The organism is Bradyrhizobium sp. BRP56, assembly GCF_020194035.1.
Classification (GTDB): Bacteria; Pseudomonadota; Alphaproteobacteria; order Rhizobiales; family Xanthobacteraceae; genus Bradyrhizobium; species Bradyrhizobium australafricanum.
On record NZ_JADYVV010000046.1, the window covers coordinates 1 to 56,728 of the forward strand.

At 63.3% G+C, this 56,728-nt stretch carries 54 protein-coding genes (1 of these 54 cut by a window edge); 34 read left to right on the forward strand and 20 right to left on the reverse strand.

Annotated elements, in window-relative coordinates; all coding sequences use genetic code 11:
• Nucleotides 1-448 precede the first annotated feature (448 nt).
• Complete coding sequence (locus I6F38_RS27950; RefSeq protein ID WP_225162613.1) at nt 449-1,720, reverse strand: allantoate amidohydrolase; 1,272 nt, start codon at nt 1,718-1,720, stop codon at nt 449-451.
• Between the two features lie 354 nt (nt 1,721-2,074).
• Between I6F38_RS27950 and I6F38_RS27955 the strand changes: the two genes are divergently transcribed.
• Genes I6F38_RS27955 through I6F38_RS27975 form a run of 5 tightly spaced genes read left to right on the forward strand, consistent with a single transcriptional unit; the run spans nt 2,075 to nt 7,450 of the window.
• Entirely contained in the window at nt 2,075-3,184 is a 1,110-nt protein-coding gene (locus I6F38_RS27955; RefSeq protein WP_225162614.1) for a BMP family ABC transporter substrate-binding protein, read from the forward strand.
• On the forward strand, nt 3,181-4,290 hold the full coding sequence (locus I6F38_RS27960) for an ABC transporter permease (RefSeq protein ID WP_092082494.1): 1,110 nt from the start codon (nt 3,181-3,183) through the stop codon (nt 4,288-4,290). Before I6F38_RS27955 ends, I6F38_RS27960 begins: the two co-directional genes overlap by 4 nt.
• 1 nt (nt 4,291) lies before the next feature.
• A complete protein-coding gene (locus tag I6F38_RS27965; protein ID WP_225162615.1) occupies nt 4,292-5,218 on the forward strand; it encodes an ABC transporter permease in 927 nt (308 codons plus the stop codon).
• A 19-nt stretch (nt 5,219-5,237) separates the two neighbouring features.
• Nucleotides 5,238-5,921, forward strand: a complete 684-nt coding sequence (locus I6F38_RS27970; protein WP_225162616.1) for an isochorismatase family cysteine hydrolase — start codon at nt 5,238-5,240, stop codon at nt 5,919-5,921.
• Nucleotides 5,918-7,450, forward strand: coding sequence for an ABC transporter ATP-binding protein (locus I6F38_RS27975; protein WP_225162617.1), 1,533 nt, complete (start codon nt 5,918-5,920; stop codon nt 7,448-7,450). Before I6F38_RS27970 ends, I6F38_RS27975 begins: the two co-directional genes overlap by 4 nt.
• Before the next feature lie 13 nt (nt 7,451-7,463).
• Here I6F38_RS27975 and I6F38_RS27980 read toward each other — a convergent pair whose 3' ends face one another.
• The 3 genes from I6F38_RS27980 to I6F38_RS27990 all read right to left on the reverse strand — a co-directional run bounded on the left by I6F38_RS27980 (nt 7,464) and on the right by I6F38_RS27990 (nt 10,110).
• Entirely contained in the window at nt 7,464-8,615 is a 1,152-nt protein-coding gene (locus I6F38_RS27980) for a mechanosensitive ion channel family protein (RefSeq protein ID WP_225162618.1), read from the reverse strand.
• Between the two features lie 141 nt (nt 8,616-8,756).
• Nucleotides 8,757-9,695 carry an allantoinase PuuE gene (puuE, locus tag I6F38_RS27985; RefSeq protein WP_225162619.1) on the reverse strand — a complete coding sequence of 313 codons (939 nt, stop codon included), beginning with the start codon at nt 9,693-9,695 and terminating at the stop codon, nt 8,757-8,759.
• 1 nt (nt 9,696) lies between these two features.
• Nucleotides 9,697-10,110: a DUF3830 family protein gene (locus I6F38_RS27990; RefSeq protein WP_016843084.1), complete on the reverse strand. Its 414-nt coding sequence runs from the start codon at nt 10,108-10,110 to the stop codon at nt 9,697-9,699.
• A gap of 196 nt (nt 10,111-10,306) precedes the next feature.
• Here I6F38_RS27990 and I6F38_RS27995 point away from each other — a divergent pair, with 196 nt between their 5' ends.
• The 4 genes from I6F38_RS27995 (at nt 10,307) to I6F38_RS28010 (ending at nt 14,532) form a co-directional block, all read left to right on the forward strand.
• Nucleotides 10,307-11,041 carry an SDR family NAD(P)-dependent oxidoreductase gene (locus I6F38_RS27995; RefSeq protein ID WP_225162620.1) on the forward strand — a complete coding sequence of 245 codons (735 nt, stop codon included), beginning with the start codon at nt 10,307-10,309 and terminating at the stop codon, nt 11,039-11,041.
• A gap of 1,129 nt (nt 11,042-12,170) precedes the next feature.
• A complete protein-coding gene (locus I6F38_RS28000) occupies nt 12,171-13,019 on the forward strand; it encodes an Npun_R2479 family HD domain-containing metalloprotein (protein WP_225162621.1) in 849 nt (282 codons plus the stop codon).
• A gap of 191 nt (nt 13,020-13,210) precedes the next feature.
• The gene (trpS, locus tag I6F38_RS28005; RefSeq protein ID WP_249794329.1) at nt 13,211-14,248 is read left to right on the forward strand and encodes a tryptophan--tRNA ligase; all 1,038 of its coding nucleotides are present in this window, start codon (nt 13,211-13,213) and stop codon (nt 14,246-14,248) included.
• Between the two features lie 83 nt (nt 14,249-14,331).
• A complete protein-coding gene (locus I6F38_RS28010; protein ID WP_168857972.1) occupies nt 14,332-14,532 on the forward strand; it encodes a hypothetical protein in 201 nt (66 codons plus the stop codon).
• An 11-nt stretch (nt 14,533-14,543) separates the two neighbouring features.
• Here I6F38_RS28010 and I6F38_RS28015 read toward each other — a convergent pair whose 3' ends face one another.
• From I6F38_RS28015 to I6F38_RS28025, 3 genes are all read right to left on the reverse strand, one after another.
• The gene (locus tag I6F38_RS28015) at nt 14,544-15,413 is read right to left on the reverse strand and encodes an aldose 1-epimerase family protein (RefSeq protein WP_225162623.1); all 870 of its coding nucleotides are present in this window, start codon (nt 15,411-15,413) and stop codon (nt 14,544-14,546) included.
• 111 nt (nt 15,414-15,524) lie between these two features.
• Nucleotides 15,525-16,292, reverse strand: coding sequence for an enoyl-CoA hydratase-related protein (locus I6F38_RS28020; protein WP_225162624.1), 768 nt, complete (start codon nt 16,290-16,292; stop codon nt 15,525-15,527).
• Between the two features lie 87 nt (nt 16,293-16,379).
• Nucleotides 16,380-16,805, reverse strand: a complete 426-nt coding sequence (locus tag I6F38_RS28025; protein WP_225162681.1) for a MarR family transcriptional regulator — start codon at nt 16,803-16,805, stop codon at nt 16,380-16,382.
• Nucleotides 16,806-17,115: 310 nt separating this feature from the next.
• Here I6F38_RS28025 and I6F38_RS28030 point away from each other — a divergent pair, with 310 nt between their 5' ends.
• The 8 genes from I6F38_RS28030 (at nt 17,116) to nuoB (ending at nt 25,595) form a co-directional block, all read left to right on the forward strand.
• Nucleotides 17,116-18,015, forward strand: coding sequence for a CHAD domain-containing protein (locus I6F38_RS28030; protein ID WP_225162625.1), 900 nt, complete (start codon nt 17,116-17,118; stop codon nt 18,013-18,015).
• A 165-nt stretch (nt 18,016-18,180) separates the two neighbouring features.
• Entirely contained in the window at nt 18,181-18,453 is a 273-nt protein-coding gene (locus I6F38_RS28035) for a helix-turn-helix transcriptional regulator (protein WP_225162626.1), read from the forward strand.
• Nucleotides 18,450-20,465, forward strand: a complete 2,016-nt coding sequence (gene hyfB / locus I6F38_RS28040; RefSeq protein ID WP_225162627.1) for a hydrogenase 4 subunit B — start codon at nt 18,450-18,452, stop codon at nt 20,463-20,465. Before I6F38_RS28035 ends, hyfB begins: the two co-directional genes overlap by 4 nt.
• Nucleotides 20,456-21,412 carry an NADH-quinone oxidoreductase subunit H gene (locus tag I6F38_RS28045; RefSeq protein ID WP_225162628.1) on the forward strand — a complete coding sequence of 319 codons (957 nt, stop codon included), beginning with the start codon at nt 20,456-20,458 and terminating at the stop codon, nt 21,410-21,412. Before hyfB ends, I6F38_RS28045 begins: the two co-directional genes overlap by 10 nt.
• On the forward strand, nt 21,412-22,074 hold the full coding sequence (locus I6F38_RS28050) for a hydrogenase-4 component E (RefSeq protein WP_016843065.1): 663 nt from the start codon (nt 21,412-21,414) through the stop codon (nt 22,072-22,074). The genes I6F38_RS28045 and I6F38_RS28050 overlap by 1 nt, the downstream gene beginning before the upstream one ends.
• Nucleotides 22,071-23,519 carry a hydrogenase 4 subunit F gene (locus I6F38_RS28055; protein ID WP_225162629.1) on the forward strand — a complete coding sequence of 483 codons (1,449 nt, stop codon included), beginning with the start codon at nt 22,071-22,073 and terminating at the stop codon, nt 23,517-23,519. The genes I6F38_RS28050 and I6F38_RS28055 overlap by 4 nt, the downstream gene beginning before the upstream one ends.
• Before the next feature lie 18 nt (nt 23,520-23,537).
• On the forward strand, nt 23,538-25,049 hold the full coding sequence (locus I6F38_RS28060) for an NADH-quinone oxidoreductase subunit C (protein ID WP_225162630.1): 1,512 nt from the start codon (nt 23,538-23,540) through the stop codon (nt 25,047-25,049).
• Between the two features lie 12 nt (nt 25,050-25,061).
• Nucleotides 25,062-25,595 (forward strand): NADH-quinone oxidoreductase subunit NuoB, encoded by a 534-nt coding sequence (gene nuoB, locus I6F38_RS28065; protein ID WP_225162631.1) that lies wholly within the window; start codon nt 25,062-25,064, stop codon nt 25,593-25,595.
• A 49-nt stretch (nt 25,596-25,644) separates the two neighbouring features.
• Here nuoB and I6F38_RS28070 read toward each other — a convergent pair whose 3' ends face one another.
• Nucleotides 25,645-26,655, reverse strand: coding sequence for a LacI family DNA-binding transcriptional regulator (locus I6F38_RS28070; RefSeq protein ID WP_225162632.1), 1,011 nt, complete (start codon nt 26,653-26,655; stop codon nt 25,645-25,647).
• 98 nt (nt 26,656-26,753) lie between these two features.
• On the opposite strand from I6F38_RS28070, the gene I6F38_RS28075 reads away from it, so the two are divergent.
• The 4 genes from I6F38_RS28075 (at nt 26,754) to I6F38_RS28090 (ending at nt 31,526) form a co-directional block, all read left to right on the forward strand.
• Nucleotides 26,754-27,626: a phytanoyl-CoA dioxygenase family protein gene (locus I6F38_RS28075; RefSeq protein WP_225162633.1), complete on the forward strand. Its 873-nt coding sequence runs from the start codon at nt 26,754-26,756 to the stop codon at nt 27,624-27,626.
• Nucleotides 27,627-27,752: 126 nt separating this feature from the next.
• Nucleotides 27,753-29,012 (forward strand): MFS transporter, encoded by a 1,260-nt coding sequence (locus I6F38_RS28080; RefSeq protein WP_225162634.1) that lies wholly within the window; start codon nt 27,753-27,755, stop codon nt 29,010-29,012.
• Between the two features lie 90 nt (nt 29,013-29,102).
• Nucleotides 29,103-29,945, forward strand: coding sequence for a sugar phosphate isomerase/epimerase (locus tag I6F38_RS28085; protein WP_225162635.1), 843 nt, complete (start codon nt 29,103-29,105; stop codon nt 29,943-29,945).
• Nucleotides 29,946-30,020: 75 nt separating this feature from the next.
• Nucleotides 30,021-31,526 (forward strand): hypothetical protein, encoded by a 1,506-nt coding sequence (locus I6F38_RS28090; protein ID WP_225162636.1) that lies wholly within the window; start codon nt 30,021-30,023, stop codon nt 31,524-31,526.
• Between the two features lie 15 nt (nt 31,527-31,541).
• On the opposite strand, the gene I6F38_RS28095 is transcribed toward I6F38_RS28090, so the two are convergent.
• Nucleotides 31,542-32,327: a division plane positioning ATPase MipZ gene (locus I6F38_RS28095; protein ID WP_249794330.1), complete on the reverse strand. Its 786-nt coding sequence runs from the start codon at nt 32,325-32,327 to the stop codon at nt 31,542-31,544.
• On the opposite strand from I6F38_RS28095, the gene I6F38_RS28100 reads away from it, so the two are divergent.
• On the forward strand, nt 32,326-32,562 hold the full coding sequence (locus tag I6F38_RS28100; RefSeq protein WP_225162683.1) for a hypothetical protein: 237 nt from the start codon (nt 32,326-32,328) through the stop codon (nt 32,560-32,562). The two genes, I6F38_RS28095 and I6F38_RS28100, sit on opposite strands and share 2 nt — an antisense overlap.
• A gap of 6 nt (nt 32,563-32,568) precedes the next feature.
• On the opposite strand, the gene I6F38_RS28105 is transcribed toward I6F38_RS28100, so the two are convergent.
• Nucleotides 32,569-33,357: a crotonase/enoyl-CoA hydratase family protein gene (locus I6F38_RS28105; RefSeq protein ID WP_225162638.1), complete on the reverse strand. Its 789-nt coding sequence runs from the start codon at nt 33,355-33,357 to the stop codon at nt 32,569-32,571.
• Between the two features lie 104 nt (nt 33,358-33,461).
• Here I6F38_RS28105 and I6F38_RS28110 point away from each other — a divergent pair, with 104 nt between their 5' ends.
• From I6F38_RS28110 to I6F38_RS28130, 5 genes are all read left to right on the forward strand, one after another.
• Entirely contained in the window at nt 33,462-34,031 is a 570-nt protein-coding gene (locus I6F38_RS28110) for a TetR/AcrR family transcriptional regulator (RefSeq protein ID WP_225162639.1), read from the forward strand.
• A 37-nt stretch (nt 34,032-34,068) separates the two neighbouring features.
• Nucleotides 34,069-34,827: an SDR family NAD(P)-dependent oxidoreductase gene (locus I6F38_RS28115; protein ID WP_225162640.1), complete on the forward strand. Its 759-nt coding sequence runs from the start codon at nt 34,069-34,071 to the stop codon at nt 34,825-34,827.
• Nucleotides 34,828-34,937: 110 nt separating this feature from the next.
• Nucleotides 34,938-35,528, forward strand: coding sequence for a glutathione S-transferase family protein (locus I6F38_RS28120; protein ID WP_225162641.1), 591 nt, complete (start codon nt 34,938-34,940; stop codon nt 35,526-35,528).
• Nucleotides 35,529-35,531: 3 nt separating this feature from the next.
• Nucleotides 35,532-35,861: a hypothetical protein gene (locus tag I6F38_RS28125; RefSeq protein ID WP_225162642.1), complete on the forward strand. Its 330-nt coding sequence runs from the start codon at nt 35,532-35,534 to the stop codon at nt 35,859-35,861.
• A 213-nt stretch (nt 35,862-36,074) separates the two neighbouring features.
• Nucleotides 36,075-37,109 carry an LLM class flavin-dependent oxidoreductase gene (locus tag I6F38_RS28130; protein WP_225162643.1) on the forward strand — a complete coding sequence of 345 codons (1,035 nt, stop codon included), beginning with the start codon at nt 36,075-36,077 and terminating at the stop codon, nt 37,107-37,109.
• A gap of 84 nt (nt 37,110-37,193) precedes the next feature.
• Here I6F38_RS28130 and I6F38_RS28135 read toward each other — a convergent pair whose 3' ends face one another.
• Together I6F38_RS28135 and I6F38_RS28140 are read right to left on the reverse strand one after the other, a co-directional pair.
• Entirely contained in the window at nt 37,194-38,765 is a 1,572-nt protein-coding gene (locus I6F38_RS28135) for a porin (protein WP_225162644.1), read from the reverse strand.
• A gap of 740 nt (nt 38,766-39,505) precedes the next feature.
• Nucleotides 39,506-42,610, reverse strand: a complete 3,105-nt coding sequence (locus I6F38_RS28140; protein ID WP_225162682.1) for a DEAD/DEAH box helicase — start codon at nt 42,608-42,610, stop codon at nt 39,506-39,508.
• A gap of 444 nt (nt 42,611-43,054) precedes the next feature.
• Here I6F38_RS28140 and I6F38_RS28145 point away from each other — a divergent pair, with 444 nt between their 5' ends.
• The 7 genes from I6F38_RS28145 to I6F38_RS28175 all read left to right on the forward strand — a co-directional run bounded on the left by I6F38_RS28145 (nt 43,055) and on the right by I6F38_RS28175 (nt 49,029).
• Entirely contained in the window at nt 43,055-43,516 is a 462-nt protein-coding gene (locus tag I6F38_RS28145) for a hypothetical protein (protein WP_225162645.1), read from the forward strand.
• A 547-nt stretch (nt 43,517-44,063) separates the two neighbouring features.
• Nucleotides 44,064-45,674, forward strand: coding sequence for a hypothetical protein (locus tag I6F38_RS28150; protein WP_225162646.1), 1,611 nt, complete (start codon nt 44,064-44,066; stop codon nt 45,672-45,674).
• A gap of 219 nt (nt 45,675-45,893) precedes the next feature.
• On the forward strand, nt 45,894-47,204 hold the full coding sequence (locus tag I6F38_RS28155; protein ID WP_225162647.1) for an ATP-binding protein: 1,311 nt from the start codon (nt 45,894-45,896) through the stop codon (nt 47,202-47,204).
• 184 nt (nt 47,205-47,388) lie between these two features.
• On the forward strand, nt 47,389-47,802 hold the full coding sequence (locus tag I6F38_RS28160; protein ID WP_225162648.1) for a hypothetical protein: 414 nt from the start codon (nt 47,389-47,391) through the stop codon (nt 47,800-47,802).
• 6 nt (nt 47,803-47,808) lie between these two features.
• Nucleotides 47,809-47,994, forward strand: coding sequence for a hypothetical protein (locus I6F38_RS28165; protein WP_225162649.1), 186 nt, complete (start codon nt 47,809-47,811; stop codon nt 47,992-47,994).
• Nucleotides 47,995-48,293: 299 nt separating this feature from the next.
• Nucleotides 48,294-48,497 (forward strand): hypothetical protein, encoded by a 204-nt coding sequence (locus I6F38_RS28170; RefSeq protein WP_225162650.1) that lies wholly within the window; start codon nt 48,294-48,296, stop codon nt 48,495-48,497.
• 352 nt (nt 48,498-48,849) lie between these two features.
• Entirely contained in the window at nt 48,850-49,029 is a 180-nt protein-coding gene (locus I6F38_RS28175; RefSeq protein WP_225162651.1) for a hypothetical protein, read from the forward strand.
• A gap of 1,379 nt (nt 49,030-50,408) precedes the next feature.
• Here I6F38_RS28175 and I6F38_RS28180 read toward each other — a convergent pair.
• The 8 genes from I6F38_RS28180 to I6F38_RS28215 all read right to left on the reverse strand — a co-directional run.
• A complete protein-coding gene (locus I6F38_RS28180) occupies nt 50,409-50,702 on the reverse strand; it encodes a hypothetical protein (protein ID WP_225162652.1) in 294 nt (97 codons plus the stop codon).
• 17 nt (nt 50,703-50,719) lie between these two features.
• Nucleotides 50,720-51,100: a 3TM-type holin gene (locus I6F38_RS28185; protein ID WP_225162653.1), complete on the reverse strand. Its 381-nt coding sequence runs from the start codon at nt 51,098-51,100 to the stop codon at nt 50,720-50,722.
• Nucleotides 51,100-51,306: a hypothetical protein gene (locus I6F38_RS28190; RefSeq protein ID WP_225162654.1), complete on the reverse strand. Its 207-nt coding sequence runs from the start codon at nt 51,304-51,306 to the stop codon at nt 51,100-51,102. The genes I6F38_RS28185 and I6F38_RS28190 overlap by 1 nt, the downstream gene beginning before the upstream one ends.
• Nucleotides 51,303-51,464 (reverse strand): hypothetical protein, encoded by a 162-nt coding sequence (locus I6F38_RS28195; RefSeq protein ID WP_225162655.1) that lies wholly within the window; start codon nt 51,462-51,464, stop codon nt 51,303-51,305. The genes I6F38_RS28190 and I6F38_RS28195 overlap by 4 nt, the downstream gene beginning before the upstream one ends.
• 3 nt (nt 51,465-51,467) lie before the next feature.
• Complete coding sequence (locus tag I6F38_RS28200) at nt 51,468-52,061, reverse strand: lysozyme (protein ID WP_225162656.1); 594 nt, start codon at nt 52,059-52,061, stop codon at nt 51,468-51,470.
• Between the two features lie 72 nt (nt 52,062-52,133).
• Complete coding sequence (locus I6F38_RS28205) at nt 52,134-54,020, reverse strand: LamG domain-containing protein (RefSeq protein WP_225162657.1); 1,887 nt, start codon at nt 54,018-54,020, stop codon at nt 52,134-52,136.
• Nucleotides 54,021-54,127: 107 nt separating this feature from the next.
• Nucleotides 54,128-55,063 (reverse strand): hypothetical protein, encoded by a 936-nt coding sequence (locus I6F38_RS28210; RefSeq protein WP_225162658.1) that lies wholly within the window; start codon nt 55,061-55,063, stop codon nt 54,128-54,130.
• A gap of 223 nt (nt 55,064-55,286) precedes the next feature.
• On the reverse strand, nt 55,287-56,728 hold the 3' portion of the coding sequence (locus I6F38_RS28215; RefSeq protein ID WP_225162659.1) for a hypothetical protein. 706 nt of this gene lie beyond the right edge of the window; the window shows 1,442 of its 2,148 coding nt (coding positions 707-2,148); the start codon falls outside the window, past its right edge; it ends in the stop codon at nt 55,287-55,289.

Genomic DNA, 56,728 nt, shown 5'->3' on the forward strand with positions numbered 1-56,728 from the left:
AGATCGTCCCGCCGATATTGCTCCCGAGTGATCTTGGTCCAGGGCATCGTGCTCTCCCTCGAATCTTTGCAAATCCGATGGAATCACACCCCACTGAGATCACTCACCCATTTTTCAGTCAGGCTCTGAGGTGCGAGCGCAGCGAGCCTCGAAGGGCGCACGGCCACAGTTGGGCCGTCGCCCTTCGAGACGCCGCTTCGCGGCTCCTCAGGGTGACGGGGATCGGTTTGCTCAGCTTGCTCAGTGTCATCACCCGCGCATGCGGGTGATCCAGTATTCCAGAGACGGTCGTGCTTGAGCCGATAGGCCGCGGCGTACTGGGTCGCCCGGTCGAGCCGGGCGACGACAACGGTGGATGAGGACAAAGCCTCACACCCTCTCAGGGTGACGGTGTTGGAGTTGCGAAGAACTCTCGATCTACTCGCTGCGCAACGCGGGCGCGGCAGCTTCAGCTATTCACGACACCGTGCGGACGAAAATTCTCGACGAAGCGCAGCAGCACCCGCGCGCCGGTGTCGGCATCGGCGAGCTCGACATGCTCGGCCGGATTGTGGCTGATCCCGCCGCGGCAGCGCACGAAGATCATGCCGATATCGGCGACATCGACCATCGCCATGCCGTCATGCCCCGCCCCGCTCGGCAGCTCGAACACTGCATGGCCCTCGGCCGCGACCGCCTCGGCGATCTGCGTCTTGAGCCACGGCGCGCAGGGCACGCTGCGGTTCTCGTGGGTGACATCGATCTGCAAGGCGAGGTCGCGGCGTTTTGCGATCGCCTCGATCTGCCGCACGATGTCGGCGACGGCGCGCTTGCGATGCATGTCGTTCTGCGAGCGGATATCCATGGTGAAGGACACCTTGCCCGGGATCACATTGGTGGCGCCCGGCATCGCGTTGACATAGCCGACGGTGCCGACGAGGCCTTGTTCGTCGGACCTGCAAAACTGCTCGATCGCAACGATGCATTCGGCAGCACCCGCCAGCGCATCGCGCCGCAGCTTCATCGGCACCGTGCCGGCATGGCCGGCGACGCCGGTGAGGCTCGCCGCCAGCCGGGTCGCGCCCGAAATCGCGCTGACGACGCCGACCGGCAGCGCCTTCTCTTCCAGCACGGGACCCTGCTCGATGTGCAGCTCGACATAGCCGAGCAGCTCGCGGCGGGCGCGTGCCGCCTTGCCGATGTGATCGGGATCGATCCCGAACTGGATCAGCGCGTCGCGCATCGACGTGCCGGCGCGGTCGCGCGTGTTGAGCACGCTCTCGTCGAAGGTGCCGGCGACCGCGCGGCTGCCGAGCAGGGTCGAGGCGAAGCGCACGCCCTCCTCGTCAGCAAAGCCCACGATCTCGATCGCAAACGGCAGCCGCCTGCCGCGCCGGTTCAGATCGGCAACGCAGGCGATTGCGGTGATGACGCCGAGCGGGCCGTCCCACCGGCCGGCGTCGCGCACGGTGTCGTAGTGCGAGCCGAGCATCAGCGCCGGCAAGCCCGGCTGCTCGCCTTCGTAGCGGCCGCAGACATTGCCGATCGCGTCGAGATGCGCGCTCATGCCGGCCTCGCGCATCCAGGACAGGATGAGATCGGCTGCCTTGCGATGCTCGTCGGTGAGGAAGATTCGCGCTAGATGCTCCGGCGTCTCGGAGATCGTCGCGAGCTGATTGATCCGCGCCACGATCTCGTCGCCAAGGGAAGACGGTTTCGAGGACGGTTTTGTCTCACTCATGCTGTTTCCCATCAGTCCAACGCGGCCGGCGGAGCCCGCTTCACTCGTAGCAGGCCCGATCCGATTCACCAGCCGGCAATTGGCGCCTCGTGCACAGGCCCCGACCGGGCTCGCACGACTGCTTAACGGCATTGCATACAACAGCGATCGATCGCTCATAAAATAGGCAAATCGATCTCAACCGGCTTCCGAGCGTTCTGAGATCGATCACCATTCTCACGTATATTCAATCATTTACAGAAGACTGATCGCCAAACATGCTCTGGCATGAAGCTTGCGACACTTCCCTCAAGCTCCGCCGTCAGGCGGCTGCGACAGGGACAGGCGGGCCGGACCCGCCGGAGGGAGCGAGCGATGGATTTTGGCAGGATTTCAAGAAGGCATTTATTGCAGGGGAGCGCCGCACTGGCGCTCGGCAGCACGCTTGGCATTCGTGGCGCGGCGGCAGCGGAAACCACGATCGGCTTCATCTATGTCGGGTCGCGCGACGACTACGGCTACAACCAGGCGCACGCGCAAGGAGCCGCGGCGGTGAAGAAGCTTCCCGGCATCAAGGTCGTCGAGGAAGAGAAGGTGCCGGAGACCGATGCGGTCGAGAAGACCATCGAGTCCATGATCAATCTCGACGGCGCCACGCTCATGTTCCCGACCTCGTTCGGCTACTACAACCCGCACGTCCTCAAGATGGCGGGCAAGTTTCCAAAACTGCGCTTCGAGCACTGCGGCGGCCTGTGGTCCGACAAGGACCCGAAGAACGCCGGCAGCTATTTCGGCTATATCGACGAGGCGCAATACATCTCCGGCATCGTGGCCGGCTATTCGACCAAGAGCGGCAAGCTCGGCTTCGTCGCCGCCAAGCCGATCCCGCAGGTGCTGCGCAACATCAACGCATTCACGCTCGGCGCCCGGCTCGCCAATCCGAAGGCGACCACGCAGGTGATCTTCACCGGCGACTGGTCGATGCCGGTCAAGGAGGCCGAGGCGACCAACAGCCTGATCGACCAGGGCGTCGACGTCCTGACCTGCCATGTCGACGGACCGAAGACGATGGTCGAGAACGCCGCGCGCCGCGGCGCTCTCGTCTGCGGCTATCACGTCAACCAGTCGCCGCTGGCGCCGAAGGCCTATCTCACCGGCGCCGAGTGGAATTGGGAGGCGCTCTACCCGAAATTCGTCAAGATGATCACCGCGGGCGAAGCGATCCCGAACTTCTATCGCGGCGGCCTCAAGGAAGAGATCGTCAAGGTGTCGCCCTATGGCGAGATGGTCTCGGCGGAAGCACGCAAGCATGCCGACGACGTCAAGGCCAAGTTCATGACCGGCGAGTTTACGATCTTCAAGGGCCCGCTCGTCGACAACAAGGGCAAGACGGTGATCGCTTCCGGCACCGATCGCGGCCAGCAGGATCCCGAACTCGAGAAGATGGACTATCTCGTCGAGGGCGTGATCGGAGCCACCGCGTGACGACGGAAACGGCGGAATCGGTGGAGGCGGCCGGCATCGCTCCGGCCGCCGATCCCGGATTCCTCCAGCGCCACGGCGCGCGCATCGAATACATCCTGATCCCGGGCGCGGCGCTGGTCGGCGCGCTCGCGGTGTTCGGCGGCTTCGTCGCGCTCTACGGCAAGAACCCGCTCGATCTGTATTTCTACATGTATTACGGCGCGTTCGGCACCGCCTTCTCCTGGCAGAACACGCTGACCCGCGCCGCGCCGCTGATCCTGACCGCGCTGTGCACGGCGCTGCCGGCACAGCTCGGCATGGTGATCATCGGTGGCGAAGGCGCCCTTCTGATCGGCGCACTGTCGGCGACCGCGGCGGCGCTGGCGCTGCAGGGCGCGGCGCCGATCGTGGTGCAGATCGCCATGGTGATCGCGGGCATGATCGGCGGCGGCCTCTGGATCACGCTGTCGGGCGGCCTGCGGCAATATCGCGGGGTCAACGAGACGATCTCGAGCCTGCTGCTGGTCTATATCGCGCTTGCGATTCTGAACCATCTGGTCGAGGGGCCGATGCGCGATCCGGCGAGCCTCAACAAGCCGTCGACGCGCGAGATCGGCGCCGCCAACATGATCGGCACCATTCCCGGCACCGACGTGCATTGGGGCCTGGTGTTCGGCCTCGTCGCCGCCATCGCCGCCTACATCCTGATCTATCACACCACCTTCGGCTTCGCCGCGCGCGTCGCCGGAGGCAACATCCGCGCCGCCAAGATCGTCGGCCTCAGTGTCGGCAAACTGATCCTGACCGTGTGCTTCCTCGCCGGCAGTTGCGCCGGGCTTGCCGGCATGATCGAGGTTGCGGCGGTGCAGGGCCGCACCAACGCCAACCTCGCGGCGGGTTACGGCTTCACCGGCATCCTCGTTGCGTTCCTGGCACGGCAGAATCCGCTCGCGATCATTCCGGTGGCGATCCTGCTCGGCGGTATCTCGGCCTCCGGCGGCCTGTTGCAGCGGCGGCTCGGCCTGCCCGATGCTTCGGTGCTGGTGCTGCAAGGCATCATCTTCGTGTTCGTGCTGGCCAGCGACGCACTCTACGGGCGGATCGGCTTCCTGAAGGGAAAGTCCTGACATGGCGGATGCATCGCTCGGGCTCTGGACCGTCCCGCTGGCCGTGTTCGGCGGCGCCATCCGCGTCTCGACGCCGTTTTTGTTCGTCAGCCTCGGCGAGTGCATCACCGAGCGAAGTGGCCGCATCAATCTCGGCCTCGAGGGCACGCTGGTGATGGGCGCGATGAGTGCCTACGGCATCTCCTATCTCTCCGGCTCGCCATGGTTAGGGGTGCTCGCGGCCGGCATCACCGGCGCGCTGTTCGGCGCGCTGCATGCCGGGATCTGCTCGCTGCCGCGGGTCAACGACATCGCGGTCGGCATCGCGCTGATGCTGCTCGGCACGGGGCTCGCGTTCTTCCTCGGCAAACCGCTGATCGAGCCGACGGCGGCCCGGCTGCCGGCGATCGATTTCGGCTGGTGGAGCGACATCACGCAGGTGCGCGCGGCGCTGCGCATCAACGTGCTGTTCCTGATCGGCGTCGCGATCGCGCCGCTGCTCTATTGGGCCTTCAGGACCACGCGCTGGGGCCTCTTGATCCGCACCGCCGGCGAGAGCGCCGATGCGGCGCGCGCGATGGGCCATTCGGTGCTCTTGATCCGGCTGCGCGCCACCATGGTCGGCGGTTTCCTCGCCGGCATCGGCGGCTCGTTCCTGTCGCTGTTCTATCCCGGCAGCTGGAACGAGGGCCTCTCCTCCGGACAGGGCATCACTGCCGTGGCGCTGGTGATCTTCGCGCGCTGGGACCCGATGCTCTGCCTGTGGGCCTCGCTCGCCTTCGGCGGCGCCGCCGCGCTCGGACCCGCGCTGCAATCGGTCGGCATCACCTCCGGCTATCATCTGTTCAACGCCGCGCCCTACATCCTGACGCTCGCGATCATGATCATCACATGCTCGCCGAAACGCACGCTGACCGGCGCGCCCGCCGAATTGTCCATCACCCGATAGCATCTCGAAAGATTATTTCATGCCCGAGCGCTTCATCAAGTCCGAGCCCTACGCCTGGCCCTATAATGGCGATCTGCGGCCAGAGAATACCGCGCTCATCATCATCGACATGCAGACCGACTTCTGCGGCGTCGGCGGCTATGTCGACAAGATGGGCTACGATCTCTCGCTGACGCGGGCGCCGATCGAGCCGATCAGGAAGCTGCTCGCGATGATGCGCGCACAGGGCTTTCACATCATTCATACGCGCGAGGGCCACCGCCCCGACCTTGCCGACCTGCCCGCCAACAAGCGCTGGCGCTCGCGCCAGATCGGCGCCGGCATCGGCGATCCCGGCCCGTGCGGCCGCATCCTGGTGCGCGGCGAGCCGGGCTGGGAGATCATTCCGGATCTCGCGCCGCTGCCGGGCGAGCCTGTTATCGACAAGCCCGGAAAAGGCTCGTTCTGCGCCACCGACCTCGAGCTGATGCTGCGGCTGCGCGGCATCGAGAACATCGTGCTGACCGGCATCACCACCGATGTCTGCGTCCACACCACCATGCGCGAGGCCAACGACCGCGGCTTCGAATGCGTGCTGGTCGAGGACTGCTGCGGCGCGACCGACCGGAGCAATCACGACCACGCGCTGAAGATGATCAAGATGCAGGGCGGCGTGTTCGGCGCGGTGACCAGATCCGCCGACCTGATCGGGGCGCTGTCGTGATCATCGGCGAGCCGCCCGCACCATCAGGCGCGTTCGGCGTCGATGCCATCGCCATGACGATGCGGTTCGGCGATTTCACAGCGCTCGACAATGTCGAGCTCAAGGTGCGTCCAGGCTCGTTCCACGCCTTGCTCGGCGAGAACGGCGCGGGCAAGAGCACGCTCGTGAAATGCATCATGGGCTATTACCACGCCACCGAAGGCGACATCCTCGTCGGCGGCCGCCAGCAGGCGATCGCCAATCCGAAGGACGCGCATGCGCTCGGGCTCGGCATGGTCTACCAGCACTTTACACTGGTGCCGGCGATGACCGTTGCCGAGAATTTGGTATTGGCGCGCGACGACGTGCCTGCCGTGGTCGACTGGCGCAAGGAGAAGACGGAGCTGGAGGCCTTCCTGGCGCGGATGCCGTTCAAGGTGCCGCTCGACGCAAAGGTCTCCGACATCTCCGCCGGCGAGCGGCAGAAATGCGAGATCCTCAAGCAGCTGTACCTGAAGCGCCGCTTCCTGATCCTGGACGAGCCGACTTCGGTGCTGACGCCGGGCGAAGCCGACGAAGTGCTCGGCATGCTGCGCGCGACGGTGGTCGCGGGCGACCTCACCATCCTGATGATCACGCACAAGTTCCGCGAGGTGATGGCCTTTGCCGACGAGGTGACCATCCTGCGCCGCGGCAAGCTTGCCGGCAGCGGCCGGGTCGCGGAGCTGACGCCGGACGAGATGGCCCGCACCATGATCGGCGCCGAGCAGCTGACGGTACAGCCGCCGCGCACCGGCGAGACCGGAGCGGCCCGGCTCGAGCTCGACAAGCTCACCGCGCTTGACGATGCCGGCGCGATTGCCGTGCACGGCGTATCGCTGACCGTGAAAAGCGGCGAGATCGTCGGCATCGCCGGCGTCTCCGGCAACGGCCAGCGCCAGCTCGTGGAGGTCCTGGCCGGCCAGCGCGAGGCCGAGAGCGGCGTGATCCGCGTCCAGGGCGAGAGCTATGCGGCGAGTCGCGCGGAGATGCGGCGGCACAGGATGTCGCTGCTACCGGAAGAGCCGCTGAAGAACGCCTGCGTCGGCGGCATGAGCGTCGCCGACAACATCGCATTCCGCGAGTTCGATCGTGCCCCGTTCGCGCGCGGCGGCTGGTGGCTGAACCGTGCCGCATTCCGCAACGACGCCGAGCGCAAGATCAACCGCTACAAGATCAAGACCCGCACGCCGGAGACGCCGATCGCGGCGCTGTCGGGCGGCAATGTGCAGCGCGCGGTGCTGGCGCGCGAGCTCTCGGGCGACGTCGAGGTGCTGATCGCCGCCAATCCCTGCTTCGGACTCGACTTCGCGGCGGTGGCGCAAATCCACGCCGAGATCATGGCCGCCCGCAATCGCGGCGCGGCGGTGCTGTTGGTCAGCGAGGACCTCGATGAGCTGCTGGAGCTGTCGGATCGGCTGGTCGTGATGTTCCACGGCGCGTTCGTGCATGAGGCCCGCGCCAGCGAGGCCGATCTCACCGAGATCGGCCGGCACATGGCAGGGCACTAGAGCGGATCACGGATCAGCTGCGCGCCGGCGCCGCCGCGCGCTGCCGTGCCGGCGCTCCGCGCAGGAACGCCCGGCCGAAATCATCGACAGCGGGCGCCAGGATCGCCCGATCGCGCGGCAGCGCGTCTGGCATCTCGTCACGGATGAACGCCAGCAGCTTCTCGCGGATCTCGCAACGCAGGTCCCAGGATTGCGGTGCATTCCGTGCACTGATCAGCGCGCGCAGCTCGATGGTGCGCGGGTGGGTGTCGATCACCTGCAGATTGACCACCGCGCCGTCCCAGAGCCGCGACTCCTTCGCCGCCTGCTCCAGCCTTTTGCGGATCGCCGGCACGTCGGCGCTATAATCAACATGCAGCGCAATCGCACCGATCAGGGATTGCGCGTCGCGCGTCCAGTTCTGGAACGGGCGCTCGATGAAATAGGACAGCGGTACCACCATGCGCCGCCAGTCCCACAGCCGGATCACGACATAGGTTGAGGCGATATCCTCGACCCAGCCCCATTCGTTTTCGATGATGACCGCGTCCTCGATCCGGATCGGCTGGGTGACGGCGATCTGCACGCCGGCGATCAGATTGCTCAGCAACGGCCTTGCGGCAAGACCGACGATCAGGCCGGCGGCGCCGGCGGAGGCGAACAGGCTGACGCCGTATTGCCTGACCGAGTCGAACGTCATCAGCGCGGTGGAGACCGCGATGATGACGATCAGCGTGTCGGTGACCCGCTTGAAGACGCGCACCTGGGTGACGTGCTTGCGTGCCAGGAAATTCTCGGCAACGTCGAGGCGAAATTTATCGAGATATCTGGCCGACGCCATGTCGACGGCGCGGATCGAGATCCAGCCGATCAGCGCGATGACGGCGACGCCGAAGAAATGGCTGAGTGTCAGCCGCAGCAGATCGTTGAGCGGCGCCAATGGCAACACCAGCGCGAGGGCGGCAAGACACAGCGCCAGCCGTGACGGACCGGCCGTCCGGTCAAGCAGCATCGGCGCGACGGAATTCTTTGGTCCCACCATGCGATGGACGATGCGTTGCGCGATGGAGTGAACGACGAGCGCAACGGCGATCGCAGCCGTGATCAGGACGAGGCCGACCGCCCAATCCGGAACCCAGCGAAATGTGTATTCCAATCCGGTTACGATCTCCTGGACGTCTTGCATGAAACCCGCCTGCTCCCGCATTGCAGGCTGCTAACGCGTGGAATCCGGGATCGCTTCTGACGTCTGTGCAACGCAGCAATTCACCCGATGCAATTCGGATGCGCAGGATGTTGCGTCAATTCGGCTGGAGTGGCACCGGCGCTAGCCGATCTCAAACGCTTCCGCGGCGAGATGCTTCAGATTGGCGTGCCAATGCTCGGCGATCGCAAGCCGCGTCGGCACCCAGACGTGCTCGTGCTTCTGGATGTAGTCGAGAAAGCGCATCAGCGCGGCGGCGCGGCCGGGACGCCCGACGACGCGGCAATGCAGACCGATCGACATCATCTTCGGTGAGGTCGCGCCCTCGGCATAGAGCACGTCGAAACTGTCCTTCAGGTAGGTGTAGAATTCCTCGCCGCCGCCGAAGCCCTGCGCGTTGATGAAGCGCATGTCGTTGGCATCGAGCGTATAGGGGATCACGAGATGCGGCTCGGTGCCGGCTGCTTTGATCCAGTACGGCAGATCGTCGGCATAGGAATCGCAGAGATAGCGCAGGCCGCCCGCCTCCATCAAAAGCCGCAGCGTGTTGATCGAGGAGCGGCCGGTGTACCAGCCGAGCGGCCGCGCGCCTGTCGCCTCGGCATGCACGGCAATGGCGCGGGCGATCTCCTCGCGCTCCTCGTCCTCCGACATGTCCTTGTGCTCGACCCAGCGCAGGCTGTGGCTTGCGATGTCCCAGCCCGCCTCCTGCATCGCGGCGACGACATCCGGGTTGCGCTTCAGCGCCATCGCGACGCCGAACACCGTGGTCGGCAGCTTCCGCTCGGTGAATATCCGCCACAGCCGCCAGAAGCCGGCGCGCGCGCCATATTCGAACATCGTCTCGATATTGGCGTGCCGCTGGCCGACCCAGGGCTGCGCGCCGAGCACGTCGGACAGAAACGCTTCCGAGGCGCGATCACCGTGCAGGATGTTGTTCTCCCCGCCCTCCTCGAAATTGACCACGAATTGCACGGCGATGCGCGCCGCGTCGGGCCATTTCGGATCGGGCGGATTGCGGCCGTAGCCGCGGAGATCGCGCGGATAGCGGGCCTCGGTCACATCAGATTTCCTCGAAGCGGATGTTCTGCGCGCCCTTCCACAACACGGTCTTGCCGAACGCGGTGAGGTTCTCCAGCCCCGAGGTCAGCGTGATGAAATGATTGCCGGCGAGCTGGCCCATCTTGCTGGCGAAATGCACGCCGCCATAGGCGAGCAGGATCTCGGTCTCGCTGATGCCGCCCGGATAGAGGATGATCTGGCCCGGCGCCGGATAGCTGGTGTGGTTCTCGTAGGACACGCCGAAGTCGAGATCGCCGAGCGGCATCCAGACGCCCTCGCCGCTCCAGCGCACGTGGATCGCCTGGCTCTCGAACGGCATCGCCTTGCGGAACGCGGCGACCGTCTTCGGCGCCAGCTGCTCCTCGAAACGGGCGTCAAAGGTGAACTCGCCGGCGCGGACAATCAGTTTGCTCATCGATCTCTCGTGGGTGGGCTAAGAAGTGATGTCCCAACCATTGCCGCCGGCCCGGGCCGGACGCAAGGCCGATTCCGGCCCCGGAAGCCGGTTTTTCGCCGCGCGGCGGCCTCCAACGCAGATTTGAGCAGAGTTGCATTGCGCCGCGCCTTCCCGTTTGCGAGCCTGCGAGGGTACGTCGAACAGGGTGACCTTGATGACAACAAGCAGTCTGCACGGACATGTGGCGCTGGTGACCGGCGGATCGCGCGGCATCGGCGCGGCGATCGTCAAGATGCTGGCGGATGCCGACGCCGCCGTCGCCATCAATTATCGCGAGCGCTCGGCCGAGGCGGAGACGCTGGCGAAGGGCATCACCGCCGCCGGCGGCCGCGCCGTCGCGATCGCCGCCGACGTCTCGGAAGCTGCCGCCGTCGCCGCGCTGGTCGAGCGCGCCAAGTCCGAGCTCGGCCCGGTCGACATCCTCGTCAACAATGCCGGGATCGCGATCGTCAGGGGTGTCGACGACCTCACCGAAGAGGATTTCGACCGCACCATCACGGTCAATCTCAAATCGGCGTTTCTCTGCACACAGGCAGTGCTGCCGATGATGCGCACCCGCAAATGGGGCCGTATCGTCAACATCTCCTCCGGCGCGGCGCGCGGCACCGGCTCGATCGGGCCGCACTACAACGCATCCAAGGCGGCGATGGAGGGGATGACCCGCGGCTATGCCGCGCGCCTCGTCAAGGAGGGCATCACCGTCAATGCCGTGGCGCCGTCGCTGATCGAGACCGACATGATGAGGGGACAAAGCGAGCTGGTCAGCCGCATCCCGGTCGGCCGTTTCGGCACAGCGGAAGAGGTGGCACAGGCCGTGATGCTGCTGGTCAACAATCCCTACATGACCGGACAGACCATCGCGATGAGCGGCGGCATGGCGTTCAACTAGGGCATAGACCTATAAACCCAGCGGCATCATGCGATGAAGCTTACGTCCGCTTTGTCCTTATAGCGGTCATTTTGTGCAGCATCGGAATATGTCGCGATGGGCCATTTCCGGACTCTTGCATGGCAAGAGTCCCGCAAGATGACGGGCCAATTCAAATGTCCGCCCGGAGTGGCACCTGCTACTTGCAGCCGCGGCAAATCGTAAGCTTGCCCTTTAGTTTGTCATCGTCCCCGGGATCGACCGATTGCTGCCGGGAGACACGATCTGCTTCTTGATCGAGCTTGGGCTGCTTTGCCCGGTGCGACCTGACGGGTCGCGTCGTCCGGCTTGACGTGTCGTCGTCGATGCCGACGCTAAAACCATCGTAATCGGGGACCGGTCCAGCCGACGGCGGCGACCTGTCGATCACCTGTGCTGGCGAAGCGCTGCCTGACTCTACCGGCGTGTGTTCGACAGTGGCAGATCGTGGGGCAGTGGAGCGTGGCAAAGACTCCTTGGCGGCTCGGGGCAGTACCGAACTCTTAGCGGTCGCCGTCGGCGGCCAGACGCTGTTGGTTGCAGCCGGAGATGCCGATCCCTCGTCCGACGGCGGCGGCGCAAGCGAAAGCGGAGGGGAAAGCGAGGTCTGACATCTCGCGCTGTCTTGTGACCAAACTCCCGCCGTCAATAAACCAAGGGCAAGCAGTGTTGCGTTCTTCATTACTCGTCCTGCAAATCACTTGGAACGAAAGCATTGATCGCGTGACTCCTATCGCCACGCTTCGACAAGAATTTCCACATCTGACATGGCGATCAAAAATTGACGGAAGTTGGGAGCCATGGGCGGATACATGCGCGCTTCGGTCCACCCTCGTTACTGGCCCCACTGCCCGCTTCGGGTCCAATCGCGACCGTTTGGCCCGGTCTCGGTAAGATCCGGTATGCACCTCACAGCGGACCGTTTGGCGGTCGGGTGCATTGATCGCGATGGGCCATCAGCGGTGGTTCAGCCTTGCCTCATCCCGGGTAGCCCCCAAAACCAGGGCTCGACAGGCCTCCGGGCCACTAGGCTCCGGCCCAATTTGCGGGACCAACAACCCGGTGACGAAATACCCAAACCGGCATAGCATCCCGCGCATTGGAGGCGATCATGTTCAACCCAACTCAAATTGTCATCCAAGCGTTTGTCGATCAACTCAAGGGTACATACGGCCAAATCTACGGAATCCTCGAGCCCGCCTATCCGGACATCATCGGTTTCGTTGGGCGCCTCGCGTTGGAGAATATTGCCAATAGCGATGCGGCCTACCACGACATGAACCACACCATCATGGTGACGTTGGTCGGACAGAACATTTTACTCGGCAAGCATACGAGCGAAGGCGGTGTCAGGCCGCGCGACTGGCTCCATTTCATGATTTCGCTCTTATGCCACGACATCGGCTATGTACGCGGGGTATGTCGAGGCGACCGGGACGGACTTTATGTTTGTAACGAAAACGGTGATCGCGTCCGGATATCTGCTGGAGCCACGGACGCATCCTTGACCCCCTATCATGTGACACGATCCAAGCTCTTCGTCCGCGAGCGTTTCGGCAAGGTGAGCCTGACCTCCATCGACACAAAGGAAATCGAGGCGAACATCGAGCACACGCGCTTTCCGGTACCGGGGGAAGAGGAGCATACCAGTACGGCGGACTATCCCGGCCTGCTTCGTGCCGCGGATTTGATCGGCCAATTGGCCGACATTGACTATTTGCGGAAGACGTCAGCCTTGTTTGCCGAATTTCAGGAGACTGGCGCAAGCGAGAAACTCGGATATCTGACCCCCGATGATTTACGCGCAGCGTACCCTGCTTTCTTCTGGAAGGCCGTCTGCCCCTATATCGGCGACGCACTTCGATATCTGCGGGTCACGCAGGAAGGTAAGCAATGGATCGCCAACCTTTACGCGCACGTGTTCTCGGAGGAGCACAGGGGAGCGATTACTCGAGCATAGCCGGGTGGAAGAATAACTGGCTATGCCGTCTTGACCGGCTCGTTCGATTGCCTTACGCCTCACGCCATGAACCGCTCGATCCTGATCGCCAATCTCTGGTGGCTCGCCGACTGACAGGCGGGCCGAACGCGTTCATGCATTTCGGGGCCGCCGCATTGGGCGGCCTTTTTCTTTCACCCCATCCAGCCCGCATGCGGTGTCCCCATTCAACCGAATGGAGACAAGCCGTGACCAAACCGATCATCCTCACCGGCGACCGCACCACCGGGCCGCTGCATCTCGGCCATTACGTCGGCTCGCTTCGAAGCCGCCTCACGTTTCAGGACAGCCATGAGCAATACCTGCTGCTCGCCGACATGCAGGCGCTGACCGACAACGCGCACGACATCGGCAAGGTCCGCGGCAACGTCATCGAGGTCGCGCTGGATTATCTCGCCGTTGGAATCGATCCCGAGCGAACCTCGATCTGCCTGCAGTCGCAGCTTCCGGCGCTCGCCGAATTGTCGATGCTCTATCTCAACCTTGTCACCGTCGCGCGGCTGGAGCGCAATCCCACCATCAAGGACGAGATCCGCGCCCGCGGATTCGGACGCGGCATCCCGGCGGGCTTCCTGTGCTACCCGGTGGCGCAGGCCGCCGATATCACCGCGTTTCGGGCGACCGTCGTGCCGGTCGGCGAGGACCAGGCTCCCCTGATCGAGCAGACCAACGAGATCATCAGGCGTGTCAACGCGCTCGCCGGCCGTGCGCTCCTGCAGGAGGCGGTGGCCGTCATACCGCGCGCGGGACGGCTGCCGGGCGTCGACGGGCGCGCGAAGATGAGCAAATCCGCCGGCAATGCGATTGCGCTCTCGGCCTCGCCCGGTGACATCACGGCCGCGGTGCGCGCGATGTTCACCGATCCTGATCATCTGCGTGTCGGCGACGCCGGCAAGGTCGAGGGCAATGTCGTCTTCAGCTATCTCGACGCGTTCGATGACGACCAGCACGCCGTCGAGGAATTGAAGGCGCGCTATCGGCGCGGCGGTCTCGGCGACGCAGCGGTCAAGCGGCGGCTGGAGGACATCCTGCAAGCCCTGATCGCGCCGATCCGGGCCCGACGCGCCGAGCTGGCAGGCGATCGCGACCATGTCGCTGACGTGATCAGGCGCGGAACCCTGAAAGCCCGGGAGATCACCGAGCGCACCAAGCGCGATGTGATGGCGGGACTCGGCTTGTTCCAGCTCTGAATGCGCCGTCATCAAACCATGGCAGGAACTGTGCTTGCCTGTAACAGTTGTCCGCTTGGCGAAAACCGGATTTGGAGCTTGTCGTGATCGATCCGAAAACGCTTCTCGAACGCGCCGCGCAATTGACCGATCAGGCCAAAAGCGAGGAAGAAGCCGGCATACGCGAGCGGCTGCTGCGCATGGCCGAGCATTACCGCGACCTGGCCGCGCATGAGGCCTGGGCGAACGAGAACCCGCCATCGGTCGGCGCGATCACCAGTGCGCTCAGCCCCCGCGCCCATTGACCTGTTCTTCGTCAGCTCACGCGAATGCGATAGCCCAATGACTGCCGCGCGCTCGGCGCGATGTGCATGAGGCCGGGCTTGCCTGTGAACTCGCCATCGAATTCGACCGGGCTGGCAAAGCCTTGCCACGGCTCGATGCAGAGGAACGCCGCGCCGCCGACCTTCGACCAGATGCCAAGTTCGCGAAAGCCGCGCCACGACACCTCGATCGCAGGCCCCTGCGCAGCAGCAAAGCGAACCGACGCGCTCGCAACCTGATCGAGGATCATGGCGTCGTCGTCGAACAATTGCTCGGACAACGCGAGCACCTTGCCCTTGATCGGACTTGGCTCGGATTGCTGCCGCATCAGTCCCTCCGTCAGCCGCCGGATCGGCGCCGGCTCATCCTTCGCGAAGGTCAACGCGTACGCTTGCTTCTGCACCCCCGGAAGCAGCGGCCAGTTGAAGGCGGGATGACCGCCGAGCGAGGCCGGCAGCGTCTCGGCGCCGGTGTTGACGATGTCGAAGGCGATATCGAGATCGGCGCCATCAACGGTATAGGTGACCTCGAGCCTGAATGCGAAGGGATAGCGCGCACGCGTCTCCGCATCGTCGGTGAGCGCAAGCTTGCAGGATCGGGCCCCCTGCTCCACCCAGGCAAAGCGGCGGTCGCGCGCGAAGCCGTGCTGCGTCATCGGATAGGTCTTGCCATTGTGGCGCAGCGTATCGTTCTTCAAGCGACCGACGATCGGGAACAGGATGGGCGCATGGCGCGGCCATTGCGGGCCGGCCTGCCACAACAGTTCGGTCCCGTCGGCATTTCTGAGCGACGACAATTCGGCGCCCTGCGCCGAAATGGTCGCGGCGATTCCTTCGCCGCGCAGCGTGTGACTGTCGCTCATGCCTCGCCTCGCCGGGTTGCGCTATGCCCCGACAGGAGATGTTCGAAGCCGGCGAGGCCGTCAACCCCAAAGCAATAGCGCCGCCCACGCGTGGCGGCCCACGCTCCGGCCCTAGCCGGTAATCTTGGAGAAATCGGGCTGGCGGCGCTCGGCAAAGGCGGCAAAGGCCTCGCGTGCTTCCGCACTCATCAGCCGCTCCTGGAAGATCCCGCCCTCACGCGCCATCTGCGCGCTGATCCTGACGGGGTCGCGCATCAGCGCCTTGGTGTGCTGGAGCGAGCCGAACGGCCGCTTCGCCAGCGCGTCCGCCGCCGCGCGTGCCTTGGCGCGCAGCTCCGCGAGCGGCACGACCGCGTTGGCGAGGCCGATCGAGACCGCGGTCTCCGCCTCGACCGGTTCGCCGAGCGCGAACATCGCATAGGCCCGCGCATAGCCGATGCGCTGCGGCAGCAGATAGGTCGAGGCCGCCTCCGGCACCAGCGCCAGATTGACGAACGGCGTGATCAGCCGTGCGGTCGGCGCGAGGTAGACGAGGTCGCAATGCAGCAGCATGGTGGTGCCGATGCCGACCGCATTGCCCTGCACGGCGGCAACCAGCGGCCGCGTCGCCTTGGCAAGTCCGGCGAGGAAGCGCGTCACGTGGCGCTCGCCCTGCACGCCGCGCGACACCGCCGCGAAATCGGCGAGATCGTTGCCCGCGGTAAAGCTGTCGCCGTCGCCCTGCAACAGCACGGCGCGGATCGCGGAATCGCCCTCCGCGCGCTCGAGCGCATCGGCCATCGCACCATACATCGCGTTGGTGATCGCGTTCTTCTTGTCCGGGCGCGCCATCGTCACGGTGAGGACACCGCCGTCCAGCACTACGACCACTTCACTCATGCTTCACTCCTGTTGCTCGGTTCTTGCTTGACGCGTCTTCTTCACGCGAACCGGTAGCCACTTCGCTTTGAAGACGCTCTAGCTGTCTTAGTCCTTCGGAAACTTGTCTTGCAGGCTGGTCAGCCAGCGCGACACCACGTCGATCTCCGCGTCCGAGAACCCGTCCATCAGACGGTTGTTGATCGCCCTGGTCCGCGTTGCGGCGCGCTTGCCGAGTTCCTGCCCCGCCGCGGTCAGGTGGAGCCGCTGGCTGCGGCCATCCTCGCCATCGCGCCGGCGCTTCACGAGGCCTGCACGTTCCATCCGGTCGGCGAGCCCGCTCATCGCCGACGGCACGATGTCGAGCGCCTGCGAGACGTCGCCGATCAGCGCGCCGTCATTGCGCCCGAGAAAGAACAGCACGCCCGCCTGGGCCGACGTCAGATCGTGCGTGGCCGTCTCCTGCTCGATGGCGCGTTGCAACCGGCGATGGGCCACGGTCAGAAGAAAGATCAGCCGGTGTTCCGCTTTCATGCCGCCCGTTATATATTTCGCACGCGAAATATCAAGATACTTCGTGCACGAAATATCTGGTGCTGCGGCGAAGTCCGGTGGCTGGTTTTGCGGCGTGCTCGAAACCATGGTGTTCCCTCAAAAGCCCGGCCTGCATATCGACTGGAATGAGCTCCCGCCTACGGGTTGATTGCGACATTTTGATCCTGTCGCTGGATCGTCGCACTGCGGCCCAGCAGAAAATCCTTGATCGACATCGATCAAACGGGAAATCTTCCCACCCGGGAGCCGCCCGGTTGCGTTGCGGCACCGGCGGGGTCACGAGAGTGTCATGACGTTAGCGGCAAGTCCGGCCAAGGAGCGTGTTGTCCGCCCAAAGCGGCCGCGCCATCTAAGCGAAGCCATGCGCTGTGAGACCGCGTTTCGCCTGATCCTGTCCGAATGCCTCGAGGAAGTCGCCACCAATCACGAGGCCATAAGTTCCGGCGATTCCGCCGCGCTGCACCAGACCCGTATCGCGCTGACGCGGCTGAAGGCGGCGATCGCCTTCTATGGGCCGATGGTGGCGGACACCGAATGGACGCGACTGAAATCCGAGTTGAGATGGCTGAGCGCCCATCTCGGCGCAACGCGCGACCTCGACGTCGCGATCGAGAACAGCAAGGGCCTGCCTGAAGAAGGCATGCTCCAGACGGCGCGAACCGACGCGTTCGAGGCGCTCAAGGAGGCGTTGCAAAGCGATCGATACTGGCGATGGTTCGACGGCATGTGGGACTGGGTCGGCAGCGGACCCTGGACCACGCGGCAGGACCCCCGCGCCGCGCAGCGGCGAGCCGTGCCGGTCGCGGTGTTTCACGCGCGGCGGCTGGCGCGATGGCATGGCAAGCTGTGCCAGAAGAGCCGCGGGCTGCAAGGCATGGGCAAGACCAAGCGCCACCGCGTCCGTCTCGCCAGCAAGCGGCTGCGTTACGCGATCGAGTTCTCGGAGGGCGGCTTGCCCCCCGACGAATACGCGTCATGGCGGATCATCCTGAAGCATCTGCGCAAGGGACAGCAATTGCTCGGCGAATTGAACGATGACGAGGTGCGTCGCGGGCTGCTCGAGAGCGTCGATGCACCCGCGCAGCGCGCCCACGAGCGCAAGGCCAAGCACCAGCGCGTCCACGAGCGGAAGCGCAAGAGCCGGCTGCTGCGCCACGCCGCGGCGGTCTATCGAAAAATCTCCGACTGAGCGCGCATCAGCGCAACTCCGTCGGCGCGCGGATACCGCTCGCGTTGAGGACTGCGCCTAGGAATGATGTATAAAACATCACTTATTGCCCTTGTGCCATCATTACTTGATGTGCATAAATGACATTCAAATAGACGCGACTCTCAGATCGACGGCCATCAATCGATGATCACCGCGGCGCAGCTACGAGCGGCCAGAGCCTTGCTCGGCATCGACCAACGGCAGCTCGCCGAACTGTCCGGACTTTCGGTGCCAACCATCCAGCGGATGGAGGCGAGCGAAGGTACCATTCGCGGCAACGTCGACTCGCTCGTGAAACTGATCGATGCGCTCGGCGCAGCCGGCGTCGAGGTCATCAATGAGGGCGCCGTCAGCAACGGCGGCGGCCGCGGGGTGCGATTGAAGGCCGGATCAGGCTCACCGAAGGTGCAGACATGATCCCGGCGGTCACTCAGCAGATCTGGTGTGTAGCCGCCCTGCTGGGAACGACCGCTCTCGCGATTGCAACGAGCAGATCGCGCCAATCGACAGCCATCGTCTACGGCGCGACTTTCGCGATTTCGCTGATCGCGCTGGCCGGGGCCATGATTTCGCTCATCTCCCGTACCAGCGCGACGGAACTGGCCCTGCCGATCGGGTTGCCCTGGCTGGGATCGCATTTCCGCCTCGATGCGCTCGCCGCATTCTTTCTCGTCGTGGTCAATCTCGGCGGTGCGGCCGCAAGTCTCTATGGCCTCGGTTACGGCAGCCACGAATCCGCGCCGCAGCGCATCCTTCCCTTTTTCCCGGCGTTCCTGGCCGGCATGAATCTCGTCGTGCTCGCCGACGATGCGTTCACCTACCTCTTGTGCTGGGAATTCATGTCGCTCGCGTCGTGGGCGCTCGTCATGGCGCATCACCGTGACGCGGATAACGCCCGCGCAGGCTACGTCTACCTCGTGATGGCAAGCTTCGGAACGCTGGCTCTGTTGCTTGCCTTCGGCCTGCTGGCGGGAGCCGGCGGCAGCTACAGCTTTGCGGCCATCCGCGCTGCCCAGCACACTCCGTCCGAAGCCGCATTGGTGCTCGCGCTGATGCTGCTCGGCGCCGGGTCGAAAGCCGGCCTGATCCCGTTGCACGTGTGGCTGCCGCTGGCTCATCCGGCCGCGCCGAGCCATGTCTCGGCGCTGATGAGCGGCGTGATGACGAAGGTCGCGATCTACGGATTCATCCGGGTCGTGTTCGATCTGCTCGGGCCGCCAAGCTGGTCGGCGGGTGTCGCGGTTCTCATCCTCGGCGGCGCCACGGCCGTCATGGGGATCCTCTACGCGCTGATGGAGAAGGATCTCAAGCGCCTGCTCGCCTACAGCACGATCGAGAACATCGGCGTCATCTTCGCAAGCCTCGGCCTTGCGCTGGCATTTCAGGCGAACGGCCTTGGCCTCGCGGCCGCCCTCGCCTTCACGGCCGCATTATTCCACGTGCTGAACCATTCGTTCTTCAAGAGCCTGTTGTTCTTCGGGGCCGGCGCGGTGCTGACGTCGACCGGCGAACGCGACATGGAGAAGCTGGGCGGCCTGATCCACCGCATGCCGCTCACGAGCTTCGTCTTTCTGGTCGGCTGTGTCGCGATCTCGGCGCTGCCGCCGTTCAACGGGTTCGTGTCGGAATGGCTGATGTTTCAGGCCGTCCTGCAGAGCCCCGACCTGCCGCAATGGCTGCTGAAGATCATGGTGCCCGCGGTCGGCGCCTTGCTGGCGCTGGCCGCGGCGCTCGCCGCCGCATGCTTCGTCAAGGCCTTCGGCATCACGTTCCTCGGCCGCGCGCGGAGCCCGGCCGCGGAAGCCGCCGGCGAAGTCGATCGCTATTCGCTCGCCGCGATGTTCAGCCTCGCCGTGCTCTGTTTCCTCGCCGGCATTCTGCCCGGCCTGGTGATCGACGCGCTTTCGCCGGTTGCGCAGGCCGTGATCGGCCACCGGATGCCGCTCCAGGCGGACGATCCCTGGCTCTCGATCGTGCCGATTGCGGAGAGCCGCAGTTCCTACAACGGATTGCTCGTCTTTGCTTTCATCACCGCCGCGGCGTCGCTCGCGGTGTACTTTATCCATCGCTTTGCGTCGCGCGCGATCCGGCGCGGACCGGCCTGGGGTTGCGGCTTCTCCGACCCGACACCGGCGGCGCAGTATTCCGGCGTGAGCTTTGTGCAGCCGATCCGCCGCGTGTTCGGCACGCTGGTTTTCCAGGCCCGCGAGCATGTCGACATGCCCGCGCCGGGCGAACTGCGGCCGGCCCGCCTCAGGGTCGATATGCACGACCTGGTCTGGGAGCGGCTCTACACACCCGTGACTGAACTCGTGTGGTTCTTCGCCGATCGGCTGAACCAGCTCCAGTTCCTGACCATCCGCCGCTACCTCAGCCTGGTGTTCGCAACCCTCGTCACATTGCTGCTGGCGCTCGCGATATGGTCGTGATCTCGGACATCCTCGTTCAGCTCGGCCAGATGGCGCTTGTGCTGATGCTCGCGCCGCTCCTGACCGGCGTCGTGCGCAAGATCAAGGCCCGGCTGTTGCGGCGGAAAGGGCCGTCGGTCTTCCAGCCCTACCGCGATCTGCTGCGGCTGCTGCGCAAGGAGGTCGTGCTCGCCGAAAACGCGTCCTGGCTGTTCCGTGTCACACCCTATGTGACGTTCGCGGCGATCTGGGTCGCGGCGGCGCTGGTCCCGACATTCGCGACCGGCCTCCAATTCAACTGGAGCGCCGACCTGATCGCGATCGTCGCCCTGCTCGGCAGCGCGCGCTTCTTCCTCGCGCTTGCCGGCATGGACGTCGGCACCAGCTTCGGCGGCATCGGCTCCAGCCGCGAGGTGATGATTGCCGCGCTCGCCGAGCCGGCCATGCTGTTGATGGTGTTCTGCGTCGCGCTGATTGCCGGCTCGACGCAGCTGTCGACGGTCGCGACCTTCATGGCGTCGTCGGAAGTCGGACTGCGCGTCTCGCTCGGCATGGCGATGATCGCCCTCATCATGGTGGCGCTCGCCGAAAATGCGCGCATCCCGGTCGACAACCCGGCGACTCATCTGGAGCTGACCATGGTGCACGAGGCGATGATCCTCGAATATTCCGGGCGTCACCTCGCCATGATCGAGTTCGGCGCCTTCCTCAAGCTGCTGCTCTACATCTCGCTGATCATCTGCGTGTTCTTCCCGTGGCAGATCACCACGGAAGGCGCGGGGCCGCTGTCCTATCTTGTCAGCGTCGCTGTCTACATCCTCAAGCTTGCGGTCGCGAGCTTCCTTCTTGCCGTGTTCGAGACCGCGACGGCCAAGATGCGAGTGTTCCGCGTCCCCGAGTTCCTCGGCGCGGCGCTGATGCTCGGCCTGCTCGGCACGCTGCTTCGGTTCGTGTCACGGGGCTTCTGATGCACAACCTCGCCTTCGACATCGCCCATCTGCTCGCCGGCGGGCTCGTGCTGATCAGCTTCATGATGCTGTACCAGGACCGCCTGTATGCGCTGCTGAACATCTTCGCACTTCATGCCGTGGTGCTCGCAGCTTCCGTCGCCTGGCAGGCCTTCATCCAGAATGCGCCGCATCTCTACGTGACCGCAGCGATCGCACTGGTCTTCAAGGCGATCGTCATCCCGGTGGCGTTGCATCGGATCATCAAGCAGCTCGGCATTCATCGCGATATCGAGACCGCGGTGAGCATCGGTCCGACCATGCTTGCCGGCATGGGGCTCGTCGCCCTGTCCATGGTGCTGATGCTGCGCGTCACCGGCGCCGCCGATCCGCTGGCAAGGGAAGACCTCGCCTTCGCGCTGTCGGTGGTGCTGCTGGGATTGCTCGTCATGGTGACGCGGCGCAACGCCGTCAGCCAGGTCGTCGGCTTCATGTCGCTGGAAAACGGCCTGGTGCTGGCCGCGACCGGTGCCAAGGGCATGCCGCTCGTCGTAGAGATCAGCGTCGCCTTCTCGATCCTGATCGCATTCATCGTGATCGGCGTGTTCCTGTTCCGCATTCGCGAGCGGTTCGACACCGTCGACGTCGGCGCGCTCGATGAATTCAGGGGGGAGCGCCGATGACTGCCGCGTCGGACGCCGTCACCTGGGTCCTGTTGATACCGATCACCGCCGCGGCGGTGCTGGCCGCGCTGCCCGGTTACCGGCTGACCGCGGGCCTCAATGTCCTGGCCAGTCTCGGCACCTTGCTGGCCGCGCTTTCGCTGCTCGTGGTCGAGCGCCCGCAACCCGGCCAGTACCTGCTGATCGACGATCTCAACATCGTCTTCATCGTGCTCAACACCTTCGTGGGATTCACCACGAGCGTATTCAGCGCCAGCTATATCGCCCATGAACTCGAAACCGGACGGCTGACGCCGGGCTATCTGCGATTCTACCATGCCATGTATCAGGTGATGATGTTCGGCATGAACCTCGCATTCGTGTCGAACAATATCGGCCTGATCTGGGTCGCGGTCGAGGTCGCGACGCTCACCACCGTGCTGATGGTCGGCATCTACCGGACCCATGCGGCGCTGGAAGCGGCCTGGAAGTACTTCATCCTCGGCAGCGTCGGCATCGCGCTGGCGCTGTTCGGCACGATCCTGGTGTACATGGCCGCGCTGCCGGTGGTCGGCGAGGGTCAGGACGCCATGGTGTGGACGGTGCTGATCAGCCGTGCGGCGACGTTCGACCCGGCATTGCTCAACGTCGCCTTCATCTTCCTGCTGCTCGGATACGGCACCAAGGTCGGCCTGGCGCCGCTGCACGCCTGGCTTCCGGATGCGCATGCCGAGGGCCCGACCCCGATCTCCGCCGTGCTCTCCGGCCTGCTGCTCAACGTCGCGCTCTACGCGGTGCTCCGCTTCAAGATCCTGCTCGCCGCCAATCCGGATGCGATATCGCCCGGGCCGCTGATGGTGACGATGGGGCTGACCTCGCTGCTGTTCGCGGCCTTCATGCTTTACCGCCGCCGCGACATCAAGCGGCTGTTCGCCTACTCCTCGATCGAGCACATGGGCATCATCGTGTTTGCGTTCGGCATGGGTGGCCCGCTCGCCAACTTTGCCGGCCTGCTGCACATGGTGATGCACAGCCTCACCAAGTCGGGAATCTTCTACGCGGTCGGCCACATTGCGCAGGTGAAGGGCACGCAGCGGATCGCCAACATTCGCGGCCTGACCGAGACGCATCCGGCACTCGGCTGGAGTCTCGTGATCGGCGTGGTCGCGATCGCCGGCCTACCGCCGCTCGGTATCTTCATGAGCGAATTTCTCATCGTCAGCTCCACCTTCGCGCGCCAGCCGCTGCTCGCCATCCCGCTGGTGTTCGGCCTGCTGCTCGCCCTCGGCGCGCTGATCCTGCGGCTGACCAGCCTTGCGTTCGGCGAGCCGCGCGGCAATGCCGCGCCGGCGGATGCGTCCTATTTGCCGATGTTCGCGCATTTCGCGCTGGTGCTGACTGCGGGCATCTACCTTCCGGGACCGCTGGTCGTCTGGTTCCAGCACGTCGCCAACCTGCTGGGTTAGCGCGAGGGAGAACGGGATATGCCGAGGTTGATCGATCTGATCCGGGCGGGCCACAGGATCGAACGGCATCATCCATGGCCGCGCACCGTGGTCGACGGCGATACCTGGCGCGCCGCCGCTCACGCGCTTGCGGATGGCGGCCTGAGCCTGCTCGGGCTGTGGGGTGAGCCGTCGCGCGTGCACATGGCCATCCTCGACGAGCGCACGTCCGATATCGGCGTGATCAGCCTGGATTGTCCCGATCGCCAATTTCCTTCGGTTGCGGCCCATCATCCGCCGGCGCTTCGATTGGAGCGCACCCTGCACGACCTCTTCGGATTGCAGGCGACAGGCACACCGGATTCCCGTCCCTGGCTCGATCACGGCCGTTGGCAAACGCGCTTCCCGCTCGGCGAACGTCTCGATGCGTCGGCGGACGCCGCGCCGTATCAATTCCTTCCGGCCGAGGGGGACAGCCTGCATCAGATCGCAGTCGGTCCGGTGCATGCCGGCATCATCGAGCCCGGGCATTTCCGCTTTACCGCGAGCGGAGAGACGGTCGTCCGCCTCGAGCAGCGGCTCGGCTACACCCACAAGGGTGTCGAAGGGCTGATGACGGGCAGCACGATTGAGCAGGCCGCACGGCTCGCCGGCCGGGTCTCCGGCGACAGCACGGTCGCCTATGGGCTGGCATTCGCGCAAGCCGTCGAGGCCGCGCAGCGGATTGCCGTGCCGCCGCGCGCGCTGTTGCTGCGCGCGCTGATGGCCGAGCTCGAGCGGCTGGCCAATCATCTCGGCGATATCGGCGCGATCTGCAACGATGCGTCGTTTGCGCTGATGCAGGCGCATTGCGCCGTGCTGCGCGAATCCGTGCTGCGCGCGGCCGACGCAGCATTCGGTCACCGCCTGATGCGCGACCTCATCGTTCCCGGCGGCGTCGCGCGCGATATCGCCGGCGATGGAGCCGACACGATCCGGGACGCGCTCGACCAGATCCGCCGGCATTTCCCTGCGCTGGTCGAGCTCTATGACAACACCGCCTCGTTGCAGGACCGCACCGTCAGCACCGGCATCGTTGCTCCAACGCTCGCCCGGCAATTCGCCGCCGGAGGCTATGTCGGGCGCGCGAGCGGCCGCGATCATGACGCCCGACGCAAGCCCGGCTATCTCCCCTATGATGGCCTCCGCTTCGAAGTCCCCGTCCTCAGCGACGGCGACGTCAACGCCCGGGTCTGGATCCGGATCCGCGAGGTTGAGCAGAGTCTTGCGCTGGCGTACCAGGTCCTCATCGGCCTCGAGGCCGGCCCGGTGCAAGTGCCGCTGCACGGTGCGGCAGAGCCTTGCGAGGGCATGGCCCTCGTCGAAGGTTTCCGCGGCGACATCCTGGCCTGGCTGCGCCTGAACGGCGATCGGATCGAGCGATGCCATCTGCGCGATCCGTCGTGGTTTCAGTGGCCGCTGCTCGAGGCGGCCATCGAAGGCAACATCGTGGCGGACTTCCCGCTCTGCAATAAGTCGTTCAACTGCTCCTATTCCGGGCAGGATCTCTGAGGGCTCGAGGCGATGCGCAAACTTCTGTTCCAGAGCCTGTTTCGCCAGCCATTGACGGAGCAGGCGCCGCGCCCGGACGACGCTGCGCTCGCGGAGCTCGCCGCCATGGTCGGCCGCACCGCACGACGACGCCTCGGCCGCAGCCTCTCGATCCGCGAGGTTGATGCAGGCTCCTGCAATGGATGTGAGCTGGAAATACACGCGTTAAGCAATGCGTATTACGACGTCGAACGATTTGGAATCCGGTTCGTCGCCTCGCCCCGTCACGCCGACGTGCTGCTGCTCACGGGTCCGGTCACCAAGAACATGCGTGAGGCGCTGGAGCGCACCTACCGTGCGACGCCAGATCCCAAATGGGTTGTCGCTGCGGGCGATTGCGCAAGGGATGGCGGATGCTTCGCCGGCAGCTACGCCGTGGTTGGCGGGGTCTCCGCGGTTGTTCCGGTCGATCTCCACATTCCGGGTTGCCCGCCTTCGCCGATCGCCATCCTGCGGGGCCTGGTGACCTTGCTCGAGGCGGTCGACGCCGGGGTCGCGACAAGGTGAAAGCACGTAAAGAGACGAGCACCTCCGCCCGCACCGTGGGCGAGGCGCGCTAGCCGCTGTCGCGCAGCACCAGTTCGAAGCCGAGATCGACGCGGCGCTCGCCGCCACGCTCCAGCGTCAGCGTCGCCGCGGTGCGGCCGATCGCGTCGCCGTGCACGCTGATCGTGCTCAGGGTCGGCGAGATCAACTGGCCCATTTCGAGATCGCCAAGCCCGATCACGGCGACCGGCTGCGCCGATGCAGGCCCGTCGCGCAGCAGCCCAGCCTTGCGCAGCCCAGACATGAAGCCGATCGCATGCGCATCGTTGGCGGCGAACACCGCGTCGACACCAGGCAGGCGAGCATGCGCCGCCACGCTGCCGGAATCCTTGCGGTCCAGGATCAACCGGCGCGGCTCGGCAAGGCCGCCGGCCAGCGCCTCGTCCCTGAAGCCGAACCAGCGGCGTGTCCCGCGCGGATCGTCGCCCCCGATGAAGGCGAGCTGCTTGCGGCCCTGCGCGACCAGATGCTTCGCGACGGCGACACCAGCCTTGTAGTTGTCGAAGCCCGCAACCGCGTCGATCGGGTTTGCCGGCAGATCCCAGGTCTCGACGATCGGGATGCGCGCATTGCGCAGCAGGCGGCTGCCCTCCTCGGTCGCCGGCGAGCCGACCATGATGATCGCCTCGGGCCGCCGCGACAGCAGCGCCGCCAGCATGCGGTCCTCGCGCGCCGCGTCATAGCGCGACTGCGCCAGGATCACGGAGAAGCCGAGCGGCTCGAGCTTATCGGACAGGCCCTGCACCGTGTCGGCGAAGATCGAGTTGGCGATGGTCGGTACCAGCACGCCGACCGAATTGGTCCGTGCGCTCGCCAGCGCGCCCGCCACCAGGTTCGGGATATAGCCGAGGTCGCGCATCGCCTGCTCGACCCGCGCCCGGGTCTCCGGGGCGACCAGGTCGGGCATCCGCACCACCCGGCTCACCGTGATCGAGGAAACGCCGGCGCGCTTGGCCACCTCTGAAAGGGTGGGCGCGGCACCGGCCGGGCCGGTCCCGGGGGCGGTCAGTTCGGAGCTCATGGGCGGGAGCCTGCACGATTCCGGGTTGCCAAGCCATGATGTTAGCGCTAGCATCACCTTATGTTAGCGCTAACATGGAACAAAATGGGAGAAACGGCATGATTTCGGACGAACAGGCCCAGGCTTACAAGCGCGACGGGGTGATCGTGGTCCCCGAGGTGCTGAACCAGGAGACCCTGGCGAAGGTGCGCACGGTACTCGCGGAGCTCGTGGCCGGCGCCGCAAGCGTGAGCGAGCACACCGACGTCTACGATCTCGAGCCTGGGCATACGTCTGACAATCCGCGCGTCCGCCGCATCAAGGCGCCGCACAAGGTGCATCCGATCTTCGACGAGATCGTGCGCAGCCCCGCCGTGATCTCGATCCTCACCAAGCTGATCGGCCCCGGCCTTCGCCTGCACGGCTCCAAGCTCAACATGAAGTCGGCGCAATACGGCTCGCCGGTTGAGTGGCATCAGGACTGGGCATTCTATCCGCACACCAATGACGACATCCTCGCGATCGGCGTGCTGCTCGACGATTGCGATATCGAGAACGGTCCGATGCTGGTGACGCCGAGGTCGCACACCGGCGCCACGATGTGGGATCATCACGGCGAGGACGGCCACTTCGCGGGCCTGATCGACCCGGACCAGATTCAGGACGACATCAAGCGCGCGGTGCCCTGCATGGGCAAGGCCGGCAGCATGTCGTTCCATCACGTGCGCGCGCTGCACGGCTCGGCGACCAACACATCGAACCGGCCGCGCAACCTGCTGCTCTATGAAGTGGCCGCCAGCGACGCCTGGCCGCTGATGGGCGTGAAGGACTTCGACGAATTCAACAGCCGCCTGCTGGCGGGTCCGCCGGTGGTCGCGCCGCGGCTCACCGATGTGCCGGTGCGGATGCCGCTGCCGCCGGCCAAGCGACAGGGATCGATCTACGAGACCCAGTCGGCGTCGAAGAAATCCTACTTCACGCGCGCCGCTTAAGACCGACCACAATGCCCGCGGCCAGGCCGCGGGCATTGCTGCTTTCACGAGCACGATCCGCCGCGACAAAAGCGGAGATCGTGCCCGATCAAAACGACCATAAAAACCAAAACAACGGGGAAACGAATGACCGAGATGGCAAGAGATGGCGCTCGCACATCGCGCCTGCGTGTGATCCTGGCCGCAAGCATCGGCTCCGCGCTCGAATGGTACGACTTCTTCCTCTACGGCACCGCAGCGGCGCTGGTGTTCGGCGAATTGTTCTTTCCGAAGAGCGATCCGGTGGTCGGTACGCTGTTGTCGTTCCTGACCTTCGGCGTCGGCTTCGTGGTGCGGCCGTTCGGCGGCCTCTTGTTCGGCATCCTCGGCGATCGCTATGGCCGCAAGCCGGTGCTGGTCTCCACGCTCCTGATGATCGGCATCGGCACCACCGCGATCGGCTTCCTGCCGACTTATGGCCAGATCGGCGTTTGGGCGCCGATCCTCCTGGTCGCGATGCGCGTCATCCAGGGCCTTGGCGCCGGCGCCGAATATGGCGGCGCGGTGATCTATCTGGTCGAGAACGCACCGCCGAAGCATCGCGGCTTCTGGGGCGGCTTCGCGCCGCTCGGCGTCTCCGTCGGCAACCTGCTTGCGGCCGGCGCCTTCGCGCTGGTGACCATGCTGCCGCGCGAGGATTTGATGAGCTGGGGCTGGCGCCTGCCCTTCCTGGCGAGCTTCCTCCTGATCGTGGTCGGCATCTTCGTCCGCATGCGCATCACCGAGACCCCGGTCTACACCGAGGCGGTGGTCGCGCGCGGCAAGGTCGAAAGCAATCCGGCGATGGAAGCGTTGCGCCGACACCCGCGCAACTTCTTCGTCGTGCTCGGCGCCCGCATGGCCGAGAACGGGCTCGGCTATTTCTTCCCGGTGTTTGGGCTGAGCTACGTGATCACCACGCTCGGCGTGCCGAAAGCCGAGGCGCTCAGCGCGCTGATGCTGGCATTCACGGTCGAACTGTTTGCGATCCTCGGCTTTGCGGCATTGTCGGACCGGATCGGGCGGCGGCCGGTCTACATGTTCGGCGCGCTGGCCGGCGTGGCGCTCGCCTTCCCGTTCTTCTGGATGGTCGGCACCAAGGAGTGGATCATGATCGCGCTCGCCTTCATCCTGGCGCGCGCCGTGGTAACGGCGGCGATGTTCGGGCCGCAGGCGGCGTATTTCGCCGAGCTGTTCCCGCCGCAACGCCGCTTCGCGGGCTTTGCCTTCGCCCGCGAGCTCGGCTCGCTGCTGTCGGGCGGCCCGGCACCGTTCGTCGCCACCGCACTGGTCGCGGCCTACGGCACCTGGTGGCCGGTCGCCTGCTACGCGATGTTCCTGTCGGCCTGCACCGTCGTTGCGATCTAGATCGGGCCCGAGACCTACCAGGAGAACATCGCCGCCGACGAAGGCGAACATGCCGAGCTGCCCACGGCGATCCCGGCGCAGGCCTGATCGGTGGCGCAGCAACTGCGCGTCCTGCAGTCGCTCTGGGCGATGGAGCGGCGGCTGGCCGATGAGGGCGAATGGCCGCTGCAAACCCAGCTCGCGATGATCCGCGATGCCGGGTTTGACGGCGCCGGCGTGCGCTTCATCGATCCTGTCTTTGCGCGCGAGGTGACGAGCTTCCTTCGCGCGCATGGCATGATCTGGCAGGCGCAATGCTACCCGAAGAGCCTCGACGACCTGAAACCGGTGCTCGAGCTGGTCGCCCGGCTCGGCGCCGATCATGTCAATTTGCAGCCCGACGTTCGGCCGCGCCGGCTCGCGGATTGCATTCCCCTGCTCGAAGGCTGGCGCCGGCTTGCCGCGGAGGCCGGCGTTGCCGTGCATGTCGAGACCCATCGCGACCGCATGACGACCGACCTGTTCTTCATGCTCGACCTGCTCGACTGCTTTCCCGATCTGCGGCTCACCGCCGATCTCTCGCATTATCTGGTCGGCCGCGAATTCGCCTGGCCGGTCGACGACGTCAACCACGCGATGATCCATCGCATCCTCGACAATGCCTGGGGCATCCATGGCCGCATCGCGAGCCGCGAGCAGGTGCAGGTCTCGCTCGGCTTTCCTCAGCACCAGGGCTGGGTGTCGCTGTTCATGGGCTGGTGGGACTACGGTATCCGCTCCTGGCGGAAACGCGCCGGTCCCGACGCGACCCTGACCTTCCTGTGCGAGCTCGGTCCCCCGCCCTATGCCATCACCGGGCCCGACGGCAGGGAACTGTCCGACCGCTGGCAGGAGGCACTGGTCATGAAGGACATGATACGCGCGCTGTGGGATCGTATCGCGAACGAGCCGTAAGGCGCGGTCCCGCATTGATTCAAACAGGCCGCGGCGGCATCCTGAACGCCACAATCCGGAACGCCGCGAGGACCCGTGCGCGACCGCTGGGCTTATCCGCTTCGATGCCTCGTCGCCGTCTCGGCCATGGCAACCTTCGCGCATACGAAGGCGGCCGCGGCAGAGCCTGCCCTGAATGTCGCGACCCTGCCGCGCGTCGCGACCATCGACCCGCGTTTTCAGTCCTACAACATCGAGATGGTCGAGGTGACCGGCGGACGCTTCTGGAAGCCCTATGCAACCGCCGCCACGCGTCGGCGTTCAGAAACGGAGCGGTTCGCAGCTCGCGCTCCGATCGACCTGCACGATGGCAGGCTGCGCAAGCTCGCCGCCGAGCTCTCCCCTGCCTATCTGCGCGTCAGCGGGACCTGGGCCAACAGCACGTTCCTTGCGGATTCCGAGACGCCACCGGCTGCGCCGCCGGCCGGCTTCAACGGCGTGCTGACGCGACGGCAGTGGCGGGACGTGATCGAGTTCTCGCGCGCCGTCGACGCTCCGATCGTCACGTCCTTTGCGATCAGCGCGGGCACCCGTGACGCTGCAGGGCAATGGAGCCCCGAACAGGCCCGGCACTTTCTTGACTTCTCACAATCGGCCGGCGGCCATATCGCCGCAGCCGAATTCATGAATGAGCCCGATCTGCCGACCATCGGCGGCGCCCCTGACGGCTACGATGCCGCGGCCTACGGCAGGGATTTTGCAGCGTTCCGCGCCTTCATGAAGGACACCGCGCCCGACGTGACGATCCTCGGCCCCGGCACGATCGGCGCCGGCGCTGAGGCCCAAGCGCTGTTCGCCGCCTCGGCAGCCGGCATCGACAGGGTCTCCTACCATCATTATGGCGCGCTGTCGGCCCGATGCGGCGGCGATCGCAAGGCAAGGCAGGCATTGTCGGACGAATGGCTGGCGCGAACCGGCAAGAGCCTCGCCCTCTACGAGACGCTGCGCGACCAGCTTGCACCGGGCAAGCCGATCTGGCTGACCGAGACGGCCGAGACCGCATGCGGCGGCAATCGCCTGGCCGCAACCTTCACCGATACGTTCCGTTATCTCGATCAACTCGGACGGCTGGCCAAGGCCGGCGTTCAGGTGGTGATGCACAACACGCTTGCGGCGAGCGACTATGGGCTGCTGGACGAACGAACCCATCTGCCGCGGCCGAACTATTGGGCTGCACTGCTGTGGCGGCGGTTGATGGGCACCATTGTGCTCGATGCCGGTATCGCGGAGCGTCACGGCTTCCATGTTTATGCGCATTGCGCGCGTGACTTGCCCGACGGAGTGGCCTTGCTCGTCATCAACAATGACCGGCGAACACGGCGCAAGCTCACGCTGTCGGCCGCCTCGCAACGTTACACGCTCGCGAGCGAAAAGCCTGCCGACGGCAACGTTCAGCTCAATGGCGCGACGCTCTTGCTCGGGACCTCTGACAGTATCCCCGCTCTCAACAGCGACGCGGCTGTCGCCGGAACGATCGTCTTCGCACCCAGAACGATCACGTTCCTGATCGTCGCCGACGCCGGCAACGCCAATTGCCGGTAGCGGCCCGATGCCGCCTTACGCCGCGTCGCGGCTGGCGTCGGAGGATTCCGGCGGGCGCGCCACCAGATGGCCGAGCATGATGGCAGTCATCAGCCGCTCCATCTCGAGCCGCGCGGTGACATGCGACATGGTCGGCCGGCTACCGAGTGCGAACTGGCTGACGTCGTCGATCGCCGTCAGTCCGCGCGGGTAGAATTCGCGGAAGATCACGCGTTCGGCCAGGCCATCGACCAGGCGGAAATTCAGCGTCTTGGACAATTCGCTCAAGGCTTCGCCGACCAGGCGCTTGTTGCGTGACCCGAGCGTGGAGAGACGATTGCGCAGCACCACCCACTCGAATGCCGGCTGATCGTGTGCGCTGCGCTGACGCCGCGCTTCCTCCACCATCTTCGAATAGTGGCTGATGCCGGTCACCTTGAACTCGTTCGGATCGACGGTGCCGAGCACGTCGAAATCGAGGAAGCTGTCGTTAAGCGGCGTGATCAACGTGTTCGCCAGCGAATGCGTGAACGTCGTCAGATAGGTGTCGTGGCCGGGACAGTCGATCACGACGAAATCGTGCGACCGGCCGAGCCGCTCGACGATCTCGGCAAGCGCGCTGCGCCCGAGCGTCTCGACCTCGCTGCTCCTGCCGCTCACCGTCTCGAAGCACATATGCGCGGGAACGCCGAGATCCAGAGAGGTTTCCCGCGCCCAGTCGAGCCGGTTCTCGACGTAGTGCGTCAGCGACTTCTGCTTGTTGTCGAGATCGATGGTGGCGACACGCTGACCCGCCTTGATCAGCGCGATGGCGACGTGCATGGCAATTGTCGACTTGCCGGAGCCGCCCTTGTTATTTCCGACAACTACTACTCGTGCGTTTGTCATGGGAATCCATACCGGACGCTTGAGTGAAAGCAGGACGAAACAGAATTTAATGAATGGCTCGAATCTCCCTGATTCGACGAATCTCGACAAGAGCCGCTGCTACATTGTCGTGATCGAAATCAAGAAGCTGCGACATCATTGTCACAGCTTCTTCGAGCACGTATCGTGAACGCAACTAGCGTCCCTGAAACACAGCGGCGCGGCGCTCCACGAAGGACTTGATGCCCTCGGCTGCATCTGATGTGTTGAGCACGCGTTCGCGGATCTGCGGGATGATTGCAATTGCCGCCTGCTCGCCGGCTTCGATGAACTTGCGGGCCGCCTCCTTGGTCACCTGGATTCCAAGCGGCGCATTGCGCGCGATGATCTCCGCGAGCGCCATTGCACGTTCGACCTGCTGGCCCGCCGGCACGACTTCCTGCACGAGACCGATCCGATGCGCCTCGGCGGCGGTGAACTCGTCGCACAGCAACAGGTGATACATCGCATCGCCCCACCCGGCGCGGCTGATATAGCGGAAATGCGCGCCCGCCAGCGGCGCGATGCCGCGCTTGGCTTCCATCTGGCAGAAGCGGCTGTCGTCCGCGGCGATCACGATATCGCCGGCCAGCATCATCTCGATGCCGACGGTGAACACGATACCCTGCACCGCCGTGACGATCGGCTTTCGGCAGCGCTTCGACAACCCGAACGGATCGACGTTGCCCTCCGGCAGCGGCTTGCGCGTCGCCGTCGGACCGAAGAATTTCGGCATGTCGAGACCCGCGGTGAAACTGCCGCCGGCGGCGCAGAGCACGCCGACCCAGAGGCCGTCGTCATTGTCGAGCAGCGTCAGCGCGTCGGAAAGCTCAGCCATCATCTCCGGACTGAAGGCATTCTTCTTCGCGGGATTGTCGATGATGATCTTGAGGATGTGGTCGTGCCGCTCGTGGCGGACCCGCCCTTCGCTCGCGCTGCCGGACATCTGTTCCTCCCTGCTTTGTGATTGGATGATTTCTGGATGATAGTTGTCATCCAGATGCATGATGGTCATAATCCAGAAAGAGAGTCAAACAGGGGCCAGGCGAGATGGGCCATTCCCGGGCCGACAAGGCCAGGAGCCGTGAGCGCATTCTGAACGAGGCTGCAACGCAGATCCGCGACAAGGGTCTCAACGCGCTCAGCATCGGCGGCCTCATGCAGCAGGTGAAGCTGACCCATGGCGGTTTTTATGGGCACTTCGCCTCGCGTTCCGACCTGATCGCCGCGGCTCTGGAACAAGCGCTGCATGCAGGCGAAGCGTCGGCTCACGCGGCGCGCGATCCCGACAAGCCGGGCAATATCAACACACTGGTGCGGAGCTATCTCAGCCGCGCCCATCGCGACTCGCCCAAGTCGGGCTGCGCGATCGGCGCGCTGATCTCGGATGTCGGCCGCGCCGACGCGCAGTGCCGCGCGGTGATGGAGCCGCACATCGAATCCTTCATCGCCAAGGTCGCCGAGACGTTCGGCGACGATGACGACAGCAACGCAATCCTCGCGGTGAGCGCGATGGTCGGGGCGCTGGCGATCTCGCGCGTCCTCACCGACCAGAGGCGGTCCGATGCCGTCCTGCGCACCGTGCGCGACAGCATCGTCGCGATGGCATCCGACGAATGATTTCGCCCGCGCCGCGGGCACCTTGATGGAGCAAGCCATGAACGACCGATCCGCCCTCGAGCCGACCGCCGTACAAGGAAGCGTGCTGATTGCCGGCGTCGGCGCGTCGAACGGCCTCGGCGCCGCGATTGCGCGTCGCTTTGCCGCCGGCGGCTATCCCGTCGCGATCGCCGGCCGCAACGCCGACAAGCTCGCCGCGACGGCGGCCGAGCTGGCCGCAAGCGGCGCGACGGTCGCGCATGTGGTCGGCGACGCCTCCACGGCGGCCGATGTCGCGCGCTTCGTCGCGGCGGCCGAGAAGCTCGCACCGCTCGCGATGGCCGTGCACAATGCAGGCTCCAACCGGCCGGCACCGTTTCTGAAGGTCAGTGAGCAGCGCTTCGAGGAACACTGGCGCGAACACGCGCTCGGCGGTTTCCAGCTCGCACAGGCCGCGATCCCCGCTCTGCTCGCGCGCGGCGGCGGCACGCTGGTGTTCACCGGCGCCAGCGGTTCGCTGCGCGGCAAGGCCAACTACTCACCGTTCGCCGCCGCAAAGGCCGCGCTGCGCGCGCTGGCGCAGAGCGTGGCGCGGGAATTCGGGCCGCAGGGCATCCATGTCGGCCATGTCGTGGTCGATGGCGGGATCGAGGGCGACCGCCTGCTGAGCATGCGTCCACAGTTGAAGGATGAGCGCGGGCCGGATGGCATGCTCAACATCGCGGCCATTGCCGACGCCTATTGGGTGCTGCATCATCAGCATCGCAGCGCCTGGACGCTGGAGCTCGACTTGCGGCCGTGGGCGGAGCAGTTCTGAACGCGCTGCGCCGCCCTCCTCACCCGCGAATATAGGTTGCGATCGGCCGGAATCTTGTCAGCTTATGCGGCAAGGTCCGTCGAGATCGCACCCTGTCCCGGGAGAAGGCCATGTCGCAGCCCACGCCGATCCTGCACCATTTCGATCAATCGCCGTTCTCCGAGAAGATCCGCATCATCTTCGGATTCAAGAAGCTCGCCTGGAGCTCGGTGCGGATCTCGCGGATCATGCCGCGGCCGGACCTGATGCCGATGACCGGCGGCTATCGCCGCACGCCGACGATGCAGATCGGCGCCGACATCTATTGTGACACCCAGATCATCATCCGCGAGCTGGAGCGGCGCTACCCGACGCCGACGCTGTTTCCGGCCGGCAATGCCGGCATGCCCTGGGCGCTCGGCATGTGGGCCGACCGGCCGTTCTTCCAGAACACGGTCAACCTCGTGTTCGGCTTCATCGGCGACAAGGTCCCGCGGGATTTCATCGAGGATCGCGAGAAGTTGCGTGGCGGCAAGTTCGACGTCGCCGCCATGACCGCGGCGCTGCCGCAGATGCGCGACCAGTTCCGCGCCAATATCGACTGGATCGAGGCGCAACTCGGCGACGGCCGGCCGTGGCTGCTCGGCGAGTTCAGCCTCGCGGACGTCAGCGCCTACATGAACGTGTGGTATGCGCGGCAGAGCCTCGCCACGATGGACTAGATCATGAAATCCTTTCCGCGCGTTGTGGCATGGGAGGAGCGCATCCGCGCCATCGGCCACGGCACGCGCACCGAGATGTCATCGGCCGACGCGCTCGAGATCGCGGCGAAGGCGCGGCCGGAGTCGCCTGTGTTCGGCGACCCCACGGATCCGAACGGTCGCAACCCCGGCGACGTCGTTGCCGTGATGCCGGATGACTACGGCAAGATCCCGGTGCGTGGCGAGATCGTCTCGCTGTCGTCGCAACACATCGCGATCCGCCGGTCGGATGAACGCGTCGGCGAGATGGTGGTGCATTTCCCGCGCGCCGGCTTCCTGGTGGTCCCGGGCTGATTGGCGCAGGCTGCTCCGAAGCGGGCCTGGAAACGCTGCGTTTCGCGGCGTGACCTTGCCGGCCCCCTGAACCGGCAATAGTTCCCATCTATCTCCAACCCAAGGCTCCACAGCGCAGGCTTGCGGATCGATCCGCAGCAACCCGACCTTTCGGCCTGCGTGCGATGGGTGGCCCGTGGCGGATGCTCCGCCACGCCGACAACCGGACTGACCATGACGACCTCCGTCGAATTCGGGCTTGATACGTTTGGCGACGTCACCAACGACGCCGCCGGCACGCCGCTGCCCCATGCCCAGGTGATCCGCAACGTCGTCGACGAAGCGGTGCTGGCCGATCAGCTCGGGATCGATTTCATCGGGCTCGGCGAGCACCACCGCGCCGATTTTGCGATCTCCACGCCCGAGACCGTGCTGGCGGCCATCGCCGCGCGCACCCAAAACATCCGCCTCGGCTCGGCGGTGACCGTGCTGAGCTCGGACGATCCGATCCGCGTCTTCCAGCGCTTCGCCACGGTCGACGCGGTCTCGAACGGCCGCGCCGAGGTGATCCTCGGCCGCGGCTCCTTCACCGAGTCGTTCCCGCTGTTTGGCTTCGACCTCAAGCAATACAACGAGCTTTTCGAGGAGAAGCTCGATCTGTTCACCGAACTGCTCAAGCAGGAGCCGGTGACCTGGCAGGGCAAGTTGCGGCCACCGCTCAAGAGCCAGTCGGTCTATCCGCCGGTCGAGCACGGCCGGCTGAAGACCTGGATCGGCGTCGGCGGCAGTCCCGAGTCGGTGGTGCGCGCGGCGCATTACGACCTGCCGCTGATGCTCGCCATCATCGGCGGCGATCCCAAGCGCTTTGCCCCCTATGTCGACCTACACCAGCGCGTCTACCAGCAGTTCGGCCGCGAACCGAAGCCGATCGGCGTGCATTCGCCGGGCTATGTCGCCGAGACGGACGCCCAGGCACGCGAGGAGCTGTGGCCGGACTACAAGGTCATGCGCGACCGTATCGGCAAGGAGCGCGGCTGGCCGCCGATGGGCCGCGACGAGTTCGTGGCCGAGGCCGAGCACGGCTCGCTCTATGTCGGCGCGCCGGAAACCGTTGCCCGCAAGATCGCGGCGACCGTCAAGGTGCTCGGCGCGGCGCGCTTCCAGCTGAAATACTCGGCGGGCCCGCTGCCGCACGACAAGCTGATGAAGAGCATCGAGCTCTATGGCAGCAAGGTGGTGCCGATGGTGCGCGAGCTGCTCGCCGCGTGACGCGCCAGAACCGATATCACAAAGCAAAACCCCCGGCGCTTTCGCGCCGGGGGCTCTGTTAGATCGCAATCAGATCAACCGGTATTACCAGTTGCGCTGAGCGCGGAGCAGCAACATGTAGGTGTTCTGGTCCTTCAGCTCGTACACGGCGGCCGGCTTGCCAATCGCGGCGCTGCCGGGGAACGCGACTGTACCAGCGAAACTCTGGTCCAGACGGGTGTAGGTGAAGTCGGCCGAGAAGGTCAGGTTCTTCACCGGGGTCCACTGGGTCTGCGTGCCGAGCTGCGCGATGCTGTAGTCGGGGTTGCAGGACGTCAGGGCCGAACCAGCACCGAAGAAGTTGCTCAGCGAGCCGCCTACGCCGTTGCCGGCCGGACCGCAGATGTAACCCTTGGACGTGCTGTTGTAGTTAACCTGGGCCCAGGCACCGTAGATGCTGGTGTTCCAGTTCGGGTTCCAGTTGTGCACGTAGGCACCGCGGAAGCCGTAGGTCGTGATCAGCTGCTGCTGACCGCCGGTCACGAAGATCGAGTCCGGCGCAATGCCGAAGCCGATGCTCTGATAGGCGCCCGGAACGCCGGTGCCGCCGAAGATGGTGTTGGCACCAGCCGAACCGGCGAGGTCCTGGATGTTATAGCGGGTTGCACCGTTGGTGTAGACACCCTGCAAGTTGATGGTGTCGCCAGGTCCGGTCGGGATGTTCTTGATCGACAAGGCCAACTGACCAGCCCAGCCCCACTTGTCGTCCGGATGACCGGTCAACTCGGTGCCGCCGTAGTAGGCCACGTGGTTGTTATGCGCGGCGAACGATGCCTGGAACAGACCCCAAGCCTGATCGACGCGCAACATCGCGACGAGATCGGGAGAGATGGTACCAGCGTAGTCGCTGATGCCGAACACGTTGGTGTTGCCGGGAACGCCGAAGTTGACGGGCGCACCGAGGTTGACCACGCCAGCCTGATAGTAGGCCGACTGATCCTGAGCCGACAGAGACAGCGACACGCCGTTGCCGAACTGCGCGGTGTAGGTGAACTGGTTCACGCCAGTGATCGTGCCGCCGCCGCCGACGAGGCCGTCGTAGCTGTTGCCCGGATAGTTGGCCCACGGAGCCGAGAACTGCGAGACCGCCTTACCGATGGTGAAGCCGGCGAACTGGATGAAGGCGTAGTAGACGCCGACCGTACCGCCTGCAACCGCACCGGAGTTGGCGTTGTTCGGAGCCGAAACCGCGCCGATCGGCGAGTAAACGGTCGCGCCGTTGCCCTGACCGGCATAGGTGTCAGAGGTCCAGGAGAAGGTCGCATCGAAGAACGTGCGAACCACGCCGTACTCGGTCGCGGTGCGCGTATCGATGTTCAGGTCTTCACGCGAACGCCAGGTGTAGCCGTTGGTGAAGCGGTTGTTTGCACCACCAGCACCCGAAGTGTTGCCGGTGTGGTCCGAGTTGGTGTTCGCCAGAACGTCGACGCGCAGGTAGCCGCCCAGCTTGATACAAGTGTCGGTGCCCGGGATGTAGTAGAAACCGGGACCATACAGGGAGCAAACCTTCACGTACTCGACCGCTTTGGCCTTGACGGGAAGATCGGCCGCCTGAGCTCCGCCGACCGCGACGAGAGCCGCCGCCGAGCCGAGGATAAGGCTCTTAACCATCTTCATGTTAAACCTCCAAGTTGCTCTATCTCAGGGAAGGTTCCGGATCCGCCGGGTAAAACACCCTCAGGTTGGTTCCCTTGTCCCTTAAATCCCCGCTTAGTCGCTTCGCGTCTTCGGACACACCCGCATGAACGCGAGGGACTTAAGCGAACCACCTAGAACGGGACGACCTCGGGATGCCCCCCTCCGTCGTAGTTCCATATGAGACAGAAGGCCCCCGATCACGCAACAAAAGACCGCTCGGTTTGCGGCGAGTTGCGGCTGTTTTCGGGCAAATGTTGCACAAATATCACGGGCTTTTGAATTGCGGCATTTCCGCAAGCCATTGAAATACAATACGAATATTTCAGTTACCGCTATCGGGCACAAGATTGGGCAACACCGCGCGGAACAGTGTGCAAAACGCGTAGTCCTACTGAGAAAGCGAAAGCCGGAATCGGCTTCGGCAGCGCTGATTCCGGTATCCCGGGCACGACGTTTCGGCCCAAAACGCCGAGATTTGAACAACATAACCCGCCTTGAATAACGTCGACTCGCGCCTGGAGGGGGGCTTTCCGATGGCTCGGAACAGGCCGAATGACGGCGGGCGGTTTGCCACGCATGTGCAGTAACGATGCTACATGTCACTGGGAGGTCAGCGCGCAGAATCGGTCGGTTTGTTCTCCGCAGCCCCGGCGCGCTGAAATATCTCTACTGCGCGCGGCGCACCCGCAAGGCTCGTCTCCGACGGAGCCGCGTCGCGCTCACTCGTCCAAAATATCCAGGAGATCCTCGATCCGCTCGAAAGGCGGCTCGTGTATGTTGTCCGAATAGAACACGCGATCGCCGTCGCGCTGGAGCGAACGTGCTCTGGATTTGGGCAGCCTCCCGGGAAGGAACGTCGCCGCGACGGCCTCCGGGCCGACATCGAGCCTCACGATCCCTCGACGCTTGCAATCGATCCTGAGCCTCGCCGCGGAGAAGAAGTCCCGCCCCGCCGACGGCAGCCTGCCGAAGCGGCGCGAGGTCTCTTCCTCGAGATCCTCCAGATCGTCTTCGCTCCGGCACCTCGCGGCACGGCCATAGATTTCAAGCCGCACGGATTCCGATTGCACATAGCTCCTGGGCAGCAAATCCGCGAGCGGAAGGTTGAGATCGGGCACCCACATATCGGCGGACCGGTCGTTGGTCTTCTCCGAGGCTTGCTTGAGAAGGTGGCTGTAGAGCACCGGACCGAAAACCTGCACGTGGCCGGATTGACGCTCCGAAAGCAGATCCCCGGCGCCTCTGAGGTCGAGATCCCGCTCGCTGATCGCAAAACCGGCTCCCGGTCTGCTGAACTCCTCCAGGACGGCCAAACGCCTCCCGGATTGTTCCGAACTGGATTCGGTCAGCATGTATGCGAAGGCGCGTGTCCCGCCGCGTCCCACCCGGCCTCTGAGCTGGTGGAGCTGCGCCAGACCGAACTTTTCCGGCCAGCAGACCACGATGGTGTTCGCCCTGGGGATGTCGAGACCGCTTTCCACGATGTTGGTCGCCAGGAGGACGTCCGCCTCGCCTTCGACGAAGCTCATCATTCGATCGTCGATTTCGTCGGCGGGTAGCTTGCCATGCAGGCAGACGATGCGGAGCTCCGGGGCCATCGACTGCACGCGCGCCAGCATCGGATCCAGATCCTGGATGCGCGGACAGATCAGAAAGCTTTGCCCGTGACGTCGCTGCTCGCGCAGCAATGCTGCGGCGATGGCGGCGTCCGAGAGCGGAGCGATCTTGGTCGCGACCGGAAGCCGATGAACGGGCGGGGATGCGATCACGCTCAGCTCCCTGAATCCCGCAAGGCCCGCCGCAAGCGTGCGCGGGATCGGCGTGGCACTCATCCACAGCGTATGGGCGCCCTTCGCCAGCCCTGAAAGCTTCGCCTTCTCGGCCGCGCCGAAGTGCTGCTCTTCGTCGACAATGACCAGGCTCAGCTTGGCGAACCTCACGTCCTTCGATGCGATCGCCTGCGTGCCGACCACGACCTTCATCTTGCCGCTTCGCAGGCTCTCCTTGGTCTCCTTCATCTCCGCAGCCGACGTCGCCCGCGACAGGCTTCCCACTTCGATGCCAAGCGGAGCAAACCGCTTGCGGAAGGTTGCGACGTGCTGCCTTGCCAGAACAGTCGTCGGCACGACGACGGCGACCTGCTTGCCCGACAGCGCAACGGCCGCCGCCGCGCGCAACGCCACCTCGGTCTTGCCAAACCCGACGTCGCCGCAGACGACCCGATCCATCGGATGACCGGACGCCAGATCATCCAGCACGTCGTGAATTGCCTTCGCCTGGTCGACGGTTGTGAAATAAGGAAAGCGCGCGACGAACCGCTCATATGCGGGACCGGGAGCGACCAGCTTGGGAGCGCGCCGGCGGCGCCGTTGCGCGATGTGTTTGGCAAGCGCCTTGGCTGCAGTTTGAATTTCCTGCTCCGCCTTGCCACGGCGCGTCCACCACGTACTGCCATCGGCCCTGTCCAATGCCAGCTTGCCGAGCTCCGCGGCATACGGCCAGATCAGCGCAAGATCGGCCGGCGGAACGAGGACGGCGTCATCCCCCGCGAATGCCAGCCTGATCATCTCGCGCGATGATCCCTTCCCCACATCGAAAGTCTGCAAGCCATCGAGCACGGCCAGCCCGCGCTGCAGATGCACGACGACCGCGCCGCGCTCGGGCACGTCGGGATGATCGAAAGCCGAACTCCAGGCTCTGGCCATGGGCTGCGGATGATGCGCCCTGCTGCCGAGCACGTCGGTTGCCGTCACGACGACGAGCGGCTTGCGCCCTGAGCCGATGAAGCCGGTGTCGAAGTCGGCCAGCAGCGCGCCTTCGCCGCCTCGCCCCTTCGCCGCCTCGTTCCAGTCGGCGAAGCGCTCCGCCTTGATCCCGCTCATTCGCTCCATCGCGCGCAGGTCGTCCTCGACCGCCGCGACAAACAGCAGCCGCGATCCGGCGCGCTCGGTGTCGGCGACAAATGCGCGAAGAGCCTTCCGGGACGAGGCGACCTTCGAGAAGTCGGGCGTGGCGGTGAAACCTGCCTTTCGGGGCAGCGAGCTCATCCGTCTGGTCAGCCGTTTCCAGTCAGCGGGCCCCAGATACTCGCGCTCCGCCTCCCTGCGGCCGGCCGCCTCCTTGATCGTGCTCAGCCAGCTATCGGCGTGGCCCGAAACGCCGGCGTCCGCGATCCAGCGCGCGCGCTGACAATAATCCGGCAGCGCCGCCCGCTGTGCCCGCTTGCCGCCCAACGCGATCCGTTCGGACATTGGGTCGATGTGCAGTTCCTCCGCGTCGAACACGACGTCGTGCTCGTCCGGATCGACACCTGCGATTCTGCGGATCACGCCACCGGAATGCTCAATTCTGAACGGCCCCAGCGCGCCCGCGGGAAATACCTCGAACGTCATTCCGTGGAACAGAGCGCTGCCGGGATAATCCGCCTCTTCGTCGAGATCGTATCCCAGAGCTTCCAGACGATCCTTGAGTTCCTGCTCGGAATAGCCCGCCCCCAACTTCAGGCTGATGCTGAGGCGCGCCGAGCTGGCGGGCAACGGCAACCGCTCCATGATCGCCTCGGCCGTCGACACCAGGAAGACCGGCTTCTTGCTCCGGGCGAGGCGCCTCAACACCGAACTGCGCCTCCCGGCGATCTCTCGTGACGGCTCCAGCCCGTCAAAGGGCAAGGTATTCAGCCGCGGGAACACCAGCACCTCGAGCGAGGGATCGAGCGAATGCAGCACGCTGCCCAGGCGCTCGGCCCTGTTCTCGCTTTCCGCAAGGAAAACGATGCCGTCCCGCCCGGCCTTCTTCCATTGCTCGAGAAGATGGAGCGCCAGCATGCCGAGCGGTGAGGAAGACGAGATCCCGGAACGCGCCGATCCCTTGCTTTTCTTCTTCGCGCCAGCAGCAGCGCGGGCCTTCTTGGTATTCGCCACGTCAGATCCGTCGTTATGTCGTGATTACGATCGCCCGTTGACCTGGATCTCCGGGCGACTCGGGGCTTGTCGCCCGCCGCCATGGAAACCAAAGCGGCACAGATTTCCAGCTAGCCGGCCCAATCCGCCCGAAATGGCGGCGGGGGCCGGTCGGCAAAAATCGATTCCTCTCTTGAAATCAACGGCTTGCTTGCTGGCTGGGGCGGGAGGGATCGAACCTCCGAATGGCGGAATCAAAATCCGCGAGGATTTCAAAAGATATCAACGCCCGTTCTGAATTCTACGCTGTTTTCGGCTCCAGTCAGATCAATAGGTTAGAGTGCGATTCAGAATACTATAGGAGGGAAGATGTCCGAGTTCGACGACAAACCGCGATGGTACTGGGCGGCCGGAGGCACCAAGCCTCGTGCGAACGGTGAAACCGAGATAACAGATGCCGGCGATCGATTCGTGGTCGCGTGCGGGCAGCGCGAACTTTGGAACCGAGTGCAAGCCGAGGTCTCCACGACGAGGCAATGCGCCTGGAACGGTTTTGGCCCTAAGGACGGGGAGGCAACGCTGGCAGATTGCCTGTTCGTCATGGTGGAAGGCCGGGAGATGTACGGCGCCAACTTCAACAAGGTTGTGATCGAGCTCGCCCAGGTACCAGCATTCGCTGAGGCGATCAGGGCGTCGGGCGTTGACCTCTGCAATTGGGTATCGAATCCGACTGTTCATTCACCGCTATCGCGGCCGCCCTATGATGCCAAGGCTGAAGAGCAACTTCGGCGCGTCATCGGACAGACCTTGGGCACCGCTATCGAGCAATGAGCCGGCGCCTCCACCGACGCGGCCAGTTTACCGCCATCTGCATGGGCCTTTGCCTGCTCATCGTGGTGACAATCGCGCTTTTCCGGTAAGATCGGAAGCGATAACGAGGAGAGAACGATGCGAAGACAATTGATGATCATACCCACGCGGGTCGCGCCCGCACATGGAGATGATCATGCGCACGAGAGACTTCCGGCGTCATCAGACCGAGCGCCACATGCAGCGACGCTTAAAAGAAGATCGCAGCCAGCACTACAACGATCTAGCTTGCCCCTGTTGGATCGATCCGAGGGCCAAGGCTCGCTTTAAGGAACAGCCCAAACGGCACTGCCGGTGCTGCCGCAATCCGCGCCACTACCCTGGCTTGGAGAGCCGGTTCACGATCCAGGAACGACGCGCCTTCTGTGAGCCCGTTGACGTGGGCTAACGCTAGCTTTCCCCGCGACCGCTTCAATTCCGCTGCTCTTCCGACTCGATCCTAACACCTCGCCGACGCGATTCAGGATTCGGCTCCGCATGCGCAATTCAGCGCAAACGGAGCGATCACATGACGATCCCACAAACTGCTGTCGAGACGAGGCACTGCCGTAGGTGTGAGCTCGATTTGCCCGCCGCCGATTTTCCTCGCGGCAATCGAGTGACGGAAACGAAAATCTGCAAGGCATGCATCTCGGCCATTTGCAATGGTGATGTCTTTACGATGAACGCAACCGAGGCTGCGACCTTTATGGCGCGTCTCGAAGGAGGCGAGGCACTGAGGACGATCATTGGCGGCTTCGGCGGTAAGTCGATCTGCTCTCGCAAGGCGTTCTTCAAGCATTGCGAACTGCATCCCAAATGGGGAGAAAAGGCGCTGGCGTTAGCTGCGACCAATGCCAAGTCGCGGGTAGTGGAAGGCGCAAAACAACATGCTGCGTCTCGGACACATTGCCATTTTGGTCATGCACTCACTCCCGATAACGTAACGATTGACGAGCTCAACCCCTGGAGACATCGAGAATGCAAGGCATGCCGCGCGAAATGGGAAAAGGGCGGCCGATTCTCTGCGCAGCAGATCGTCGAGTATGCAAAGGATCTCAAAACGCCGTTCACTAGCCCAGTCGACAAATCAATCGAGCCTGACAAGTGCTCCCAGGTGTGCCGCCGCTGCGAGAATGACCTTCCATTGTCGGATTTCTACCCCGCTGCGCACGGCAAGGTCAGTCGCTTCTGCAAGCCATGCGCTAATGCGGTCGCAGCGGGCCAGGTCTTCACGATGAATTCGACCGAGGCTGCGATCTTCCTCGAGCGTTTGGAAGCCGGCGAAACGTTGCGCATCCTCACAAGCCACAGGGGGAGCATCTGTTCGAGAAAGGCCTTCCTTAGGCACTGTGAACAGCACCCAGACTGGGGAAAGAAAGCTCAGGCGCTCGCGGATCGAAATGCTCTAATCGCCTTCAATAGGCGGGGAAATCAGAAATCATTCGCTTTCCGCACACACTGCACGAAGGGCCATCCGCTCACTCCGGATAACGTCGGCTTCAAGATGAGCAACGGGACGCGCTATTGTAAAGTCTGCAACAGCGAAAACGTGGCTCGCGGGAAGATAATGACCCCAGAACAAGATCGGGCCATTCGCAATGCGATCCTGACGAACATGCGGATCAGTGACATCATTAAGCCAGTCGCGGGCAGGAAGGCGATCTGCTCATACGGCACCTATCGGACTGCCCGGCGGCAAAATCCAGAGTTTAACCGGTTCATCCTTGAATATTGCATTGAGGTCCCGAGAGGCGGAGCGAATCGCCGATTCATCACGGATGATGAAGCGCTACAGATTGCCTCGACTGTGTCGCGTCGCGCTGTTGACGATATCCCGGTCTATGTCGCGGAGCCGGGCGATTACGAATGGCTCTATAGTATGACTCCACGCTATCTTCCGAAGCATGCCCGTGATGAGATCGTAAGCGATATCTGGATCGAGCTGACCGAACGTCGCTTGCGACGAGAGGACGCTCCCTCCCGAGCGAAGGACCTCATCAAGAAGCACAACAGGGAGAACCCCAGTCACGCTTATGGTGACATTCGTAGTCCGCTGTCGCTTGACGCGCCGGCCTATCTAGACGGCACAATGCTCCGCGGCGAGACCGTTTCGGAAAGCTTGTGGGAACGTATGTAGTCCCAACACCTCGCACCAGGCGGCGGATGTCGCTTGGTGCGGTTCTTGGAGGGACGGCCACCCAAAATCCAGAGAAGCCATCTGCCTGCTTGTCGGACTCAGGGAAGTAAGCCAATCGTAGCACACGCTTTCGCTTGCGCTCGCCTTTCGGGGGCGGGATTATAAGATTTGCTAGACAGCGATTGGGAAGCTTCCTCATCAAGGGGAAGGGCAAGGGGGATGGTGGGCGCCGTGCCAAAGTTAAATCCTTTTCGACCAGGCAGTGTCATCTCGCCCGGAACGTTCGTCGGCCGCATCGAGGAAATCGATGTTGTCGAGCAATCTCTATTGCAGACTCGGAATGGAAATCCTCAGCACTTTATCATCGAGGGAGAACGGGGGATCGGAAAATCGTCTCTGTGCTTGTGGGTTGACTACCTGGCGCGAGGAGACACTACGTATGATGGTAAGAACCGGCTGAGCTTCATCGTCGTGAACACCGAGCTGCACGCAGCAATGGGGTATGATGATATCGTTGACGCCATTCTGGCCGAGCTAAAGCGACAAATAGCAAACAGAGAACCTCTCCTTGAGGCATGCAAGACGGCTTGGGATTTTCTCAGTCGTTTCCAAGTATCTGGGGTCAAATATGACCGACCACAACCGTTAGCAACGAACAGCAAAAGGCTCGACGAACTCACCGACGTCCTCGTGAACTTGATCGAAGAATCGCTCGGAGCTGTCGAAGGGGTGCTAATTCTAATAGACGAGGCAGACCGACCACCGAGCGAGGCTCATCTAGGACAACTCTGCAAACTGCTGACCGAGCGGCTTTCGCGTCGTCGGTGCGAGCGAGTGTGTATCGGCCTTAGCGGCCTGCCAGATCTCATGCAGAAATTGAAGGATTCGCATGAATCCAGCCTACGGATCTTCAATATCCTAGAACTCAAGCCGCTCGAATTTGCCGAGCGAATGACCGTCATTGACCGCGGCATTGAGCAAGCAAACAAGAGCAGTGATACGAAGGTCGAGATTGAGGACAATGCCAAACGACTGATTGCCAACTTGTCCGAGGGCTATCCGCATTTTCTGCAGGAGTTTGCACACTGCGCTTTTGCCACAGATTCCGACAACAACATCAGCGTTACGGACGTTCTCAGCGGCACCTTCAGTGAACATGGTGCACTGAATCAACTTGGCAGAAAGTATTTTGCGGATCTCTATATCGATCAAATTGGGTCCGAAGACTATCGGCGCGTGTTGATTGCGATGGCTGACCATATGGATGATTGGGTAGGCCGACAGACAATCATCAACAGCTCCGGTGTAAAGGAATCCATCGTCAATAATGCGCTGAGCGCACTTCGGGAACGAAAGATCATTCTGTCCAATCCGCGCGCACGAGGCGAATACCGCTTGCCGACGCGATCCTTTGCCGTGTGGATTAAGGCGCGCGAAACTCAAAAAAAGGCCGAACCGGCCCTTTCTGTCGGGGATACCGCTAGCGTGATCAACGTCCTAGCGCCGAAACCCGGTGCTAATGAAGGCTAATAATCGCTAGTGAATGGAGAACAAACACAGATTTGTTAACCAATTTTCGCGGGACAGGGAACCCGGTGACAGTCCTGTGTGACGGGATCGGTCCTCGGTCTTGACCTATTGCTAGCCCGATGACGGGTCCCGCCGACAAGTCGTAGCGGCTTCTTTTCCATAGAATTCGGCGCAATTACTGGGCATGGGCTCGAAATCTCGGGAGTACATGTTTGGCGCCACCGTCCGGCATCTGGCCGAACGTGCCAAGGAATCTCGCCTCGAAGCCGACGGAGCCGCCTGCAGAGCCTGGAACGCCCGCATGCTCGCCTTCCAGGGACCAGCCCAGCCGTCACCCGCGCTCGGCGACGCGCTCAATGCCGGCTATCGCTATCTCGAGGTAAAGTGCCTCGGATGCGAGACCCATCAGACAGCCGCGCTCGATGTTGTGAGGCGGCCGAAGTGGACGCCGATCCACGAGCTTGAGCGCCATATGCGGTGCAAGGAATGTTCGCGCCGGGTCGGCCACCCATTCAAGCGGAGCCACTTGGTGGCATTGCGAACGACTAAGATATCCGTCATGAACCCGCCGTCAACTTGGTGGTTGGGAGAGCGATAGCGAGCGATGACAAAGATGAAGGAAGAGCGCGCGTGGGCCGACCCCGAGAAGGCCGCTCGCAGGATCATGGAGCACGCCCGGGCCTTCGAGCCCATCCAGGATGGCCGGATCTACATCGAGAAGATCAACTATCCGATGATCTACCAGGACAAGAAACGGCCCCAGCGAAGGGACACTGGGGCCACTAGGTAGCTGGGGGCATCTCGGCGCCGGTAGCGATGCGACACCAAACAGGGCGACCAATGCCAGCACATGTGCTTCGTTTCTATTCAAAGAAATGGCCCCAACGCGATGGGGCGCGTTGGGGCCGCGAGTTGACCACTCGTCATCGGATGTCGCTCTAGCCAAATAAGCGACACCCGGCCGGGAAACAGGCCTCCACCCCGGTCGGTTCCTATGGCCGCTTTTGGATTCTCAGGTTCCATTTAGGAACAGTGCTCCTGTCCATTAGTTAGATGCGGCATCGTCACCGGAATAGAACCGAGGCCGCGATGACCAAGCGCCGCCGTCGCGTAAAGCAAACTCACTCCCTAGAGGAACGCTTGACCGAAGAGGCGAAGAGCCTGCGCGAGCAGGCCAAGGCCCTTCCTCCGTCCGCGGAGCGAGAGGCCCTGCTGCGAAAGGCCCGGCATGATGAGACCACCGCCGATCTGACAGAATGGTTGCTGACCCCAGGTTCACGGGCGCCGATCTAGGAGGCGCTATGCACCCAGACCGCCACCATATCGATGGTATTGAAGCTGCCTTTGTCTGCACTGCGGCAGTGTCGTTTGTGGCCCTGATCGCAAGCGTGGGCTGGCTGTTTATGCGGTGAGGTTGAGGCCGCCTTAAAAGGCGAACGCGCTAACGGCCGTCAACACTGACAGCATAAGCAACAGCAAGATTACGCGCTCTGTCCGGTCCACTATGACGCCTCAGTTGGCGGCCTCTTCCAATCCTGCGATACGATAGCCAGAAATGCCCCCCATCAGAAAGATAGGAAACTGCTTCCTGCCCAGGAACAAACGTCCACGTTGTGAGTTTCGCGGTTCGCAGGGAACGACACTCATGAACGATCTACTCGGCGCCGGAGGTGACCGGCAAAAACGTCCGCCGGATTTTTGCGTCTGCACTCATTGCGGCGGTATCACTTGGGCAATGTCCATACTCGACAGCCGCCAAGGCAAAAACTATCGCCTGCGCCGTTGCGTGAACTGCGAGAAGCTGAGCTGGGCCGAGGAGGAATAAGGCTAGGCGCCCACGATGGCGACACGAACGGCAGGGCAGCGAAGCTGCATGCCGCAGCAGCCTGGGCCTAGCGCATAAGCCGATGCTTCGATTTCTCGATAATCCGCCGTCTGATAAGAGCCAGGCGGATGGTGACCGCGGCCTCGCTGCGCCCCAATTCTTGCGCGATCTGGCGTTTCGTGAGGCCTGTACCCCGAACCAATTGCAATAGCCGCTTTTCGTCCTCAGCGGACCAGGCTGGCATTGGAGCTCCCAAAAAATTGCTGCGTTCTGAATTGCTGGCGAGGATGGCAAAGATCGGCCGGCCTGTCTGTCCGGTTTCCTCCAGATGTCTCACTTTGTCGCACCGGTTAGCCGCTTGAGAAAACCGGCCTCCTGACAGAAAGGCCCCAGCTCCCGGGGAGAGTGCTGAGGCCGGCATTCGTCCAAGTGCTTGGGCAATCGTCAGCACTCGACCTTTCGATAACCAGAATCCAGCACGGCGGTTCCTACCCCGAGAAGAAACGGCCTCAGCACCTCTGGGGGCCGGAGGCCGGTGCTGAGGCCAGTCATCCTATGATGAATCGGGACGTGACCCGGGTTCAGGCTAACACCGGTGCCGGGAATTGCTACCTACTTCGGGGTCGGGTGCCCTAAAAAGCAAGCCAGCTTGGATTCGCCAAACCGGCTCCGGATACCTATCTTCCGGTTATGCCGATAACCCGAAAGCCACTTGAAGTCCCGCCCGAGGTGGCCCGTCAGTTCGCCGCCAAGATGCGCGCATTCCACGCCGAGTACAGCCCGCTCAAGCGGGACGAGATCGCCGCTAACACCAGGCACCTGCTCCTCCAGCATATGCCCAAGGGTGCTAAGCTACGGCTTGCAGATGTCCTCGAGCTATTCGAACTGATGCGATGACCAAAGACGCTTTCGATCAATGGTGGGAATGGGTCCGGAAGCCGGTGGACAGCCACTTGACGATACCGGTCGAGATCTGGCGTCCAGTCTCTAAACTCTCACCCGAGGATCGGCTTGACCGACAGAAGGTCAATGAAGCCGTGGCAAACCACATTCAACCGAAAGACGCAGATTGAGTGGGTGCGTTGCGGCAGGATTGACGGAGGCGAAAATTGTTACGCGGGTGATTCGCCCGAACAATAGGAGCCACCAATGCTATCGCCAACCCAGTTCGAAATTCGCTGTGCTGCTCTGAACAAGGAGCTTTCGGCGGCAAAAACCCTGACTGAAAAGCAGATAATCCTAGGGCAACTCACCGGTCTATACCGGGCGATGTACGGTATCCCCCAATGAGAAAAAGCCCGGCGCCGGTTAGGGCGCCGGGCAAGTCTCTGAGAGGCGTTGAGTGGAGAAGGCTTCCACCAACTATCGGCTTGCGCCGATCACGGATATTCTCTTTCGATCGATTCTCGGACGAAGCCGCGCCCATGGCGCAGCTCGCGCACATCCTCTTCAAGGTGCATGATGCGTCGGTTCTGATCCGCTTGCGTGATCAGCACTTCGCCAATCTTTTTGATCTCGGCCTGCATTTCTCCGAGATCGACGCGGACATCTTTCGCTCCTGATTTCAGGGCGCTCACATCGCTCTTGAGGGTCATCAACACTAGCACGCCTCCCCCGATGATTGATCCGATCTCGATGAGGTTGCCCACCGTGATTGTGTAGTCGATGACCATTCCAGTATTCCAATTCCCTAGCGTTTGAAGCGCGCAGTGATGTCATAAAGAAAGTAGAACGCGATAACTGCTGTGATGATCTTCCAGAGATCGGCCCCAAGAGGATCGGTATGACCATCGGTCCACTGACCTAGCGCCTTGTCGTAGACCAGAAGCTTCCAGAGCAGGATCACCACAGGTGTCGCCATGAGCCCGCGAATGATTGCATTGAGGCGTGATCCGGCCTCGGCAATCAGAACAGATTTTCGCGCGTTCAGTTCTTCGATTTCGCCATTGATCTTGTTGCGCTCGTCATCAGTCTGAGCCTTGGCGAGAGCTATTTTGCTGTCGGCGATCTTCCCTGCGATTGTTGCAATGGGACCAGCTAAGCCAGTGATTATGCCAAGGATGGAAAGCATCAGGTATTCCACCCTCGCCTGCGGGCCACCACATAGAAGCCCTCCGAAACCGCCGTGCACAACCCGCCGATCACGAAGCAAAGCACCTGAACAAGATCAGGATCGGTGAGCGTGTTCGGACTGATCGCAAAGCCTGCCGAGATGAGTGCTCCACCCAGATATCGGAGCAGGATTCGCGCGAGCGGCGCGATGATCTCAGGCCTCATTTCACGGCGTCCCGAATCGCCTTGGCCTTTGCATCCAACTTGTCAGCAAATGCCTTGGCGCCGAGGAAGAGCTTGATGATCTGATCCTTGAAGACCCAGCACACGGCGAAGCCGCCGATGAATACGAGAATGTCACCCAGGAATGTCAGTCCAAACATGATCTAAGCCTTTCTGATGAAGAGATGGACGAAGTTGTCCCAGAACGATTCCTCCTCCGTTTTAGGAAGCTGAACCGGAGTTGGAGATGGAGTAGGATTCTGCGGCATCGGGCCGTCAGGCGCGGCCATGTGCGCTCCGGCCAAGGCCATGGCGGCTTCAACTTGGCCGAGGAACATCAGACGTTCAGCTTTGCGGCGGCGCACCAGACCGTTCATGACTTTGCCGCCGCCATTTACGTATTGGAGCAGCGTCGCCATCGCGCCGTCGATATTGCCGGCGTTGATTTTGTCGTCGATCGTTCCGCTCTGGAGCGCGCCCGTGTTGAAGTGAAACGAGACCAGCGCATCGAACTGCGGCTGGTTCAGCAGGACCTTGATGATCCGGGACACGTCCCTTTCGACGGCTCCAAGGTCTGATGCAAGGATCTGATCGCACTGCGCATCCGTGATCGTCATCCCGGCTACGACTTTAGGAGGGCCCGCCGCTGTGGTGTGGCCGTACCCGATCGTAAGAACGCCGGCTCCATCGTCGTAGGTTTTGAGGAACTTGCCCTCAAAGGCCTCGATAAAGGCCCGGCCGTTGTCGGATGTCTTCATGGATTCTCCAAAGAAAAAGCCGCCTCGGAGGGCGGCTGGTTGCTCGGTCAGTTAGCGCCTGTTGTCGGAAGATCACCAACCAATCTGAGCTGCATGATGTGCGTCAGCGCGCGCATCCGACAGCGCGAAATTGTAGAGGGCAAATTCGTCGATACGGCCGGTCAATGGTGTTACGTATGCCGAGCCATTATTTGCGGTGCCGAGCCAAACTGCGTTGCTACCGCGCGCGATAATGCTGGCGGATATCGCGGCGGTTTGCCGTGTTTCTTTACTGACAACCCGAATGAACAGATTTCCACCGCTACGGCCGGCGATCACATGATAATACTGGGCAAGCCCGAGGCTGACCGTGCTACTGACAGTAACCACGACGCTGCCAGTGACCATTGTGTATAACTTGAACTTGTTATTGGACACGGCGAGCAGCGTAGAAGTCGGATCGCTGGCACTGATCTGCCATGCGTTCACGACAAACACGTCGGCTCCTGCGGTCGGTGTCGGGAGCGCATCAAACTTGATCCACGCCTCATAGGTGAAGTCGCCACCCGCGAAGTCGAAGTTCGTGCTTCCTGGGATCGAGACGCCTTCATTCGAAGCATTAAAGCCAACGCTGTACCGACCGTCAGATGTGGCGCCCGGCAACCCTAGAACTACAGATCCGAAATAAGCACCGTTCAGACCGACAGATCCTGCGTCATTTACAACGGTCCCGCTCACCTCATCGAAGGTGTAATAAATCTTGGGGGTGTCGGCCAGCACCGCGGAGCGGTAAGAATTCAGAGGGCTTTGAGTGCGAAAGGTATCCGGGAGCTTGTAATAGCTCACCACCCCAGAGCCGCCGACAATCGTATCCGTCGCGTTCCCGCTCACCGATGCACCTTGGCACTGAATGCTTGGGAACATCGCGCGCCGGAACGGCGTCAACAGCGTCTTGGTGGGTCGGAATTGGTGCCTATCGGAGACCTCTATGCACGAATTCAACGCGCCGCGGCCAAGCGCATCAAGGATGATGCACCAAGCGCTGTCCATGACAGAGACTTGCGCGAATATCCCATCGTTGAAGTCGGGCGGGAAAAACGTCGTTGCCGCGGTGCCGGCCGCCGCTCCCGCCGCTTGCGTCGCTGAAGCCTGCGAAAGCGCTATGGCGCGAAGCGCATTGAGCCGCGTATAGTAAAGGCCCTTTGGATCGGAATAGGCTGCGTCGCTTGTGACCAGCGCCGGACGGCAAACATAAAGGAAGCAGTCAGCAATTCCGATCGTTGAAATCGTGGTGCCTGCCGGAATCTGGAAGCATTCATCAATCCCAAGGTCGCGGTGATACCATTGGTCCGAACCTTGGATCTTGGTCGCCCAAGCATTGACTACATACCACGTTTCTCCAGCGGGCACGGTGACGTTGAAGACACCCTTCCAAAAGACATAGGCGGCGGGATCCAGGAGGGCTGCTCGATCTTTCCAATAAGCCCTCTCTTGAGGAGACAGGCCGCCGCTTCCAGGCGCGGTAAAATTGCCAGTTCCGTCGAGATACAGCGTGGCGTCATTCGGATAGCCCGCGAGACCGGCAGAAATAGGAAGTCCAGTTGCGTTCGTCAGTGTCGCTGAGGAAGGCGTGCCGAGTGCACCATTCTGAAATACCAGCGCACCGTTTCCGGTTTCGTCTGTGACAGCAGCCCGAAGATTAGCGCTTGATGGAGTCGCCAAGAACGCCGCGATGTTTGCTCCCAATCCGCCCAGATCGGATATCCCAAGCTGCCGTACTGTAAAAGCCCCCCCTTGGACGGCCTGCATAACGACCTGAGACGTCCCGCCAGTGCTCGAAAAGTCCGTCGTTCCAGCGGGCCAGGTGATCACGCCGCTTGCGACTGGGGGGCCATTGAGGATCAACGTGCCGCTGGTTGATCCAGCTAGCAGGAGCGTGTTTGGCAGGAAGGTTTGAGCGGCACTCCACGTCTGCGGCAACGTTGGAATTGCCGGAGTGTACGCAAGCGGCCCCAGAACCTGGGTGCCTCCGGACGTTGACGTCGGGGGCGCCTGAATTGGCGGAGGGTTGCTGACGATGATGCCTGTCACAGCTTCACCATTGCGTTGACAAAAATGCTAGGCTGCATGTTGTTGTGCGCGGTACCGCCAGTGTTTGTAGAGGTTAATGCGACAGAGCCTGACGAAGAGCCTATGGATTGTATCTTTGAAACTGTGCCGCCACTCGCTGCGGAAACAGCCAATCCAACACCACCGCCAACAACGGAAACCGCTGTGGAGTCATTTGGATTGCTGGCAACCCAGTTAACACTGTTGACAGTGGCTGATCCGGAATAGCTACCACCAGATGAGATCGAAGGAATCTCACTGGCTGAGAGAACGTGCGTTTCTTCGCCGACAAATGCCAGAGGCACCCGCGCCGTGAAGCCAGATCCACTATTTCCTGTAACGCCAATCGCGCGCCCGGCCCAAAACCCTAGATGGATTCGACAATTCGCCGCCCATGCAGTCGCTGCAGTGCCTTGCGCGGCTCGCGTTGTCAGAACGCCAGATGACGTGAAGAGGGGCGAATTTGCATCGCTAATAACCGTGTAAAGTAGGGTGAAGAGCGCCTGACAGTCGGCGTTCGCGCGGAGAACCGCTCCGGAAGCAGCACTTCCGATGGTCCCGACCAATCCTGAGCCGTCACCAGTGCTCACGACCAGAACCCATCCAGGATCGGCGAAAGCCTTCAACGTGAGCTTGACGTCTCCAGTCGAGAAGAACGCCGCGGTTTTTGTGTCGACGTAGTTCTTTGTCGCCCCGTCCGTTGAGACAGTAGGATCGGCCATCCCCGTGATCTTCTGACCGCCCATCGGAAGAGGCGCCGTCATCGCCGACCGGCCACCGCGGTCCAGGCTGTTCGTGATCTCGCTGCCGATGTCAGTAATCAGCGCGTTGTAGGCGGTCGAGCTGATCGGCGTGCTCGGAATACCGGACGTGTTCGCCGGCTGCTGATAGGTGCCGTTACTTTGCCTGGGCATGGATTATCCACGAAAAAGGCCCCTAAAAAGGGGCCGGATTGGTACGGATTTTGACTTTGGACTCGGATGGGCTATTTTCTCGGGATGCTTCGCATCCTCATCTGTTCGGCTGTGCTGCTTGCCTTCATCGCCCTGATGAAGTGGGGCCTGTTCTGGTCCTTCGACAATCTGGGCTTTGGCTGGGGCATCGCGGTCTGTGCGGCATTTTCAGCTGCCTTCATCTTCATCGCGTGGCGATACGATCGCGCGCAAACTCGTTCGCAAGCAGGGCTGCCGCCAACGCAGAGCGGTCACCGATAGCCGGCGCCGCAGCCCGATTGGCATCGCGACTCAGTAGCGACGCAGCGAGTGCATCCAAGTGCTGATCGCGCGCAGCCCCCTGAGCAGTCAGAATACGCGCCATTTCCCCATATTGCGCCGTCGGGTCAGCCCGCATGCCGTTGATCAGCCAGTTCGCGGCCTTCTTTGCGCCGGCCGACAACAACCCGATCCCGGTCGTCTGCGGCGTGATCAGCTGCATCTCGCCCGGCACTTCCGGCTTCATGTTCTCGGCCGCTGCGCGCCGCTGTGCAGTCTGAGAGTTCTCGACGACCTTGTTATGGGTATCCCGGAATTTCGCGTTCCGTTCGACGGATGCCATCAGATCATCGGCAGCGTCCTGGCCGTGAACCGTTGCAATCTTCGCTGTGTTCCAGCCACCCTCGCCCTGGAGCTCGCCCTTCAAGGCCTGCAGGTCGTTCGCCTTGGTCCCGAGCACGCGATCGATGTTACCCCGCGAGCCCTTGGCGAACGCGATCTGCTCGCCGGGCTCGAGCTGGCCAAACTCGCCAGCAAAACGCTCCGGTGACGGCGTCGTCTTTCCCGACCCCAGATATTGGGTCCCGGCTTCAACAGCATCACCGCGGCGCGCCAGAGCCGCCGACTGCCGGTTCGCGTTCGCATAACCAGGAACCTGCTGCTCGAGCGCTTCGTTCAGCTGGCCGCGCATCATTCGGAGAGCGCCCTGCTGCCGCGAGACGGCCCCCGCCGGGATACCAAGGCCAGGCGCATCGTACTGGATGACGTTGTCGAGTTCCTGCTTCACCTTGTGCAGGACTTCCGCGTCCTGCTGGTTAACCGGAATCTCCTCGAACCGAGGACGACCCAGATTGTCGTATTGAGGATGACCCGCGGCATCGACCAGCGGGCGGCGTTCGGTCGTCATCATCATGCCGCGCAGGTTGGTCAGGGCCCGTCGCTCCATGCCGACAGCGCGCGGGATCATGTAATCGAGTTGTGCGAGGATTGGCGCGGTCTGAACATCAGGCGCCGTGTTCAACGCAGCTGGATAGTTCACGTTATCGACGGCGGACCGATGCTCGCGGATGAAGTTGGTCACCGTCTGGGGATCTTCAGCCGGGCCGAGCGCCCGATTCACATCACCCATGATCCGGCGGTTCGTCGCCTCATTCCGCGCATTGAGCGCACCGACACCGATCGACCGGGCCTCATCGCTGTTGAGCACCGCGCCCTGCGTCTTGCCGAGAAATGCAGGTCCAGCATCGGCCAGCATGGCGTCAGGACCGAGTTCGTCGAGCCGACCGCGAACTGCAGTCGGTGTATCGGCGGCAAGCGCGTCGACCAAGTGTCGGGCCGCCGGGCGCGAGACGCCGTTGGCCCCAATCA

Bases quoted from the DNA above. Each gene is read 5' to 3' on its own strand.
- I6F38_RS27950 (WP_225162613.1), bottom strand. From the start codon at position 1,720: ATGAGTGAGACAAAACCGTCCTCGAAACCGTCTTCCCTTGGCGACGAG.
- I6F38_RS27955 (WP_225162614.1), top strand. From the start codon at position 2,075: ATGGATTTTGGCAGGATTTCAAGAAGGCATTTATTGCAGGGGAGCGCC.
- I6F38_RS27965 (WP_225162615.1), top strand. From the start codon at position 4,292: ATGGCGGATGCATCGCTCGGGCTCTGGACCGTCCCGCTGGCCGTGTTC.
- I6F38_RS27970 (WP_225162616.1), top strand. From the start codon at position 5,238: ATGCCCGAGCGCTTCATCAAGTCCGAGCCCTACGCCTGGCCCTATAAT.
- I6F38_RS27980 (WP_225162618.1), bottom strand. From the start codon at position 8,615: ATGCAAGACGTCCAGGAGATCGTAACCGGATTGGAATACACATTTCGC.
- I6F38_RS27990 (WP_016843084.1), bottom strand. From the start codon at position 10,110: ATGAGCAAACTGATTGTCCGCGCCGGCGAGTTCACCTTTGACGCCCGT.
- I6F38_RS27995 (WP_225162620.1), top strand. From the start codon at position 10,307: ATGACAACAAGCAGTCTGCACGGACATGTGGCGCTGGTGACCGGCGGA.
- I6F38_RS28000 (WP_225162621.1), top strand. From the start codon at position 12,171: ATGTTCAACCCAACTCAAATTGTCATCCAAGCGTTTGTCGATCAACTC.
- trpS (WP_249794329.1), top strand. From the start codon at position 13,211: ATGCGGTGTCCCCATTCAACCGAATGGAGACAAGCCGTGACCAAACCG.
- I6F38_RS28015 (WP_225162623.1), bottom strand. From the start codon at position 15,413: ATGAGCGACAGTCACACGCTGCGCGGCGAAGGAATCGCCGCGACCATT.
- I6F38_RS28020 (WP_225162624.1), bottom strand. From the start codon at position 16,292: ATGAGTGAAGTGGTCGTAGTGCTGGACGGCGGTGTCCTCACCGTGACG.
- I6F38_RS28025 (WP_225162681.1), bottom strand. From the start codon at position 16,805: ATGAAAGCGGAACACCGGCTGATCTTTCTTCTGACCGTGGCCCATCGC.
- I6F38_RS28030 (WP_225162625.1), top strand. From the start codon at position 17,116: ATGACGTTAGCGGCAAGTCCGGCCAAGGAGCGTGTTGTCCGCCCAAAG.
- I6F38_RS28035 (WP_225162626.1), top strand. From the start codon at position 18,181: ATGATCACCGCGGCGCAGCTACGAGCGGCCAGAGCCTTGCTCGGCATC.
- hyfB (WP_225162627.1), top strand. From the start codon at position 18,450: ATGATCCCGGCGGTCACTCAGCAGATCTGGTGTGTAGCCGCCCTGCTG.
- I6F38_RS28045 (WP_225162628.1), top strand. From the start codon at position 20,456: ATGGTCGTGATCTCGGACATCCTCGTTCAGCTCGGCCAGATGGCGCTT.
- I6F38_RS28050 (WP_016843065.1), top strand. From the start codon at position 21,412: ATGCACAACCTCGCCTTCGACATCGCCCATCTGCTCGCCGGCGGGCTC.
- I6F38_RS28055 (WP_225162629.1), top strand. From the start codon at position 22,071: ATGACTGCCGCGTCGGACGCCGTCACCTGGGTCCTGTTGATACCGATC.
- I6F38_RS28060 (WP_225162630.1), top strand. From the start codon at position 23,538: ATGCCGAGGTTGATCGATCTGATCCGGGCGGGCCACAGGATCGAACGG.
- nuoB (WP_225162631.1), top strand. From the start codon at position 25,062: ATGCGCAAACTTCTGTTCCAGAGCCTGTTTCGCCAGCCATTGACGGAG.
- I6F38_RS28070 (WP_225162632.1), bottom strand. From the start codon at position 26,655: ATGAGCTCCGAACTGACCGCCCCCGGGACCGGCCCGGCCGGTGCCGCG.
- I6F38_RS28075 (WP_225162633.1), top strand. From the start codon at position 26,754: ATGATTTCGGACGAACAGGCCCAGGCTTACAAGCGCGACGGGGTGATC.
- I6F38_RS28080 (WP_225162634.1), top strand. From the start codon at position 27,753: ATGACCGAGATGGCAAGAGATGGCGCTCGCACATCGCGCCTGCGTGTG.
- I6F38_RS28100 (WP_225162683.1), top strand. From the start codon at position 32,326: ATGGCAATTGTCGACTTGCCGGAGCCGCCCTTGTTATTTCCGACAACT.
- I6F38_RS28095 (WP_249794330.1), bottom strand. From the start codon at position 32,327: ATGCACGTCGCCATCGCGCTGATCAAGGCGGGTCAGCGTGTCGCCACC.
- I6F38_RS28105 (WP_225162638.1), bottom strand. From the start codon at position 33,357: ATGTCCGGCAGCGCGAGCGAAGGGCGGGTCCGCCACGAGCGGCACGAC.
- I6F38_RS28110 (WP_225162639.1), top strand. From the start codon at position 33,462: ATGGGCCATTCCCGGGCCGACAAGGCCAGGAGCCGTGAGCGCATTCTG.
- I6F38_RS28115 (WP_225162640.1), top strand. From the start codon at position 34,069: ATGAACGACCGATCCGCCCTCGAGCCGACCGCCGTACAAGGAAGCGTG.
- I6F38_RS28120 (WP_225162641.1), top strand. From the start codon at position 34,938: ATGTCGCAGCCCACGCCGATCCTGCACCATTTCGATCAATCGCCGTTC.
- I6F38_RS28125 (WP_225162642.1), top strand. From the start codon at position 35,532: ATGAAATCCTTTCCGCGCGTTGTGGCATGGGAGGAGCGCATCCGCGCC.
- I6F38_RS28130 (WP_225162643.1), top strand. From the start codon at position 36,075: ATGACGACCTCCGTCGAATTCGGGCTTGATACGTTTGGCGACGTCACC.
- I6F38_RS28135 (WP_225162644.1), bottom strand. From the start codon at position 38,765: ATGAAGATGGTTAAGAGCCTTATCCTCGGCTCGGCGGCGGCTCTCGTC.
- I6F38_RS28140 (WP_225162682.1), bottom strand. From the start codon at position 42,610: ATGCTGGCGCTCCATCTTCTCGAGCAATGGAAGAAGGCCGGGCGGGAC.
- I6F38_RS28145 (WP_225162645.1), top strand. From the start codon at position 43,055: ATGTCCGAGTTCGACGACAAACCGCGATGGTACTGGGCGGCCGGAGGC.
- I6F38_RS28150 (WP_225162646.1), top strand. From the start codon at position 44,064: ATGACGATCCCACAAACTGCTGTCGAGACGAGGCACTGCCGTAGGTGT.
- I6F38_RS28155 (WP_225162647.1), top strand. From the start codon at position 45,894: ATGGTGGGCGCCGTGCCAAAGTTAAATCCTTTTCGACCAGGCAGTGTC.
- I6F38_RS28160 (WP_225162648.1), top strand. From the start codon at position 47,389: ATGGGCTCGAAATCTCGGGAGTACATGTTTGGCGCCACCGTCCGGCAT.
- I6F38_RS28165 (WP_225162649.1), top strand. From the start codon at position 47,809: ATGACAAAGATGAAGGAAGAGCGCGCGTGGGCCGACCCCGAGAAGGCC.
- I6F38_RS28170 (WP_225162650.1), top strand. From the start codon at position 48,294: ATGACCAAGCGCCGCCGTCGCGTAAAGCAAACTCACTCCCTAGAGGAA.
- I6F38_RS28175 (WP_225162651.1), top strand. From the start codon at position 48,850: ATGAACGATCTACTCGGCGCCGGAGGTGACCGGCAAAAACGTCCGCCG.
- I6F38_RS28180 (WP_225162652.1), bottom strand. From the start codon at position 50,702: ATGGTCATCGACTACACAATCACGGTGGGCAACCTCATCGAGATCGGA.
- I6F38_RS28185 (WP_225162653.1), bottom strand. From the start codon at position 51,100: ATGCTTTCCATCCTTGGCATAATCACTGGCTTAGCTGGTCCCATTGCA.
- I6F38_RS28190 (WP_225162654.1), bottom strand. From the start codon at position 51,306: ATGAGGCCTGAGATCATCGCGCCGCTCGCGCGAATCCTGCTCCGATAT.
- I6F38_RS28195 (WP_225162655.1), bottom strand. From the start codon at position 51,464: ATGTTTGGACTGACATTCCTGGGTGACATTCTCGTATTCATCGGCGGC.
- I6F38_RS28200 (WP_225162656.1), bottom strand. From the start codon at position 52,061: ATGAAGACATCCGACAACGGCCGGGCCTTTATCGAGGCCTTTGAGGGC.
- I6F38_RS28210 (WP_225162658.1), bottom strand. From the start codon at position 55,063: ATGCCCAGGCAAAGTAACGGCACCTATCAGCAGCCGGCGAACACGTCC.